Here is a 55,032-nt window from a genome sequence, read left to right on the forward strand (position 1 = left end):
GCTCATCTACGGCCGCTGCCGGGTCGGCTCGACGGTCGTCTCGGCCAGTATCGACACGGAAGCGGTCGAGGTCGATACCCCGACCTCCGCCGGCCTCACCATCGACGCCGGCACGCCGACGATGATCGACGAGACCACCGCGCAGTCCATCGTCCATGTGACCTCCACCGGCGCCTACGTCGACCACTACCGGATCGCCGCCATCACCATTCCCGACGTTGGCGTCATCATCGTCGGCGAGGGCGGGAGCAGCGTGCCGGCTCCGGGGCATGGCGCGCTGACCACGTCCGACGGCACCGCGCTCGGCGTCGGCGCCACGGTCACCAAGGACCAGGGCGCCGACGGCCTCATCTGGACCGGCACGCACGCCAGCATCACCGTCACCGCGGTCTCGCTGCTCGGCGCCGACATCGGCACCGGCACGGCCGAGGTCGGTCCGGCGCCGAACGCCAACACCGGCGGCATCGACGTCCATTGATTGGGGAACAGCCATGACAATCTTCGAAGAGGACCTCCTCGATCGCCCGCGGGTGCGCGGTTCCGGCGGCGGGGGCAAGGACGGCGGCGGTTCGGGGGCGACGGAAGACCCGAACACCCTGCAGTCCCGCGCGACGGCGCGCATCATCGACCTGCTGGGCGAAGGCGAGATCGCCGGCCTGGTCGACGGCGCCAAGAGCATCTACTTCAACGACACGCCGCTTCAGGGGCCGGACGGCCAGAACAACTTCCAGGGCGTCACCTGGGCGTGGCGCTCCGGCCTGCCCGACCAGCCGCACATCGACGGCTTCGCGGCGGCCGAGACCGAGCAGGCGGTGTCGGTCGAGGTGACGGCCAGCCAGCCGGTCGTGCGCACGATCGCCGACCCCAACGTCGATGGCGCGCGCGTCACCATCAACATTCCGGCGCTGGTCAACCAGGACACCTCCAACGGCGACCTGCACGGAACGAGCGTGCGCATCGCCATCGACGTGCGCGCCAACGGCGGCGCCTGGACCACGAAGGTCGACGACACCATCACCGGCAAGACGACGAGCGGCTACGAGCGCGCCTACCGCATCGCTCTGGCCGGCAGCGCGCCGTGGGATGTCCGCGTGCGCCGGATGACGCCGGACAGCACCTCGGCCGCGCTCAACAACAAGACCTATTTCAGCCACTACTCCGAGATCATCGACGGAAAGTTCACCTATCCGGATTCCGCGCTGATCGCGCTCACCATCGACTCCCAGCAGTTCGGCAGCCAGGTGCCGACGCGCGCCTACGAGGTCAACGGGCTGAAGGTCAAGGTGCCGGCGAACTACGACCCGACGGCGCGCACCTACGGCGGCCTGTGGAACGGCACGTTCAAACTCGCCTGGACGGACAACCCGGCCTGGGTGCTCTACGACATCCTGACCAACCCGCGCTACGGCCTCGGCGACAGCATCGCCGCCACCCAGGTCGACAAGTGGTCGCTCTACCAGATCGCTCAGTACTGCGACCAGGGCGTGCCGAGCGGCCGGAAGAACGCGGACGGCACCGACATCCTCGAGCCGCGCTACACCTTCAACGGCGCCATCGTCGGGCGCGAGGACGCCTACCAGGTCGTGCAGGCGATCTGCTCGGTGTTCCGTGGTATGGCGTTCTGGGCGGCGGGCTCGGTCTGCGCCAAGGCCGACATGCCGGGCGACCCGGTGAAGCTCGTCAGCCCGGCGAACGTGCTCGGCGGCACCTTCACCTATTCCGGCACGGCGCTGAAGGCTCGCCACACGGTCGCGCTGGTGACGTGGAACGACCCGGAGGACGCCTACAAGCCGACCATCGAGGTGGTCGAGAACCCCGAAATGATCGCCCGATACGGCTGGCGGCCGATCGAGATCACCGCCTTCGGCTGCACCAAGCGCTCGCAGGCGCGGCGCATGGGGATGTGGATGCTCGACAGCGAGCAGCACGAAACCGAGACCGTCACCTACGAGGCGAGCTTTGACCACGCCGACGTCAGCCCCGGCGACCTGATCTCCCTCGCCGATCCCAGCTACGCCAACGCGCGCTTCGGCGGCCGTCTGGCGGCCATCGACGCGGCGGGCACGCTGCTGACCCTCGACGACGCGGTGGACCTCGACGCCGGGCAGAGCTACTCGCTGTCGGTGGTCCTGCCGGACGGCACCATCGGCACGCAAACGGTCGTCAACGCCGCGGGCGCCGGACGCATCGACCGCCTTTCGCTGAGCGGACCCTTCGCCCAGCCCCCGGAGCCGAACGCCATGTGGGTGCTGACGGCGAGCAATCTGGCGCCGCGCCTGTTCCGCGTGCGCGCCGTGCGCGAAAAGAGCAAGAACACGTACGAGATCACCGCGCTCCGGCACGATCCGACGAAGTACGCCCGCATCGAGAACGGCCTCTACATCGCCGAACCGCCCTACATCCGGCCGACGAACGAAATCCCGGCGCCGGGCAACCTCACGGCGCAGGAGGCCCGCTATCAGAAGAACGGCGCGCCGCGCTCGCGCGTCACGCTGTCGTGGAGCGCCGCGGAGTACCAGTACCTCACCGGCTATCGACTGACCGTGATCACGCCGTCCGGCGCCGTCTACACATACGGTCCGCTCAACACGACGAGCTACGACCTCGACGACGTGGAGATCGGCGCCTACCGCTTCGAGGTCCGCACGGTGGCCTGGAACGGCTCGACGTCGCGGCCGGCGGTGCTGGCGCTGACGACGCGGGGCTGGGAGGAGATCCCCGACCTCTCCGTCAGCCACCTCCAGGTTGATGGCCAAGGCGCCGACACCACGTTCTCGACGCGCGATCCGCTGTTCACTTGGCGCGGCAACTTTCCCGACACCAGCTGGGAGCTGACCAGCGAGCCGGGAGCCGGCGCCGGCCGGGTGGACCCGCGTTTCCGTGACTACGTGGTCCGCATCTACGACCCGGCAACGAAGACGCTGCTGCGCACCGAGTACACGACCAAGCCGGAGTTCCGCTACTTCCTGGAGATGAACCGCGCGGATTCGGCGCGGATCGGCGCGGCGGCGGCGCGGCGGCGCATCCTGGTCGAGGTGGCGATCCGCGACACCTTGTGGCGTGAAAGCCGGGCGACGCGGCTGGAGGCCTACAACCCGCCGCTGCCGCTGCCGAAGAACCTCAACGTCACCTCCGGCATCGGCGTCATCCTCATCACCTTCGACCTGCCGGACGAGAACGATTTCGCCGGCACCTACGTTTGGCGCAGCGAGAGTCCCGGCTTCATCACCGACGCCGACCACGTCGTGGCCCAGGGGCGCGACAACTCCTACGTCATCCCCAGCGATCCCAACATCGGCTATTACGTACGCGTGGCGCACTACGACGCCTTCGGCACCGACGAGGCCAACATCACCGACGAGATATTCGTCGAGGCGGCGTTCATCGTGGACACCACGCCACCCGATCGCCCGGACAAGCCCCAGCTCACGACCGGGATGGGAGAGGACGGCAAGGCGCGCGTTACCGCGACGTGGAACGCCTCGACGGCGCGCGACTTCGCGCAATTCGAGATCGCCATAAAGCGGACCGACGAGGGCGAAGATCAGTGGCAGTTCGTTACCACGACCGGCACCTCGTACACCTGGACGGTTGATCCCAACGTCTCCTACGACGTGATGGTCCGGGCGGTGGACAGCTCCGCCAACCGCAGCGCCTATTCCGAGATCGCCACCATCGTTTCGACCAGGGACAGCACTCCGCCGGCTCCGGTCACGGACTTGGCGGCCGACGCCGGCTTTCGCTCGGCGTGGCTGACGTGGACGAACCCGTCGGATCCCGACTATGCCTACGCGGAGATCTGGGAGGGCGCGACGAGCAATCGCGACGCCGCGATCCGGCTCGGCACCCAGGCCGGCACACCGGGGGCGCAGAGCGTCGCCACGCGCTCCGGCCTGCAGCCGGGCGACCGGCTGTTCTACTGGGTACGTCCGGTCGATACCTCCGGCAACGCCGGCGACTGGACCGGTCCGGTCGAGGTGATGCCGGCAAGCCTCCAGCTTCCTGACTTCCCCGCCGACTTCGGCCCCATCCCGTTGGTGAGCCAACTGCCGGCCGACGGACCGCAGACGGGCGTGCAGTACGCCTTCCTGACATCCGACCAGAAGCTCTACAAATGGGACGCGGAGACGCAGCGCTGGAAGCCGGCGTTCGACTTCACGGAGATTGAGGGGCAGATCGCCGAAGCGCAGATCGGCAGCGATAGCATCTCGACGCCGAAGCTCAAGGCCGGTTCGATCACCACGGCCAAGCTCGCGGCGGGCGCGGTGACCGCCGACCAGATCGCCGCCAACGCGATCACCGCCGGCAAGATCCAGGCCGGGGCCATCACCGCCGACAAGATCGCCGCCACCGCGATCATCACCCAGCGCGCGCAGATCGCCAACGCCATCATCGACTCCGCCCACATCGCCGAGATCGACGCCTCGAAGATCCGGGCCGGATCGGTGCTGGCCGGGTCGGTGACAGTGAACGGGCAGGCACTGGGCGACGTGGCGACGGCCGTGGGCGACCCGACGGTGAGGATCAACCAGGGCAGCACCCGCATCGATCCCGGGAAGATCACCATCGCCGGCTCGACGACGCTGGGCGACTGGCGCGCCGGGCCGAACTCGGCCGAAATCAACGGCGGCGCCATCTCGGCCAACACGATCAGCGCCAACAGGCTGACCATCGGCGCGCGGGGCATCGTCGCCGGCGGCGGCCTGCAGTTCGAGCCGCGGCGCAACGAGAACAAGGTCGTCTGGACCGCCGGCAACATCCAGTACATCGACGAGAACGGCACCGTCGCGAAGGTCGACGTGTCTGGCGGCGAAGCGTACGGCGCCAATCACATCTATTGGGTGCGCGGCAGCAATTCGCTGTCGGCCAGCTCCGACCACATGCAGTCCATCGGCAACGACCGGATCCGGCTGGCGTCGTACTACGGCGGCTCGAACCTCGTGGCGCATTTCGGCGGGACGATCATTGACGGCGAACGCCTCGTCACCGGCTCGATCACCGCCAACCAGATCGCCGCCAATGCGATCAGCGCCCGCCACATCGAAGCGCAATCGGTTACCGGCGCGCATATCCGTTCCAATGAAGTCATCATCAACAGCCAGAATCAGCTGGGCCTGCGCGTCGTCGGCAGCGCGCAGATCGACAACTTGGCGGTGGACCGCGCCCACATCCGGGACCTGACGATCAACGGCCAGAAGATCGAGGACTTCGCCGTCAGCAACATGAACGCGGCGCAGGGGACCACCTCGGCCACCGTGTCGTTGAGCACCACCGGCAAGCGCGTGCTCATCACGGCGGTCCGCGGGGCAATGAAGTCGTCGTTCAGCGTCAACGGCGTGTCGCAGGGGGGCGGCGACAGCGGCGGCATGGCGGCTTCGTTTGGCTGGACGCAGACGCCGATCAGCTTCGCCACCGCATTTATCGAGCAGCCCGGACCGGGCGTGCACTCATGGACGACCTACAACACATGGTTCGGCGACTACCTGTCGAACGAGTATTACTTCAATCACTATTGTGCCATTTCTGCCGTGGAGCTGCGCAAATGACCACTCGCCCGGACTGGATTTCCCGATCGACGTCCTACAGCGGCCCGGTCCCCAACCGGCACGGTCCATCGCCCGGCGATTGGGACGTCCTGCATTACGACCCGGCCACCGGCCGCATCGTGCAGACCGGCAACTGCGCGCCGTTCGACCTGGAACACCAGCACGTGCCGGATTGCGACTGGCTGGTCGGCAAGGCCGACCTGCATGCCGACTACGTCGACCTGTCCGGCCCGCAGCCGGTGGTGCGCCCGCGCCCTTCCGCACCGACTAGCCTGCTCGACCTGCCGTCCCCTGCCACAGTGACCGTGCGCAGCAACGCGCTCGGCACCAGCGAGAGCTACACCGTCGAGGACGGATCGTTCGAGTACTCGGACGCGCCCGGCCGCTACACCATCACCGTCCAGGCTTGGCCGCATCTGGATGCAACCTTCGAGGTGGACCTGTGAAGATCCTCAAGACCCGCACCCGCGAGGAGATCGCCCGCCTGCGCGAGCGGCGTTACCTCACCCTCTGGCCGGCGGCGCAGCAGCTCGAAGCGCTGAACGACGCCCGGAACGGACAACCGGAAAAGCTGGAGCGTATGCAAGCCGACTTCGCGGCGATTCGCGAAGAGTTGCCGTATTCGTGACTAGCGTAATCAATCATTTTTGATTTATAGAACCTGACAGCCTCTGAAAGGAGGGTTGCATGTCTCAGTATCGCACCGGTTCGGTCAACGTCACCAACGGTTCCCCATTCGTGATCGGCGTCGGCACGGCTTGGTTGAGCGAAGTGCAGGCCGGACAGCAGTTCTCGATCCTGCGTTCCGGCGTCGCCTACACGGTCGCCAGCGTGGAATCCGACACCCGGTTGACCCTGTCGGCGCCCTACCGCGGCGCCGGCGCGCTCGCCGCGCAATACACGATCACCCGCGACTTCACGCCCTACTACAACATTCCGTTCCCCGGCTACGGCGACATCGACACCGCCGCTCTGTGGAAGGAGGCGGTCACTCGCATCGAGCAGGCCATCGTCGAGCAGGACACCGGGCTGACCGTCATCGAGAGCCGACAGGTAACGGTGCCGCCGGCGACGCCCGATGAGCGCGTGAACTACATCGTGCCGGCCGCCGCCCAGGGCGCATGGAACGGCCAGACGGACCGCATCGCCGTCTGGGACCAAAGCGTCTGGAAGTTCATCCAGCCCAAAGACGGCTGGCGCGTCTACCTGCGTGACGAGTCCTACATCGACTACGTCTACGACACCGTCGCCGGAGTGACCGGTTGGCATCCTGGCCAGCAAGTCGGCCAGGCGGTCGCCGCCGCGCAGGCAGCGCGCGACGAAGCGACGGCATGGGCCACGAAGACCGACGGTCCGGTGTCTGGCGGCGCGTACTCCGCGAAGACGCACGCGCTGGAGGCCGCCGCGAGCGCCACGGCGGCGGAGGCGGCCCTGTCGGGCATCGATGCCCAGCTGGCCGATGCCCAGATCGCGCGCGATGCCGCTGTGGCTGCGCGGGACGCGGCCATGGTCGCCGGGATCGACGCACGGGATGCTAGCACAGCGGCCGCGACCTCCGCCGTGGCGGCCGAATCGGCGCACCTCGCGGCGGAGGCGGCGAAGGACGCCACACTTGCCGCTCAGGCGGAAGCCCAATCGGCCGAAGCCGCGGCGGCGGCGGCGCAGCTGGCCTCGCAGACCGCCCGCGACTTGTCGCAGGCATGGGCGACCAAGACCGCTGACACGGTCGATGGCGTTGAATGGTCGGCCAAGCACTACGCCGCGCAGGCCGGTGGCTATCTGGCAATGGTCAATGCCGCCTGCGCCGCCACCGAAGCCGCGGCGGCGCAGGCAGCGACCAAGGCCGGGGAGAGCGCGACCAGCGCCGTGCAAGCCACACTCGGCGCCACCACGGCTTCGATCAAGGCGGGAGAGGCGGCAGCGTCCGCCGCCTCGGCCACCCAGAGCACCATCGACGCGCTGTCCGCCAAGGGTGATGCGGTGAACGCCCGCGACCTGACCAATCAGGCCCGCGACCTGGCGCTGTCCTACCGGCAACTCGCCCAAGCCTACGCCGAGACCGCCGGGGGGCAGCAGGTCGAGCCGGGCCTTTACTCGGCCAAGCACTGGGCGATGCGGTCGCAGGAGTCGGCCGAGCAGGCGGCGCTCGTCGTCGGCGGTAACAACTTCGGCATTGTCGGCGACGGCACGGCGCAGCGGCTCACCGCCACGGCACCGGGCGAACTGTTCCATCTCGTCGGCGGATCCGCCACCCAGCTCGTCTTCAACGCCGCCACCAAGTCGGTGACCTTCAATACCGTTCCGGGCGCCATCGAACATCAGTCCCTGGCGGGCACCGGAGCCAACACCCATGCGCAGATCGACGCCCACCTCACCAACACCGCCGTGCACGTGAGCAGCCCGCTCCTTGCTGACGTTGGCAAGCTGTGGAAGGCGAACGGGGCGGGCACGGCGGCGTGGTCCCAGCTGGTCTGGTCCGACCTCGACGCCGCCACGTTGCCGACCGCGTTGGCCGATTATGGCATCACCGACGCCTACACCAAGGCGGAGACCTACGCCAAGTCGGAAACCTATGCCAAGACGGAAACCTATGCCAAGGCTGAGGTCTACACCAAGGCGGAGACCGACCAGAAGTTTACCGGCCTGATCGGCGGGGCCACCCCGGAGCAGCTGGACACCCTGTACGAGATCACGCAGTCGTTGAACAACGACGCCGACCTCGCGGGCACGCTGGCGAGCCAGATCGCCATCAAGGCCAACAGCGCCGATGTCTACACCAAGACCGAGACCGACAGCGCGATCACGACTGCTGTCTCGGCGCTGTCGCCGAACTCGCTGTCGGCCGGCGACAGCATGCTTGTCCTGACCGACACCGGCAGCGACGCCACCGCCACCTTGACCCTGGACGGTAACGGTATCCTGAAGGCCGGATCGTCTGTCGTGTTGAGCCTGCCCATGTTCGGCGTGGCGGGGACCGACACCACCGCTAACCGCAACTATCTCAACCTGTACAACCCGCGAGGCGGCATCCGCTTCGTCGGCGCGAACTCGGCAACGTCGCAGTCGGGTACTGCCGGATTGGCGTCCATTCAAGGCGGCTTCGCGGCGGCGGGCTCGGGCTTGAGCGGTGCGGGGGCTTCGGTCAACGGCGGCACCGGCGACGGCGTAGGCAACGGAGGCGGAGCGATCCTTTCGGGTGGGACGGCCGGCGTCACCGGCAACGGTGGCAACATGACGGCCGCCGGGGGAAGCGCGGGCACCACCAGCGGCAACGGGGGCAACGCCACTGTGCAAGGCGGCTCGGCCACCAACGGCAACGGCGGCAACGCCACCATGCAGGGTGGTTCCTCCGCTAACGGTAATGGCGGCGCGGCCAGCCTTATCGGTCGCAACGGCACCGGGACCAACAGCAATGGCGGTAACGCCAACGTCACGGCGGGCAACGCCTCGGGCAGCGGTACCCCCGGCAACGTCAACCTGACACCGGGTACGGGCGGGGTCGTCAAGCTCGGCGGCACTCTCACGTTCGCAGACGGCACCACGATGACGACGGCGGCGACCGGCTCATCGTCTACCCAGGTCACCGCGCCGATCTACGCGGCCAGCGGCAACCCCATCGCCACCGTCACCGCCAAGGAAATCCGCGCGGTCTATGAGCAGATCGCCGGGGCAACCTTCAACCTCGACTACTCGGTCGAGGCCAACTACATCCAGCAGGACGCCGCCAACGGTACCGACCTGACCGGCGGTGCCTTCGTGCTGCACAACACGGGCGGCGCGGCGGCTGATAGCAACACCAAGCTGCTGATCCACGCGGATGGCCTGAACGGCTCCACCGAGATCGTGGACGAGCGCGGGATCACGCCGTTCGGCACCTCGTGCATGTTCCTGGCGGACGATGCCTACTTCAACATCCCGAAGTCCTACAAAATGGCTTTCGGGACGACGCAGGACTACACCATCGAATTCTGGGTGCGCCCCGAATATGCCCCGTCGATGGGCGAGGGGTATGTCTTTGATCTGCGCGACTCCAACACCGGGGACTCGCGCGGGGCCGCATACCTCTCGTACAACTATGGCACCAGCAAGTTCAGCACCGGCGGCGCAGCCGGTATGGTAGCGAGCGCCACCAGCGCTGTGCAGCAATGGCACCATGTCGCCGTTGTCCGCTACAACGGCACCCGCACGCTTTACGTGGACGGTGTGAACCTCGGTTCGACCGCCGACACCACCAACTACATCAACTCGCAGATTTGGTTTGGTAAGCCGACCGGGCCGGGGCCGAACGGCTACAGCCTCAACGGCTGGCTGTCCAACTTCCACGTCTCCAAGAAGGCCCGCTACACCGCCAACTTCACTCGACCGAGCGTCGAGTTCACCCGCGATAGCGACACCGTCTATCTCTTCAAGGGCTACGACGGGCATGGTTCGCAGTTTATCCGCGACCACAGCAAGAGCGGGCACGAAGTAGCGATCCTCGGGGCAGCAGCGATCAGCAACACCCGTTCCAAGTTCGGCGCGACAAGCCTCCTCTGTGATGGAACGTCGAACGCCGGTGCGATTGTCGGGTTCTCCAAGGCGCACAACGACTTCAACATCGGCGCGGACGACTTCACCATTGATGGGTGGGTGTATCCGGTTGCGAACTCTGCCTATTGGACATTCTTCAAGATCGGCAATGACAGCCCCGAAGAGAACGGAGCGCTTCTCCAGGTGGCTCCCGGTGGGTCGTTGCTCGTCTACCTGAGCACCGGGTCCGGATGGAACATCGCAAACATGGTTTCGTCGGGCACGGTCACCGCCGGACAGTGGACCCACCTCGCGCTGATGCGGTCTGGGTCCAACATCTATGTCTTCGTGAACGGCGTCGTGACCCAGACCTTCGCAGTCGGAACCGCTGCGCTTCCGTGGGGCAACAAGATGCTGTGCCTTGGCCGGCAGTATACCGGCAACAACGTACTCAACGGTAACATCGACGGGTTCCGCGTCAAGCGCGGCGAGGCAGCGTTCAACACCGCCGGTTTCACCCCGCCGGTCGCGCCCCACACCACCGATGACCGAACGGTCCTGCTCCTCCATTTTGAGGGTGCCAACGGTGACAAGGTGACGCTGGACAGCAGCGAGAGCAGCTACGGTAACAATGCGTACGGTGACACGACGACTCCGGCCCTGGCCTTCAACAATAGCGCGGCGCTGGCGGCGACCTACACGCGGGGAGGCCACGGCACCAGCCTCCTGCTCAATGGCACCAACCAGTGCGCTTTTATTCAAATGGCGCAGCCGGCGGCGGGTCATCCTGCGTACTTTGCGACAGGCGAACAGTTCTGCATCGAGGGGTGGTTCTACATCGCATCGGTTGGTGTATCGGGGCCGGTGCTATGGTCGCTGAATGACGATAGTGGAGGCAGCTCCGGGGCGCTGACCTACCTGTGGGTCAAGACCGACGGCTCTCTACAGTTGAGCGTAAAAGGGAACGCGGTCAATTTCACTGGTGTCACGGTGACAACCGGATGGCACCATGTCGCCCTGGTTCGCGACTCCGCCAGCTGGATAGCTTACGTTGACGGCACGTCGTCTGCCCGTGCCCCCGCCACTATTTGGCCTACTCTGTCTTCTGGTACAGCCTACCTAGCCTTAGGCAGCGACCGTGCCATCGGCAACTACCTCAATGGAGCTATCGACAGTGTACGTCTCACCCACGGCAAGCCGCGCTACCAGTCCAACTTCACGCCCGATAACCTGACCCAGGACGATGACACCGCGCTGCTGTGGGTGTTCGACGGCGCGGTCGGCCAGAAGTGGGTCAAGGAACTGTCGAAGAACACCGCCTTAATTCAGGCGACGAACGCCAGGACGGTGAGGGATGGGGTGTGGTTCACGACGAACAGCGTCGGCATCTCGACCGCGCAGACGAAGTACGGAACCGGCTCTATGAAGTCCGGATTGATCTCCGGCGGAAAGGGCATCCTCGTTCCCGACGGGTCGGTTCCGGAGTTCGGCTCGCAGAATTGGGTGGTCGAGTCGTGGGTCTACAAGCTAGACACCGGCGGCGGATCGTTCGTCAAAAAGGCCCTGCCGTCCGGCTCGAACTACGGAGGCATGTATATCAACTTCACTATCGGAGGTATCCACCTCTACATCACCAGTAACACCTCCTCCTGGGAGGTGGATGCGGACCTGTTCACGTCGGGACTTACCACTAACGCATGGCATCACCTCGCGATTGTGCGCTCGGGCTCTACCATCCGTGGCTATCTAAACGGTACCTTAGCAGGGTCGGTGTCGTACGCTGGCAGCATCTATGACTCCAGCCAGCCGCTCTGCCTTTTCGGAGACGAGAGTGCGTCCACAGTCAACGCCTACTTCGACGAGTTCCGTCTGTCGATGGGCACCGACCGGGGCTGGACTGGCTCGACCATCACCGTGCCGACCATGGCCTACGGCCAGCAGTACGTGACCGGCCCCTACTACGTCACCACGGCGGACGCCACGAAGATCGACCTGTCGGCCTGGGAAAGCCTGGACAGCGTCACCGTCAACGAGACGATCAACCCCGGCACCTCGATCAAGTATCTGGTCAGCTTCGACGGCCGCGCGACGTGGAAGTATTGGACCGGCTCGGCGTGGACGGCCACGACGCTCGCCAACATCGAGACGGTCGGCAACACCTCGGCGCAGCTGGTCACCGGCCTGCTCACCTGGGCTCCGGCGATTGGTACCACGGTGGACATCGCCGCCTCGCTGAAGACCACCAACCAGAGCTACACCCCGGTCTTGGACGGCATCGTGCTCGGCACCGACCAGTACGAGATCATGACGCCGCGCCTCGACTACACAGTGAAGCGCAATTTCAAGGGCGGCATCAGCCAGCCGCACGTGATCAGCCGGGTGCGGGCGGGCAACGCCAACCATGTCGTCGAGTACGTCGGGTAAGGAGACAGCGATACTGCATTTCCTTGCATGGGCCATGTTGCCGGGGGCGCAAGCCCCCGGTACCGTGCTATTTCGATGTCGTAATTTATGATTGATTTGTTGGACAGGGAAGGCTTCTGCCTTCGGCGGGAGGCCACTGTGCTCCCCGACCTGGAACCCCTCCAGGCAAAATGCGAGTTTTCCGGCAAGATTGCTGACCTGAAGCGGGGAGATCTTGTCGATGAGGAAATCGAAGTTCACCGAGGAGCAGATCGCGTTTGCCCTTCGGCAAACCGACCTGGGAACACCCGTGGCGGAGCTCTGCCGGGAGATGGGGGTGAGCGAGGCAACTATTTTCGTTGGAAGCAGAAGTACGGCGGGCTTGGGCCTTCCGAGCTGCGCAAGATGCGCCAACTCACCTGGACTTTGGCCAATTTTCAGGGTTCGGATCAGACGTGAATCCAGAAATTTGGCTCGTTGGCGACGTAGTCGAGAGCCTGGTCGAGGGCAATGGTCGCGATCCCGAAGGGGACTGTCAGGAATTCCGTCTACGGGCCGGTTGTGATCAGGGTAGCGTGAACCGGTCCTCGAAGAGGATGGCGAGCTGAGCGCGGGCCATGCCCCACTCACGTGGCGGCATCTTCCAGTCTTTCGAGGCTTGGTTCAACACCAGATACAGCAGCTTCATGGCGATCTCGTCGGTGGGGAAGTGCCCGCGGGTGCGCACAGCGCGGCGCAGCTTGGCGTTGAGCGACTCAATGGCATTCGTCGTGTACACGATGCGATGCACGTCATCGGGGAAGGCGAAGAACGGGATCACCGCCGCCCAGTTCCGCCGCCACGCCATGGCGATCGCCGGGTACTTGCCGCCCCAGGGGCTGGCGGCGAACGCCTCCAGGGCCCGCTCGTCGGCATCGGCAGGTGGCCCGGCAGGTCGCCTTCAGCGCGGCGGCAACCGCCTTGCGCTCCTTCCAGGAGACGAACTCCAGCGATCCGCGGATCAGGTGGACGATGCAGGTCTGCACCTGAGCCTGCGGGAACACCGCCGTGATCGTAAGCGGCTGGGGAACGCCCCTCAAGTGGTGGCGGGCTCCGGCGCCATGCTCCAGGGCAGGAATGCATTGTAGTCGGTGAGGTCGCGGTCGCGCCCGATGGCATCCAGGACGCGGGTCAGCCAGAGGCGCGGCAGGAAGGCCGCCGGCAAGTGTGCTATTCCAACCCGGCGATCAGGATGCCGGACAGGGCGAGCATTCCGGCCCATTGTGCCGCACGCCCCGCTCCGCGCATTGCCTCACCTTGACGTCCGTCGTTCATTCGACTGCCACACTGTGGTCGACCACGGCGGGCCGCGCGGGCTTGCGCAGCAGCAGCACCATCGGCATCACCGCGAGCGACAGGATCATCAGCAGCTTGAAGTCGTCGATGTAGCCGATGATCGTGGCCTGCTGGGTGATCAGCCCGTCCAGCGCGGCGCGACCGGCGCCGGTCAGCGGGTTGAACATGCGCTCGACCGCCGGGGCCTCGAACAGGCGGTTGAACGGCGTCACGTGGGTGGCGATGTCGGCGTGGTTGGCCTGGATGTTCCGCGTCAGCAGGGCGGTGACGATGGAGATGCCCACCGCCGAGCCGATGTTGCGCGACAGGTTGTACAGCCCGGTCCCGTCGCCACGCTTCTCCGGCGCCAGGGTGGAGAAGGTCACCGTGGTCAGCGGGACGAAAAGGAAGCCCAGCCCCGCCCCCTGGACGAAGCCGACCCGGATGATGGTCCATTGCGAGACGTCGGGCGTCCAGCCGGTCATGTCGTACATCGCCCAGGCGGTGATCGCCAGGCCCGCCGACAGCAGCCAGCGCGTGTCCACCCGTCCGATCAGCTTGCCGACCAGGAACATGCAGACCATGGTCCCCAGGCCGCGCGGCCCCATGACCAGCCCCGCCGTCACCACCGGGTAGCCCATCAGCGTCTGCAGGTAGGGCGTCATCAGCGCCAGCGAGGCGAGATAGGTAATGCCGACGACGAAGATGAAGAGCATGCCCACCGCGAAGTTGCGGTCGAGGAACAGGCCCGGTTTCACGAAGGGATCCCTGGCGGTGAAGGTGTGCGCCAGGAACAGGTAGAAGGCCGAGGCCGCCACCAACGCCTCGGCCTGGATCTCGCCCGACGAGAACCAGTCTAGCTGCTCACCACGGTCGAGGAAGAGCTGCAGGGCGCCGATCCCTAAGCTGAGCAAACCGAAGCCCAGCCAGTCGAGCTTCGCCGACGCCTCCTGCCGGCTCTCCGTCACGAAGGCGGTGACGCCGGCGAAGGCCAGGGCGCCGATCGGCACGTTGATGTAGAACACCCAGCGCCAGCTCGCGTGGTCGGTGAGCCAGCCGCCGATCACCGGACCGAGCACCGGCCCCACCATCACCGACACGCCGAACAGCGCCATGGCCGAGCCACGCTCCTCCGGTGTGTAGATGTCCAGCAGGATGGCCTGCGACAGCGGCACCAGCGCGGCGCCGAAGAAGCCCTGCAGCAGCCGGAACAGCACGATCTGCATCAGCGACTGCGCCAGCCCGCACAAGACCGACGCGGCCACGAACCCGGCGATGGAGAGATTCAGCACCCGCTTGCGGCCGAAGCGGGTCGCCAGATAGGCGGTGGGCGGAGTCATGATCGCCGCCGCCACGATGTAGGAGGTCAGCACCCAGTTGATCTGGTCGGCGCTGGCCGAGACGCTGCCCTGGATGTAGGGCAGCGCCACGTTGGCGATGGTGGTGTCCAGCGCCTGCATGATGACCGCCAGGATCACGCAGGCGGTGATCGCCCCGCGGTTGGCGACGGGTGCGCTGCTACTCATGGCTTCCGGCGTGCGCGGTGCCGAACAGGGACGCGGCGAACTCGGGCAGGCCGCGGGCGTGCCCGGTGTCCACGTCCACGGTGACGCTCATCCCGACGCGCAGCGGCGGCTTGCCCTCCGGCGTGTCGATGCGAACCCGCATGGGGATGCGCTGCACCACCTTCACCCAGTTGCCCGAGGTGTTCTGCGCCGGCAGCAGCGAGAAGCTGGCGCCCGACGCCGGGCTGATGCTGTCCACCGTTCCGTGCCACGTCTCTCCCGGATAGGTATCGACGGTGATCGTCACCGGCTGGCCCGGACGCACATGGGTGAGTTCCGTTTCCTTGGGCGAGGCCTCGATCCAGGCGTGGTCGGCGGCGACCAGGCTGAACGCCGCCGTGGCCGCCGGCAGGTATTGCCCGACCTGCAGCGACGGCACCTTGGTCACGACGCCGTTCGTCGGTGCCCGCACCACGGCGTGGGAGAGCTGGCGCGCGACCTCGTCGCGGGCCGCGACGGCGTCGCGCAGGCGCGGGTGCTGCTCCATGGGGGCGTCCGGCCGGCCGTTGAGGTTGGCGGCGATGCCGGCGAGCTGCTGGTTCAGCGAGGCCAGCTTCTGCTGCGCCACCTCGGTGTTGTGCCGCGCCTGATCGTAGGCGGCGCGCGAGGCGAAGTTGCTGCTGGCGAGCTGCTTCTGCCGGTCCAGTTCGGTGGCGTAGAAGGACAGGTCGGCCTGCGCCTGGGCGATCTGCGCCTGCATGTCGCGGTAGCTGGCCTGCAGCGCCGCCAGTTCGTTGCGCACGATGCCGATCTGCGCGTCGGCGCGCTCCAGCGACAGCCGGAAGGGCTGGTCGTCGAGCCGGAACAGCACGTCGCCCGCCTTCACGATCTGGTTCTCGTGGACGGCGACCTCCGCCACGATGCCGGACACGTCGGTGGCGACGCCGATCATGTCGGCCTGCACGTAGGCGTTCTCGGTGGACATGATCTGCCCGCCGGTCACGTATTCATAGCCGCCGGCCACCAGGGCGAGCGGCAGCAGCGCGAACAGCAGCGGACGCAGCCAGCGGCGCTTCGCGGGGGTGGCGGCCGCACCGCCCTCGGACCGGGCGGCGCGCTCGGTTACCGTGCTTCCGTCAGCCATGGGAGGAACTCGGCTCTTCGACCGGGCGTTCGCACGCCGCGATCAGGTTGGATTTCATGGTGATGAGCGCCCGGAAGAGCGCCTCGCGGTCGGCCGGCGGCACACCGTCCAGCGCTTCGGCGCGCGTGGCCTCGCCCAGCGTCCGCATGTCCCCCAGCAGCGGGTGGGCCGCCTCGGTGAGGTGCAGGAGCCGGATGCGGCGGTCGGTCGGGTGCGGGCGCCGCTCGATCAGGCCGATGGCCTCCAGCTTGTCCAGGAGCCGGACCAGGGTGATCGGCTCGATGTCCAGCAGCTCGGCGAGGCCTCCCTGATGGATGCCCTCGCAGGTCGCCAGATAGGCCAGCACCTGCCATTGCGAGCGGGTGAGGCCGAGATGGCGGGCGCGCTGCTCGAAACGCTTGCGCAGCAGGCGCGCGGTGTCGTGCAACAGAAAGCCAAGGGTCGGGTGGACGTGTTGGGGCATCGGCGGGCCATCAATCAATAAGCATGCTTATAATATGCATGCTTCCGATGTGGGCAAGGGCGTCACCATGGTTCCCGGCCGCAAGGCTGGCATGACCGTGCAGCTGCGCTTTCAGTCCGGTCCCACGAAGGCTTGTGGCTTCGATCCGTTGCCGTCTTCGGCAGGCTCGCCGTCCACGTCTACGCGCCCACATCGCGGAATCGCGACGGCGCCCGCGTTCTCCTGTTGCTGATGGGCGCGGCATTCCCCAGCATTCCCCGGCATCCTGCGCCTGTGGGCCGATGGCGGTCATGCGGGCGAACTCATCGCCTGGGTCTCCGCCGCAACAAGGAACGAATCGAGGACCGCAGCATGACACGACCCCATTTCGCTCCGCCGGGCCCGCTCGGGTTCGGGGGCGCACCACTCGGCAACATGTTCGACGTCGTCTCGGACGAGACGGCCGAGGCCGCGCTGGTGGCCGCCTGGGAAACGGGCGTTCGTCACTTCGACACGGCGCCCCATTACGGCAATGGTCTTTCCGAGCACCGCTTTGGAAACGTGCTGCGCCGCTATCCCCGCGAGGAGTTCACGCTGTCGACGAAGGTCGGCCGGGTTCTCAGGGCGGACCCCGGCGTCACGGCCAACGGGCCGTTCGTGAGCACCCTGCCGTTCCGCGGCGACTATGACTACACCTACGACGGGACGATGCGCTCGATCGAAGACAGCCATCAGCGGCTGGGCCTTGCTCAGATCGACGTCGTCTACATCCATGATCTCGCCGCCGACCATCACGGCCCCGCCTGGGAAGAGCTGTTCGATGTGGCGATGAACGGCGCGGCCAGGGCGCTGATCCGCCTGCGGAACGAGGGCATCATCAAAGGCTGGGGCATGGGCGTCAACCTCACCGAGCCCTGCGAGCGTGCGCTGGAACGATCGGACCCCGACGTTTTCCTCCTGGCCGGGCGCTACAGCCTGCTCAACCAGCCGGCGCTGGCCCGGCTGTTCCCGATGTGCGCCGGGCGCGGTGTCCACGTCGTCGTCGGAGGGCCTTATAATTCCGGCCTTCTCGCGGGCGGGAAGACCTTCGAATACCAGGAGGCTCCGCCCGAGATGATCGCCAGGCGCGATCGGCTGGCCGCCGTGTGTGCACGCTTCGGCGTGGACCTCCGCTCCGCCGCGCTGCAGTTCTGCACCGCCCATCCCGTCGTCGCCGCGATCATCCCAGGTGCCAAGCATCCCGATAAAGTGCGGGAAAATGCTCGCCTGATGACCGCACAGATCCCGGACCTGCTCTGGCAAGAGCTGCGCGCCGAGGGATTGATCCCCCCTGAAGCGCCAGTTCCAAAGGCGCGGATATGAGCCGCCTTCACCCCTCCATCGCCGTGGGGCGCATTCATCAGTACGACCGCGCCGGCCTCCGGTTCGTGCCGGGCGCGACGGATCCGATAGTTTCACGGGTCGCGGTGGCGTGCGGCATGCGGTTCGTCTTTCCGATCTGGACGGAACCGGCGGTCAGTGCACGAAGTGCAGAGCGAGCACGGACCGGTCGCCACGGGTCAGCGTTCGGGCGCGGTCCGCCATGCGGGTCAGCAGCGCGTTCGACGCCGCGGACAGCAGCGCCTCGAGGTCGTCGTCGTCGCCCTCCAGCGCCGTGTGCGGGTCGATCGCGGCCGCCGCCAGGACCACCGGCTTGCCGGGATGCACGAACTCCAGGTCCAGGTTGAACTCGTCGAAGGTCGCGGTCAACGCGATCTCACCGTCGGCGCGGTCGCTGCCACGCAGGACCTCCACCGCCTCCACCGCGGCGTTGCCGGCCTTCAGGACGACATCGCGGCGCGCCCCCCAGTCCGCGCCGCAGCGCTCCAGGAAGGTGGTGACCTCCCGCACGGAGGTGCCCCCGTGGATGGGCAAGGTCGCCGACCGCGCGATCCCGAGCCGGAACAGCAGGTTGAGCGCGATCGCGACGAGGCTGGCGACGGCCAGCGGCGACGAGACGATCTCGTGCGCCCAAGCCGGCGCCTGCGCCATCAGCGACGGCAGGGCGATGATGGCGATGCCCGCGGCGATCGACAGCCCGACCATGAAGGTGCGGCGGGCGTCGAGCATGCGCGACAGGATCAGCTCCATGCCGGAGGTCACCAGATAGGCGGCGGCGTACAGCGAAATGGCGCCCTTCACGGGCTCGGGAATCATGGTGATGACGGCGATCAGCGGCGGGAAGCACGACCCGACGACCAGCATCGCCCCGGCGGCGACGCCGATCACCCGCGCGGTCGCGCCGGTGGCGCTGCACAGGCCGATGTTGGCGGACGAGGTTCCGGTGCCGAAGCCGCCGATCAGGCCGCCCAGCAGGTTGGTGGCGCCGTTGACCCAAACCGCGCCGCCGACCACGCGCATGTTGCTGCGGCGCCAGCCGGCGTCGTCCATCCGTTCCATCACCACCACGCTGCCCACGGTGTCGAGCGCCGCCAGGATGACCCCCAGGCCGAGCGGCAGAAAGGCGGTCGGCGGGAAATCGAAGCTGGGCAACCGCAGCGGCGGCAGGGCGAACCAGCCGACCGCCGCCCCCGCCCCGCCCGTGTCCAGCGCCCCGGCGGCGAGGCTTGCGGCACCGCCGACCAGCAGGCCGATGATCAGCGCGAACAGGCGCAGCGATCCCCTCGACCAGACCGCCACCGCGACGATGCTGCCCAGTGTCAGCAAGCCGATGACGGACGCGGTCGCGTCGACGGCTCCGGCGCCAGGCGACAGTCCGAGCAGACGGTGCACGCCGCCGCCGACCATGGAAATGCCCAGCATGCAGACCATGACGCCGAGCACTTCCGGCGGGAACAGCGCGCGCAGATGGGAGACCACCCGCGACAGGGCGAGCTGGAGCAGCGACGCCAGCACCAGCGCGCCGCCCGCCGCCGCCGCCCCGGCCGCCTTGGCGATGCCGGCGTAGGAGACGATCATCAGCGGGTCGGGCATGTGAACCAGCAGCAGCCCGGCACCCAGCGGCGGCCGTAGCGTCTGCAGGATCGTGCCGACGCCGTAGACGAGCACGCTGGTGGCGACGAGCGCCCGCGTCCCGGCGGTGTCGAGCCCCATCTCCTGCGCGACGATCAGCACGTAGACCTGGAGCGCCAGGACCAGCGTCACATGCTGGATCGCCAGCACCAGCACCGCCGGCAGCGGCGGACGGTCGTCCACTCCATAGACGAGATTGGTCGGGCGAATGCGGGCGGGGGCCGGCGGCGACGCGGGGAGGCGGAGGGAAAGCCAACGCAGGGGAGAACGCAGGGTGGATGTCCTTCTCGTATGGGTCGTCGACGCCCGGAAGCGTCTCACGGCGCGTCCGGACGGTACGCAGCAGTCATGCACGCGTACAATATCGATGTCGCCATCCGCACCGCCAGCGGAAGCTGGGGGGCGCCGGGTGGGCGCTCGACGGGACAACCTGCATTTGTCGCGGACTCCTGGGGCCGGTTTCCGCTATTAGGGAGGGGAACGGCCGGAAGTTGCGTGGGAAGACCATGGAGATCAGCGAATCGAAGAGTGGCGACGCTGCCGTGCTGAGCATCGCCGGCCGGCTGGACAGCAGCACGGCCCAGCAGCTGGAAAGCCGGCTGACCATGGTGCTGGACGGGCATCCGGCCGTGGTGCTCGACCTTGCCGGACTCGACTACGTCAGCAGCGCCGGGCTTCGTGTCCTGCTGAAAGGCGCCAAGCAGGCCAAGGGCCGGAACGCCGCCCTCCTGCTCGCCGGTCTCCGACCGCACGTGCAGGAGGTGTTCGACATCAGCGGCTTCACGGCGATCTTCGCCATCCACCCCGACCGCAAGGCCGCGGCGGCGGCGCTCGGCGGGGCGTAGCCCAAGGGGTTCCGTTGCAAATAATGGTAGTTGCGGATCGTCTTGAGTCTGAGGCTCAGCGCGCGCCATCGTGTTGCATGGATGGATGGGTGGTCGGGGCCACGCCTCCGTTCCGGTCGCCCGCCATGCCGCACAAGGCCAATACCGCTCGTCGCCATCACATCCCCCGGCCAAAGCGCAAAGTGGTCAGTTGGGCCGAGTACGACATCGCCCTGCGCTAGCGCGGCAGCCTTACCGTGTGGGTCTGTGAATAAGCATGGGATAAGGGCTCTGTTGCAGTTTTGATGGTGCTGGACTGTTGCTGGCTCTGGTTTCACCAGAGGAATCAGCGTCATGGCTCAGTCGCTTCACTGCACGGGGTGTGTGCCGCCCGGCTTCGTGGTCGTCGACACGGCGGACGCCGGCCTCGCCGCTCAGATCACGGTGCGCTCCACCGCCGCGTTCAGTTCCTGCCCGGTGTGCGGCGGACACTCGTTTCAGGTGCATAGAGCATCTCGCCTGAAATCGGAATCGAGGGCTGCGCTTGGTCGTCTCGCGTGATTCACCGTCGTTGGAGGTGGATCATGGGTCGCAGCAATTCGTCGGACCTTCGGGTTCGGATTTATGGTGAGATCGAGCAAGGCGGTTCGCGTCGGGCGGCGGCGCGCCGGTTCGATGTGAGCGCGAGCACGAGCATCCGGCTTGCCCAGCGGATGGCGGCGACGGGCTCGCTGGAACCGGCCCGGCAGGGGCGCCCGCGCGGCGGCGGCAAGCTGGCCCCGCATGCCGACCTTCTGATCGGCTCGCATCGGCGCCTGGATCATCGACGAGCTGTGGAAAGCCGTTGGCTCAATCTGCGACCTCTACACACTCGATGAATACTGGAACCACCTCAAGCACGCAGGGTATGCTCCAGGTTAAACGCATGAAACTCTAAGAACTTTTCCCGCAGAAAGGGGCTGTATGAGCGTGATTATGCCGGTAAACCGCGGTGTTTCATTCCGGCAGCTTGCCGTTACGACCTGCACATTGCTGAACCGACGTGCGCGGGCGGCTGAAGAAGGCCGGGATGCTGCTGTCGATGACTGCGGGAGGAGGGCTCGCGCCGGCAGCGCCTTTGGGGTGACGGCGCGGCCGGCGCGTGGTTGACCGCGTCAGAAAAGGTTCGCGGTGCCGGTGCAACGCGGTGCCGGGGCGTCGGCGGAGGAACCCGGCGGCGGCTGGTCGCCGCCGATGAACATGATGACGAACTCGGCCGGATTGCTCGGCATCGGCAGCGGGTTGGGCTGGCATTGGAAGACCCGCTTCCTGCCGCCGATGCCGCAGCCGCACAGCGTCTCGATGCCGCCAGTGACCGACTCCCCGCAGACGCTGCACCGGTGCACGGCGTTCCGCACCAGGATCCGTCCAATGTTGCAGTGGCGGCAGACGTGCTCCGTCAGCGTCCAGATCGTCCCGGCGGTCATAACGGCAACTCCAGCTGCATGGCCTCTGACAGTGGGGTCAAGGCGACCGGAACGATGGGATGGATCGGGCGGCCGAATGCCATGGGCCGGCGGGCGCGCTTGGCCAGCATGATCATTGCCTCCTGCGATCCGGTGACGCGGTCGAGGGTTTCACGCCGGACGGCACCCTCTTCAACAACCAATATTGTCAAATTGTGCAGCTTCGCCGTCAAGCGCGGTACGCCGCCTTTGGCGTTGCGGCCACGCGCCACCTCCCGGTCGCGGTTGTAGCAGGACACGCAGAGATGCCCGTTGATCAGGCGCGAGGCGGGGCGGAAGCAGCGTGGGCACAAGCACGACAGCGCGTCGGCGGCGACGGCCGTCTGGGGAAGGGGTTTTCCGGCCTTCTCCGCCCCCAGCGCACAGGAACGGCAATGCCAGCGCCCTTCCCAAGGCTCCGGACGCTTCTTGCGCGCGGCCTCCCAACTGGCCGCGCAACCGGACTCGGTCAGCGTTACCGAGCGCCGCTGGCAGCGCATCATCACCAAGCCACCGGCGGCGCCCTGTACCGTTACCCTTGACGCAGTGGACATGTTCGCACCTACCGTTCACGACATGGCGAACACAGTACCTCGGACGGCCACAACCGTCTACACTTTTTGTTGTTAACCCATCGTGGCCGCCGGGACACCGATCCTACCTAGCGTCCGGCTTGCGCTTGCCCAGCACGCCGGCCAGCGTGCCAAACGGGCCCGGCACGCCGCCCTTTTCGTCGCTGCGCCGGTAGACGTAGACGCCGAGCACCGCCAGGGCCGGCAACAGGATCGAGGACATCTGCGACATCGCCGTGATGGTCGCCGCCAGATCGGACGGGTGCATGACCGCCACATACGCGATGATCAGCGTCTGCAGCAGGATCACCAGCGCGATGAGATAGCCGAACGCCGGGCGCATGCGCCGGACGAACGGGTCCTTGCTGTTGGCCTCGTTCTGCATGGTCGCGTTGATGATGCGCAGCCGTTCGACCTCGTCCCGCTCGACGGCGAGCATGGCGCTGGTCGCCAGCTTCTGCACCTGGAGGAGGAGTGCGGGATCAGCCTTCAGCGCGGCCGCGATGCCGTCCGGTTCGCTCTGGCCGGTAAGGGCTTGGGCCGCCGGCACGAAGCGTTCGGCCACTTTGCCCAACTTGTCGTCCGCCATCCCGACCAGATCCGGGATCAGCGGCAACAAGGACAGGAGAAAGGAGAACATGACGGGGTCCTCCTAAGCCATGCCGTGGGCGGGAGGCAATCCCAGCGCCGCAGCGGTGACCGGCCCCACGATTCCGTCGGCCAGCAGGCCGTGGGCATCCTGGAAGCGCATGACGGCCAGTTCCGTGACGCGGCCGAACGCGCCGTCCTCCAGAAGGCCGGCGCCCCGCAGGTTGAGCGTGGCCTGCAGCCTCCTCACCGCCGGTCCCGCCGAGCCCAGGCGGAGCAGGTTACCGGGCGCCGCGTCCCTGCCGACCGCGTCGGCGTAGGCTGCGGCAAGGCGGAGATGATAGCGGTTCCTGGCGTATTGCGGGCCGTTGTAACGACGTGCAAACGTCTCCCAATCGCGGTCGCGCAAGGCGTTCACCAGACGCGCCGCACGGCAGAATTCGGCGAAGGCCTCGAGGTGGTTGCCCTCATCGTCCGCCATGGCGACGACGAACCCCTCGACGCCATCGAAGCCCACCATCCGGTGGTTGCCGCCGAGGATCTGGAAGCGCCCCCAGCTCGCCGCCTTCAGGGCGGCCTCGCGATCCAAGTCCACGGCCTCGGCAAGCCGCAGGTATTCAGCCGCTCCGCCGCGGTAGAGGGCGCGGTTCCAGGTGGGCGCGGAAATGCCGGGGTGCGACGCGTCCCAGCGCCGCCCGGTGGTAGCCGAGAAGAGATGCGCCTCGACCAGGATGCGCGGGCGGCCGGAGCCGTCGGAAAGGAAGCCGCCGACGCCACCGGTCTCGACGGTATCGACAGCGCGGACCACGGCCGGTTCGACGCCGAGGGACTCGGCGACGCGGAGAACGTCGTCGGCACCGATCGGCGTCGCGGCTCCAGAAAACGGGTAGGGCATGCAGGGCCTCGCAGGAATGTTGATCCTGCGATTGAGCCGTCACGACCAGCCGCCGGGAGCCTTCGGGATCGTTGCGGCGTTCCGGTTTAGGCGTATCGGAGGTGAAATTCGGCACCAAGCCGTTAACACTTAATCGCGTTGAACGTTACACAAAAAGGTGTTAGGTTTGATTCTCATGACCATCGTTGGACAACGTCTCCGCGCTGTGCGCGAGAAGGCCAACCTGTCCCAGGCGGAGCTCGCCGGACGGGTTGGCACGAGTCAACAGACCATCGACAAGATTGAGCGGGGCCTGACCAAGCACCCGCGATTCGTGGTCGAGATCGCCGACGCACTGAACGTCAGAGCCGCCTATTTGAAGGGGTTGACGGACGATCCAACCCCCGAACCCATCAGGTCTCGAATCGAGGCGGAACTGAAGCAGGTGCCGGACGATCGCCTGGCCGAGATCCTGCGCGCTGTTCGCGAAGCGAAATCCTGAGCTCTGTCGCCGCAGACCGCAGGGCTGCCCAACACGTGGCCCGGCGGTCGGCGGACACCTGCTCAATTTCCAAAGCGATCAGCTCGAGCGTCCGTTCCCGGTCAGACAGCCCCACTTCCCCACGCATCACGACCCCCGGCTAGCCCCCTATATGGGAACACACTATCGATCTAGGAACAAGATCCTTTTGTAGGATTTTGAATCCGCGTCGCTCTCGTGGTTCGGGCGCTGGGCAATCGCTTAAGATCCGGCTTGTAGGATTCCCTTTCGGTACGGTGTGTGATTCCTAAGGCCCCCCGGTGCGGGAGGTTCCTAGGTTCCGTTGCAAAGTCTGGCGGTGGGCGGGAAGTCGATCGTCTGCCCACGCGCATCAACGGCGCGGTACGGGCACATCCACCGCCCCTTCACCTTGACGTAGGTCTCATCCACCCGCCAGGAGCCTGTGGTCGGTCATCCGCAGATGGTGCGCTTGTCCAGTTCCAGGGCGTAGGCCTGGATCCAGCGGTGGAGCGTGGTGTGATCGACCACCACGCCGCGGTCGGCCAGCATGCGTTCCAGATCGCAGTAGCTGATCGGGAACTGCAGGTACCAGCGCACCGCCCACAGGATCACCTCGGCCGTGAACTGTCGCCCCTTGAACGGGCTCTTCTTGGAGCGCACGACCCCGTCACCCCAGCTTCCAAAAGGGGCTGCCGGCAGGCTTGCCAGCGTCCCTTTAGGATCGGTGTTACAGCCAGTACCTCGGGTAGGAGCGGTCGCGTCGCAGGTTGTTCACCAGCAGCCCGATCAACGTCAGGGTAAGCGCCCCCGCCAGCACCGTCGCCACCAGCGGAGCGCCGTCCGGAGCGAAGCCGGGCGCCAGCAGCGGGATGGCGCCTGCCGGCGCGTGCAGCGTCCGCGTGACCTGCATCAGCGCAATCGCCGTCCCGACCGAGCACGCCACCACCCACGGCGCGCTGCCCAACCACAGCAACGCCAGGACGCTGACCACCGCCGAGACCAGATAGCCGCCGACCACGCTGCGCGGCTGCGCCAGCGGGCTGTCCGACACCGCGAAGATCAGCACGCAGGTCGCCCCCAACGGCGCGATCAGCAGCGGCAGCTTGCTCAGCAGCGACAGGCCGGTGACCGCCCCGATGCCGACGCTGCTGCCGACCCAGGACCAGACGACGTCGCGCAGGGGTGGGCGCGCCGGTGGCCGGTCGGCGCCGCCACCCCGCATCTTGCGTAGGAACACGCCGAACCGCTTCATGGCCGGTCCGCCGGACAGGACTGGAGATTCACAACCAAGTACCGTGCATTATGGCTTTCGAAAAGGCGGCTTCGCCCAGCGCTCAAGCTAGACGTTCGCCTAAATTCACGTCAATATGCCACAAAATACAGCAATACATATGTGGATACCCGTTGTGGCGGACGGGCAACACGGACGAGGAGCGCCCCGTTCCGCAACGTCGACCTCACTGAAGACGGACCCCCCTCCGCCTTTCGCTTCGGACGGGCCGCGAGATATCCGTAATACGGAGGAATACTCCTTTTGGTCGGATGGTCATATATTGTTAAGGGAGTTTGCTTCATAAGGAGTGTGGTTATCGGGTGTGAGCCAGCCTGAACGCGGAGTCTTGTGTCTCATCTTCCGCGGCCGGGCTCCGGCGGGCATTTTCATTTGCACACGATCGCATAAGATCCCGAGGTCCCCCAATGAACAGCAGCTTCGCCAGTCGCTTCCGGGTCGGAACCCGCGTCTATTTCGGTTTCCTGGTGATCCTGGCGCTGCTGGGCGCCATCGTGGCCGTTGGCTACCGCTCGCTCGGCGCTGCCGAGGAAGGGTTCGACCGCTACGCCTCGATCGCCGACAACTCGGCACGTGTCCTCGACATTGCGGTGGACGTCGGGCAGATGCGGCGAAACGTCGTGGTGTATTCGCTGTCCGGTGACCCCGCGGCGGCGCAGCAGGTGCAGGAGGTGCAGAGCAAACTGCGCGCCGCCTTGCGCACTGCGGTCGATGCCACCAGCAACGCCGAGCGCCGCCGCGGTCTGGAGCGCATGACCGCGCTGTTCGAAGCCTACGGCGCCAACTTCGGCAAGCTGGTGGAGGCACGCCACCAGCGCGACCGACTGGTCGAGGAGCGGATGAATCCGCTGGGCACCCGGGCGCGCGAGAACCTGACGAAGATCATCGCCTCGGCCATGGCCGACGGCGACATGGAAGCGGCGGCCCTGGCCGGGCGGGCGCAGGAGAAGCTGTTGCTGCTGCGCATCAGCGGCCAGCGCTTCCTCGCCAACCCCGAGCAGAAGTTCGTCGATGAGGTCAAGGCGCGCAACGCCGAGTTCGAAGCCATCATCAAGCCGCTGTCCGAACGCCTGAAGAACCCCGAACGCAAGCGGCTGGCCCAGGACGCCGACCGCATCTCCGACGACTACGTCGACGCCTTCACGGCCGTCACCAAGGCGTCGCTGGAGATCCAGGGACTCGCCTTCGGCACCATGGCCAAGGAAGGCGCGGAGTTCGCCGAACTGACCGACAAGGTGGTCGATGCGCAGAGCAAGGCGCGCGACGAGATCCTGAAGGACAGCAAGAGCGACATGGCGCAGACGCAGTCGGCCTCCCTGACGCTGGGCGGCGGCGCGGTGGCGCTGGGGCTGCTGCTGGCGTGGCTGGTGGCTCGCTCCATCGTCCGCCCGGTCACCGCGATGACCGGCTCGATGACCGCGCTGGCCGGCGGCGACCTCGCCGTCGCCATCCCGGCGCTCGGCAACCAGGACGAGATCGGCGCCATGGCCAAGGCCGTGCAGGTCTTCAAGGACAACGCCCTCGAGAAGACGCGCATGGACGAGGCCGAGCGCGCGCGGCTGGAGGCCGAACGGGAGGCCGCTGAAGCGCAGCGGCTGCGCGAAAAGGCTATCGGCGAGGAGATCGCCGCGCTCATCGACGGCGTTTCCAAGGGCGACCTGTCGCGGCGACTCGAACTCGCCGGCAAGGATGGCTTCTACAAGACCATGTCGGAGGGCATCAACCGCCTGACCGACACCGTCGAAGGCGTCATCGCCGACCTCGCCGGCGTCATGGGCGCGCTGGCCGAGGGGGATCTGACCCGGCGGGTCGAGCGCGACTACCAGGGCGCTTTCCAGAAGCTGAAGACCGACGTCAACGCCACCTCGGAGAAGCTGGCGGAGATCGTCGGCCAGATCACCACCGCCGCCGACGCCATCGCCAGCGCCGCCGCCGAGGTCTCCACCGGCAGCACCGACCTGGCCGAGCGCACCGAGCAGCAGGCCTCGAGCCTGGAGGAGACGGCGGCGAGCATGGAGGAGCTGGGCGCCACCGTGCGCTCCAACGCCGACAACGCGCAGCGCGCCAACCGCATGGCGCACGACGCCCGGCAGGCGGCGGAGGGCGGCGGCGCCGTTGCCGGCTCGGCCATCCAGGCGATGAAGCGGATCGAGACGGCGTCGCACTCGATCACCGACATCATCGGGGTGATCGACGAGATCGCCTTCCAGACCAACCTGCTGGCCCTCAACGCGGCGGTGGAGGCGGCCCGGGCCGGCGACGCCGGCCGCGGCTTCGCCGTGGTGGCGCAGGAGGTGCGCAACCTCGCCCAGCGTTCCGCCCAGGCGTCGAAGGAAATCAAGTCGCTGATCCTCGACAGCGACGGGCAGGTCAAGGACGGTGTCGAGCTGGTGGCCAAAGCCGGCGACGCGCTCGGCGGCATCGTCAAGGGCGTGCACGAGGTGGCGGCGCTGATCTCCGAGATGGCCTCGGCGTCGAGTGAGCAGGCCACCGCGCTGGACGAGATCAACGCCACCGTCGCCTCGATGGACGAGATGACGCAGAAGAACGCCGCGCTGGTCGAGGAGACCACCGCCGCCGCCCAGGCGATGGCCGGGCAAGCCTCCGACCTCAAGGGGCTGGTCGGCTTCTTCAAGCTCGATCGCCGCACCATGGCCGCCGCCCCGCCGCCGGCCCACCGGGCACCGCCGCTCGCCGCCAAGCCGGCCTCGGCGAAGCCGGCGGCGAAACGGCCGCAGCCGCACCAGACGGCCAAGCCGGCGGCGCACGCGTCCACGGCGAAGGCGGTGCTCAAGCACGCCGCCGTCGCGGAGGACGAGGAATGGAAGGAGTTCTGAGCCTCGGCGTCTTCGGGTTGCCGCGCCGCCGGTTGGAGGCGGTGCGGACCGGAGCGTTCGAACTCCTCGACATGTCGCCCGACGAGGCGGCGGCGGTCCCCGTCGCCGCCTTTCTGCTCGGATGGGACGGGCAGGCGCCGGCCGCGGCGCGGCGGGTGCGCGGCGCCGGCTACGACGGGCCGCTGATCGCGGCTCTGGACGGGCGCGACGTCGACGCCATTGCCGCCGCCCTGGCGCACGGCTGCGACGACGCCCAGGCCTTCCCACTGCATCCGCGCGAGTTGGCGGCGCGCATTGCCGCCATCCGCCGCCGCGCGGCGCCTCCGCTGCGCACGCGGGTGTGCTGCGGCCGGCTGGAGATCGGCCGCGACGGCAGCGACCCGCTGGTCGACGGCAAGCCGCTGAAGGTCAGCCCGAACTGCGCCAAGGTGCTGGGCATCGTCGCCGCCGCGCGCCACCCGGTGCCGCTGCCGCGCATCGCCTTGGCGCTCTATGGCGATGACCCGCCGCCGTCGAAGACGGTCAACACGTACCTGTGCATGCTGCGCTCGATCATGGCCGCAGCCACCGGCGAGGACGGCTGGCTCGCCCTGCACGATGGCGGCTACGTGCTGCACCGGCCGGTGGGATGACTTTGGCCCCTCCCCTGCGAGGGGGAGGGGCTTACGGGAACGTCACGCCGACTTCCGCTCCACCAGCAACCGGTCGCGCGGGAAGGCGACGGTCACCGTGGTGCCGGTGCCCGGGGTGCTGGCGATGCTCAGCGTGCCGCCCATCAGCCGGGTGAACTCCCGGGCCAGCGGCAGGCCCAGGCCGGCGCCGTCGTGCTTGCGCGTCTGGCTGTTGTCGATCTGCCCGAAGGGGCGCAGCACGGTCTCCAGGTGCTCGGGCGCGATGCCGACGCCGGTGTCCTGCACCGACACAGCCAACCCCGTGGAGTCGGCCATGGCGCGCAACGTCACCCGGCCTCCCTCCGGCGTGAACTTCACAGCGTTCGACAGCAGGTTCAACACCACCTGCCGCAGCCGCCGGGTGTCGGCGGTCAGCCAAGGCAGCCCGATGGGGATCGCGGTATCGAGGGTCAACGCACCACTCCCCGGCAGTTCACGGGCGAGCTGGACGCTCTCCTCCAGCACGGCGGCCACATCGACCGGCTCCGCCACCACCTTGAACTCGCCGGCCTCTACCCTCGACAGGTCGAGGATGTCGTTGATGAGGTTCAGCAGATGCGTGCCGCTCGTGCGGATGCGGCTGGCGCTGTCGCGGTAAGGATCGCTGAGCGGGCCGAGCAGCTGCTGTTCCATGATCTCGGCGAACCCAAGGACGGCGTGCAGCGGGGTGCGCAGCTCATGGCTCATCTGCGCCAGGAACATCGATTTGGTGCGGTTGGCCTCCTCGGCCACACGGCGGGCGGCATCGGCCTCGACCAGGGCGCGCTGCAGTTCGACGTGACGCGCCAGCGCGGCGGCCAAGGCGCCAATCTCGTCGGTCCCCGCCGGGCCGGCGTGCCCGACCGGGGCGAGGCGCACCGTCAGGTCCTGGATCGGGCGAACGATAATCCGCCGCAGCGCCACCCACAGCAGGAACAGGATCAGCACCGCCGACAACACCAGCGACAGCGCCGCCACCAGCAACGTCCGGCTGCCCAGCAGTTCGATGCTGCGCGGCATCTCGGCGTGGAAGGTCAGGAGCGGGCTCCGGTCGACGTCGCGCAGCACCGACGCCGCGATGATGGTGTCGCCGGTCCTCGTCAGCGCCATATCCTCGGCTGGCGCTCCGGCCGGCAACGGCGCGCCGAACGCGATCGGCAGCCGGACCCGGCGGCGCAGCGATTCCGCGACCTCGTCGTCGACGGCGCGCGCGAACACCAGGACGCCGTTGGCCGGGGCGCCGCGGTCGCTGGGCTGGATACCGCGGGCGGCGGCCATGAACAGCCGGCCGTCCGCCAGCACCAGCCCGCTTGCCTCCCCCGCCCCCCAGGCCCGCTCGATGAGCGGGCGCGCCGCTGTGGCAAAGGTCCCGACGCCGTCCAGCGCGGCGGTATCGACGGTGCCCTCCGCGCGGTCGAAGCTGGTGGTGAGAACGGGCCGGCGCGCTGTGTCCTCGGCATACAGCAGGTTGACCGACAGGTTCGCCAGAGCCGTCGCGGTGAGGTTGTCCTGTACGAAGGCGGGCTTGCGGCCGCCGACGAACAGGTAGGTGTCGTCCCAGGCCGCCCAGTCCGTCACGGTGCGCGCCAGTGTCGCCACGTCCTCGTCCAGCACGGAGTGCACGCGCGCGATGTTGCGCTCCGCCTCGTCCTCCTCCAACGCCAGATAACTGGGGTAGATCGCGTACCACAGCACGGCGGCGTTCGTGAAAGTGATCAAGGCCACGGCGAGCAGCATGGCCAACGTGACTTTCATCTGCAGACGCATGCGTTCTCCGTCCGGCTATGACCGGCCGCCTATCACAAAAGTTGCGCGCTTCAGCGTTATTGTAAACCATCTTTTACTTATGTGCCTAGGCAATGCCGGCTTCACCCTAAAAATAGCAGACCTTGTCGGAAGCTCGCGCGATGGCGCTTGACATTCCGAAAGTGTGGACGGACCGCGCGATAGATTTAATTTGACTCTTCTTTTCAGCGATTCCACCATGAAGAATTGTCGTGCCACCGCAGGGCACAGGTGCCGCCATGATGATCGCCGCCACGAGCTACGCGCCCGCGACCACCCACGCCACCGAGGCCAGCAAGCGTTCGGACAGCCCGGCCGCGTCCGCCGCCAGTGTGCCCGCCCCCGCTCCGCAGGCCGAGGTCCAAAAGCCCCCCGTCGTGGTGTTCAACCCGCGCAGCCGCTTTGATTCGGAGGCCGGCGTCTTCGTCATGGAATTCCGCAGCGCCCGCACCGGCGAGATCGAGCGCCGCTTCCCCGACGAGCAGCAGCTGAAGGCCTACCGCCAAGCCGCCGTCGGCAAAAGCAATGGCCCCCAGCCCGCAACCGTCGTCGTCTGATACCAAAGGCGCTTGATGGCTTCCATCAAGCGCCTTTGGTTCAAACCCGGCAGCACATTGCACAGCAATGTGCGAGAGGGGCATACGGCCGGCCGCTCATGGAAGCGTCCATGTGCCGGCCGTATGACCGCCGGAAGACCTGTCGAAGACCTCCAGTTTTGCTAGAGTGGCGCCTTTACCCTTAGGTAAGGTGCCGCATGCCGTCTTCCGGAAGCCTCCTGGCCAGCGTCCCGCTGTTCGCCGGCCTGACCGCAGCGGAGCACGACGCCATCGCTGCGCACGGTTCGGTGCACGAGGTGCCCGCCGGCACCCTGCTGATCCGCGAAGGCGACCGCGCGGACGCCATGTTCGCGCTGCTCGAGGGCACCGCGCGGGTGTCGCGCGCCGAGCAGGGGGGGACCGACGTGGCCATCGCCACGCTTGCGGCCGGCGACTGCTTCGGCGAGATGGGGCTGCTGGACGGCGAGCAACGCTCGGCGACCATCGTCGCCGCCACGGCGTGCCGCTACTTCACCATGCAGCACGACGCCTTCTGGGCGCTGATCGCCCCCTCCCCCGCCCTGCTGCGCAAGCTGCTGGCCGAGTTGAGCGCCAAGATGCGCGACACCTCGCGTCGGCTGGCGCGGGCTGAGCTGGAGGCGCGCGTGCGTGCGGCGGAGGCGGACCTGCGCCGCCAGCGCACCATCACCCAGGCGGTCACCGGGTTGGCGCACGAGATGAACACGCCGCTTGGCATCTGCGTGTCGATGGCGAGCGCTGTGCAGGGCTGGCTGGCCAAGGCGCCGGCCCCCACGGCGGCCGAGCTGCGCGAGCCGGTGGAACTGATCGCCGACAACCTCGCCCGCGTGGTGGAGCTGACCCAGACCTTTCACGCGCTCGCCGCCGACCACCACGCCGAGGCCATGACGTCCACCGACCTGCGCGCGGCGGTCGAGGAGGGCTGCTGGCTGTTCACGGCGCAACGTCCGGAACAGGCCCTGAGCGTGACCGTCGCCGGCGAGCCGTCGCCCTGGCGCGGCCACCGCGCAGCACTGCACCGGGTGCTGGCCGAGCTGCTGGCCAACGCCGCCGCGCACGCCTACCCGCCCGGCGGCGGGCCGGTGGAACTGGCGCTTGAGCCGGACCGGCTGGACGGCCGCCCGGCCTACCGCCTCACCGTGCGTGACCGCGGCGCCGGCGTGGCGGCGGGCGACCTGCCGCGGCTCACCGACCCGTTCTTCACCACCGCGCGCGGGCGCGGCCACAAGGGCCTCGGGCTGACCATCGCCTACAACGCGGCGACCGGGCCGCTCGCCGGCTCCTTCACCGTGGAGTCCGGGCCGGACGGCGGCACCACCGTGACGCTCGTCATCCCGCAACGGCCGTCCACCAGCGCTCCAGCGCCGGAATGATCGCGTCCGTTGGCTGGTAACCGCGGGTGACCGGGGCGTAGGGCGCGCCGCCCCCTTCGCCGGCCAGCAGCGTCGGGAAGCCGGTGATCCCCGCCTGATGACTGATGCCGTAGTCGCGCCACGTCTCCTGCTTTGCCTCCTCCGATTCGAAGGCGGCGAGGAAACCGTCGCGGTCGACGCCGTGCGCCGCGGCGAGGTCGGCCAGCACGGCGGTATCGGTGACGTCACGATTCTCCGCATAGAACGCGGTCTGCACCGCGCGCAGCATGTCCAGTGCTGGCCCATGTCCGCTCCGGCGGACGATCACGACGGCGCGGGCCGCGGGGTCGGTGTCGTAGACGAAGCCCTCGCGGTCGAAGAACGCCCAGTCGAAGGGCTGGCCGGTGGCCTCGTGCACGTGTTCCCAATGGGTGCGGATGGTCCGCTTGGCGGAGGCGTCCATCGGCTTGGTGGTCTGCGGGCGCAGGCCGCCCATCATCGGGCGGATCGGCAACGACTCGCCGAAACGGGCGCGGATCGCCGAAACGACAGGCGAGAAGCCCCAGCACCACGAGCACATGGGATCGGCAACGTAGACGAGGTGCGGACCGGTCATCGCAAGGCCTCAGGTAAGGATGGGGATGATATGGCGTGGGAGGTGCCGATGGCCATCCTTACCGCTTGGGGGAAATGCCTATCCTTACCGCCTGGGGGCGCTGCAGCCGTTGCGGGATGGGCATCCTTACGGCTTGGGGGTGGATGAATCCTTACCGCCTGGGGGCGATTCGGGCGGGGTGATTCGCCGTGGCCGGGTTTCCTTACCGTTTGGGGGCAGTGTGGGCGCCTTGACGCCCCCAAGCGGTAAGGATCGGGGGTCGGAAAGGTGCCTGTACGGCCCTCATCCCAGCCCTCCCCCACTTCGCGGGGGAGGGAGGTTAGGAGGCGAGACCGGTGCCGACGCTTTGCAGCCCCCAAGCGGTAAGGATAACGCGTTCGTCGAGTCGCCGAACGACTCACCAAAGTCCGAAAGACTCTCTCAAAAACCCCGGTTTTGAGTCTGTTCCAGCTTTAAAAGGATTCATCCTCCGCAAAACCGCGGGAGTCCAACGAGTCGCAGCGAATCTTCCTTACACGCCGGGGGCGGTTCGCTTACCGGACGGGGGCGGAATCCCCACGCCCCAGGGCGTAAGGCCGAGCCCCCAGGAGGTAAGGACGCGCAGCCCCGTGGCACCAAACCCTTTCCTTACTTGTTTTCGGTGTAAGGATTGATTTAGCCTCGCACGAACGAGGCGGAGGGTGGCTGATGCCGGGTGGGCGGCGCAAGAAGGCTTCAGAGGTCACGGATGGCGAGTCCTCCGGCAACATCGTCGTGCTTGCCCCCGACGAGGTGCGCGAGGTGTCGATCATCGACGCCGCGCCGGATGGCGTCGCCCCGCCATCGCTGCCGGCGACGTCGGGGGAGGCGGCGCTCGGCCTCACCGCGCGGGTCGCCAGCGCCACCTTCGAGCGCGAGGGCTACAAGCACCTCATCAAGGCGGCGGAGGCGGTCTACAGCTACCCGGCGAACGGCGCGCGGCTGTCGCTGCCGGCGCAGAAGATGCTGAACTTCATGATCCACCTGGCCGGCAGCCAGAACTTCGCCAACAAGCTCTACCGGCTGCCGAAGCGCGTGGTGCGCGGCAACCACAAGGGCAACGAGCGAATCTTCGACGCGCTGAAAGAGATCTTCGATTCCAGCCTGGTGGTGATCGGTCCGTTCCGTGGCCGGCGGTCGCGGGCAGAGTTGCGCATCCTCTCCAGCTACGTCCGACCGGAGGAGGAGGAGGACAGCGACGCCGCCGACATCCATTTCCAGTTCACCGACGCCTTTCTGGAGATCCAGCGCACCTCGCAACTGTGGGCCAAGCTGTCCGGCCCGGCCATGGTGAAGGTGACCAGCACCTACGCGCTGAAGCTCTATGAGATCGGCATGCAGCGCTACCAGATGGACTACCCGGCGCTGGAACTGGACATCGACACGCTGCGCAAGCTGTTGAACGTGCCGGAGGGGGCGTACAAGGATTTCGGCATCCTGCGCACCCGCACCATCGACCGGGCCATCGCCGAGGTGAACCAGCTCGCCCCCTTCCGTGTCGCCATGCCGGAGGAGCGCATGAAGCGCCGTGGCCGCAAGGTGGAGGCGGTGACGCTGGAGTTCGCCCCCAAGGACGAAGACGAGGCGGCCGAGACCTTCCTGGAGCGCGAACGCCACAGCGCCGGCCGCCGCGCGCGCCGCTCCGGCAAGGTGGAGCACCTCGCCCCCGCCGCGGACGCCCCCGACCCCGGCCCTGGCCCGCTGCCGGACGCGGACGACGTGAACGCGCTGTGGGCGGCGGCGCTGCACGCGCTGAAGGGCAAGGTGCCGGCCCCGCTGCTGGCGGCGCTGGAGCCCGTCCGCGTCGAGGACGCGCCGCAGGGCGTGCGGCGGCTGGTGCTGCGGGCGGGCAGCGCCGCGGTGGCCGACACCGCGAGTCGCACCCACTGGCCGACCTTCAAGTCGGCGCTGGGGTCGCTGACCAACGGGCTGATCGGCGACGTGACGTTCGAAGGCAAGTAAGGATACGGCGCGACGGTAGGAGTCGGTAGACGGTACCCACCCTTCCACCGCATTCTCTTGACGGGAGTAGGCCCTACCTGTACTCCAATAGGGGTTAGGGTGGCCGCCATCGGGAAAGAGAGGGACCGTGCTCGGCGACAACATGCGCGCTTTCCGCGAGAGCCTTGGGCAGAACCAGAGCGAGTTCGCCGCCTGGCTCAACGAACGCCTGCGGCGCAAGTACGACAAGCAGAAGATCAGCGCCTGGGAACGTGGCGCGGAGCGCATCCCGCAGGCGGTGTCGGCGCTGCTGGTCAAAGACATCGCGGCGTCCACCGGCGTGAGCGGCCCGGCCTTCATCGTCACGGTCGCCAACCAGAAGGGCGGCGTGGGCAAGACCACCAGCGCGGTCAACCTCGCCAGCCTGCTGGCCAAGGCCGGCTACCGCACGCTGCTGGTCGACGCCGACCCGCAGGCCAACGCGTCCGTCCACCTGGGCATCCCGGTCAAGCATCTGGAGGCCGAGAAGCGGACGCTCTACTACGCGTTGCGCGACGAATGCGCGCTCGACGACGTGCTGGTGCAGGTCGACCATTCCGGCCTGTACGTCGCCCCCTCCAGCATCACGCTGTCGGAGATGGAGGTCGAACTGGCCTCGGAGATGGGGGCCGACCACGTGCTGAAGGGCTGCCTGGACAGCGTGGCGAAGACCTTCGATTTCATCGTGATCGACACCCCGCCGAACCTCGGCCGGCTGACGGTCAACGCGCTGGCCGCCGCGCACAGCGTGCTGATCCCCTGTCAGACCGAGACGCTGGCGATGCTCGGCATCGAGTTGCTGATGCGCAGCGTCACCAAGGCGCAGCGCCGCATCAACCACGGCCTGCGCGTGCTGGGCATCCTGCCGACCATGTACGACAAGCGCCTGACCCAGGACCGCGAGACGCTGGCGGAGATGCACCAGACCTACGCCGGTGCCATGCGCATCTTCCCGCCGCTGCCCTCGGCCACGCTGTACCCGCAGTCGGTGAAGGGCGGACGGGCGCTGCTGGAGGCGATGCCCGACGCTCCCGGCGCCGACGTCTATCAGGCGGTCTACGACACGACGGTCGCCGAACGCCGCAAGCTGCTGGAGGCCAAGCATGTCGCGTAGCCCGTTCAAGAAAGCCGTGAATCCGGCGCTGTCCCAGGTGGTGGAGCGCGACGCGCTGTTCGGCCTGTCCGACAACTTCCCCAAGCTGGTCGAGGTCGATGTCGACCGCATCGACCCCAACCCCGACCAGCCGCGCAAGGTGTTCGACGAGGACGCGTTGCAGGAGTTGGCGGACTCCATCCGCCGCCTCGGCCTCAAGCAGCCGATCGGGCTGCGTGAGGCCGAGGGCGGGCGATACACCCTGGTGTTCGGCGCGCGCCGGCTGGAGGCGGTGCGGCTGCTGGGCAGCGACACGGTGTTCGGCATTCTGACCACCGGCGATCCGGCCGAGATCGCGCTGATCGAGAACATCCAGCGCGTCGACCTCACCCCCTTCGAGGAGGCCGACGGCTACGCCCGCCTGATCGACCGCCACAACTACACGCACGAGGCGTTGGCCAGCGTTGTTCACAAGAGCCGGCCGATGGTCACCAAGTACCTCGGCCTGCGCAGCCTGCCGGAGGCGATCCGCGACGCTTATGCCGACACGCGCCCACCGCTGCGCGTGCTGTTCCAGATCGCCGCCCTGCCGGACGAGCAGCGGGTGCCGGCCTGGAACTCCTACGCCGACGCCCTGAAGGCGCGCCTCGCCTCGTCCGCGCGCCCGGCCGAGGCGGAGCCGCGCGAGCGACCGGACCGTCAGGATGAGCCGGCGGTGGCGCTGAGCGCCTTCCCGTTGCGGGTGGCGCGGGCGGTCAACCGTGTGCGCGTCTCGCTCGACGCCTTTCGTCAGAAGCCCACCCCGCTGTACGCCGCCGACCGCGAAGCGTTGCGCGAGATCCGCCGGCACATCGACGAGATCCTCGGGGAATGAGTGTTCACGCGTGAACATGTCGACGGTTCACGCGTGTGATCTCCTATGGCGTTAGCTCCATTGGTCAAGTTCCTCGCTGCAACGAAGCATTGAATGCATTAAGCTTTGCGCCCTAACGGCTTGATCCGGGGAAGGCATGGTGCGCGGAGCGGCGCTCGCGGTACGGACGGGTGGGGTGATCGCCGCCAGCGTCGCGCTGGCGGTTCTGCTGTCCGTCGTGCTTGCCAACCTCAACTTCGAGCGCACGCTGCGCGACGTCACCGGCTCGCGCTTCGCCGTTGCCGCCGACGAGTTGCGCCGGCATGTGGAACTCGGCCTCACCCTCGGCCTGGACCTGTCCGAGCTGGTGGACGTGCAGGCGCTGACCGACCGCGCGGCCGCCGGAGTCGGGATCATCGGCGTCGAGGTGGTGGACGACCGCGGCACCGTTCTCTTCGCTGCTGACCGCGCCGCCATCGGCCACCCCTCGCCCGCCGCGCGGGAGATCGCCTCCGACGGTGGTACCGCGGTGCGGCGGCGCATCGCGGGTGACACGCTGCTGCTCGGTGCCGACCTGCGCAACAGCTTTGGGCAGATTGTGGGCGCGGTGGTGATGCGCGCTTCGCTGACCGAGCTGCGCGGCAAAATCGACGCCGTCCGCGCCGGGCTGGCCGGCGGCACGCTGGCGCTGGTGGCTGCGGCCGGGCTCGGCGCGCTGGCGGCGGTGTTCGCCACGGTGCGCGGGAGCGCGGGCGCGCTGGACGACGCAGGCGCCGCCGGCATGCTGCGCGGCACCCTGCTGCGCCAACTGCACGACCACACCGCCGAGGCCGAGCGGGTGCTGGACGACATCGACCGCGACCTCGCCGGGAGGCCCACGTCGTGAGCCGCGATCCGATCCGCACCCTGGTGCTGCGGCTGACCGTGGTCACCGTGGCGGTGCTGCTGCTGGCGGCGGGCGGCGCCTCCTGGCTGACGCTCAGCCGCTTCGACGCCGTGTTCCAGCCGGAGCTGGCGCGCAAGGCCGACATGGTTGGAACCCAACTGGCGGCACAGATCGACCGGGCCCTCGGCTATGGCATTCCGCTCGACCGCATGCCGGGGCTGGACCGGCTGTTCCAGGAGGAGGAGCGGCGCCATGGTGACATCGCCTACCTCGCCGTCAGCGATCCGCAGGGCCGCGTGCTCGCCTCCTCCGGCCGGGCGGTCGCGGCGCGCGCCTTGGGGCTGGCGGCCGACCGCGTGGAGGGCCGGCTCGCCGCCGGGTTCGTCGACGTGGCCTTGCCGCTCAGGACCGGCTGGCTGCATGTCGGCGTCGACGCCGCGTACCTCGCCAAGGCGTCGACCGGGCTGATGCTCGACGTGTTGTCGGTGGTGCTGGTGGCGGTGCTGCTGATCTTCGAGATCCTGCTGCTGGTGGTGCACCTCGCCATGGGGCGGGTCCTGGCGCTGCGTGCGCTGGTGGAGCGTGCCGCCGAGGGCGACCTGCGCACCTCCCCTCCCGAAGGCGGCCCGCCGGAGATTGCGGAGACCGCCGGCGCCTTCCGCCGTACCCTCGACGCACTGAACGAGCGCCACGCCGCCCTGACGGCCCGACTGTCGCGGCTCGACCCCGCCGACCCACGCCGCGAGCGCGCGCAGGCCCTGCTGGCGCGCTTCCGTTTCCGCGAGCCGGGGGCGCCGCCGATGCGGCCGTTCAACCTCGTCTACCTGCGGCTGCCGGTGTTCCTGTTCTGCCTGTCGGAAGAACTGTCGCGGCCCTTCCTGCCGGCCTACTCCAAGTCCTTCGCGCCGGCCGTGCCGTGGTTGACGCCGGACCTCGTGGTCGGGCTGCCGATCACGCTGTTCATGCTGATCTGGGCGATGTCGCAGCCGGGCGGCGCCCGGATGTCGGAACGCTGGGGGCGCGGGCGCGCGTTCCTTACCGGCGCTCTGCTCGGCTCCGTCTCCCTGGCGCTGACCGCCACCGCGGGTTCCCTGGGCGAACTGCTGCTGTGGCGCTGCCTGACCGCGCTCGGCTACGGGCTGGTGCTGATCACCGCGCAGGGCATCGTGGTGGACCACACCACGCTGAAGAACCGGGCCGGCGGCATGGCCATGTACATCGGTGCGCTGCTGGCGGCCGGTGTGTGCGGGCCGGTCACCGGTGGCATCATCGCCGACCAGATCGGGATCGAGGCGACGTTCCTGGTGGGCTCGGCGCTGGCGCTCGGCTCCGGGCTGACGGTGACGGCGCTGTTGAAGCGCGCCGGGGTTCCGGCGATGGCGGGCAAGCGCGCCCCGCTGTCGGCCGGCTGGCCGCTGCTGCGCACGCCGCGCTTCGCCTCGCTGATGCTGCTCAGCGCGGTGCCCACCAAAATCGCCGCCACCGCCTTCTTGTTCTGCCTCGTGCCCCTGCTGCTCACGTCCGACGGCGCGTCCAAGACCGAGGTCGGGCGGGTGCAGATGATGTATTTCGTCGCCTTCGTGCTGATCTCGCCGCTGGCCGCCAGCCTGTCCGACCGCTGGCAGGCGCGGCGCGGCTTCATCGCCATGGGCGGCGTCGGCACGCTGGCCAGCTGCCTGCCGCTGCTGCTGAGCGGCGCCTGGTGGGCGGCCCCCTTGGGCATCGGGCTGTTCGGCCTGTTTCAGGCGCTGGTCGGTGCGCCGCAGCTCACCCTGGTCTCGCAGATCGCCCGCGACGGCGGCCTGCCGGAGACCGCGGCCATCGGCTGGTACCGGATGATCGAGCGGCTGGGCGCCGCGCTCGGCCCCGTCGTCGCGCTGTGGGCGGCCATCGTCTGGTCGTACCGCGAGGCGATGCTGGCGGTCGGTCTTCTCTGCGGCCTCAGCGCCGTGCTTTTCTGGCTGGCCGACCGCGCGGTCTCGCCGCGCCCCCGTTCCGCAGCTCCCCTTTCCCGCACGCAGGAGGCCTGATGCGCATCGACCGGCGAACCCTCCTGACGCTCGCCGCGGGTGCCCCGCTCGCCTGCGCCCTGCCAGCGCGCGCGGCGCCGAACAGGACCTTCCGCATCACCATGGTGCTGGGCCGAGGCGAGAGCGACAACGAGGCCGGCTTCAAGGACTACCTGGCCCGGCGCGGCCTGAAGGTGGAGTACGCGATCCGCGACACCGGCGGCGACCCCGCCAAGCTGCCGACCATCGTGCAGGAGATCCGCGACACCCGTCCGGATCTGATCTACAGCTGGGGCACGCCGCAGACGCGCGCCATCGTCGGCCCCTATGACGCGCCGGACCCGAAGGTCCACATCACCGACATCCCCGTCGTGTTCACCTTCGTGGCCGCGCCGGTGGACGCGCGCATCGTGCCGGACCTTGCCCGGCCCGGCCGCAACGTCACCGGCACCGTGCACATCGCGCCGATCCCGGTGCAGCTCAGCACCATCCTCGCCTACCGGCCGATCCGGCGGCTGGGCATCGTCTACAACCCACAGGAACGCAACTCCGTGCTCAACGTCGAGGGCCTGCGGGCCGAAGCGCCGCCGCGTGGCGTCGAGCTGCTGGAGGAGCCGGTGCCGCTCGGCGCGTCCGGCCAGCCGCTGGCCGGCGAGCTGCCGGCGCTGATCGCCCGGCTGGCGCAGCGCGGAGCGGAAATGCTGTACGTCGGCCCCGACACGCTGGTGGCGTCCCTCAACCGCGCCCTGGTGTCGGAGGAGGCGCTGCGCCACCGCCTGCCCACCTTCTCGGCGACCGAAGCGATCGTGCGCGCCGACAAGGGCATGCTGGCGCTGGCCAGCAGCAGCTACGGCATTGGCCGCTTCACCGCCTTCAAGGCGGCGCAGATCCTGATGGACGGCACGTCGCCGGCGGTGATCCCGGTGGAGACGCTGAAGCGCTTTTCCGTCCTCATCAACATGCCGGTCGCCCGTGCGCTGGAGTTCTATCCACCCATCGGCCTGCTCAACCTTGCGGAGGTCGTGGGGTCATGACCGTGAATGCCCTCACCCGCGCCGCTCCCGGCAGCGTGCCCGCGGCGCTGGCGGCGGGCGATGCGCTCATCGCCGCGATGGCTGCCCGGCTGCCGCCCGGTGTCACCGCCCGAACGCTCGGCATGGCCGACGCCGACGCCGTCCGGGCGTTGCGCGGGCGCGTGATCCAGACGCTCGACCATCCCGACTTCTACCAGCCGGCGGCGGAGTACGGCAACTTCGTCACCGACCATCTGAACGTCGCCGGTGTCACCGTCGGCCTGTTCCTTGGTACAGAACTGGTGGCGTTCGGCGCGCTCGGCTTGCCGGGGGCCGGGCCGGACACCGTCAACCGCGGGCGCGATCTGCCGCTGCCGGAGGCGGAACTGTTGCAGGTTGCCCACCTCTCCTCCGCCATGGTCGACCCGAATCTACGCGGACGCGGCCTTCACCATTGGACGATCGACTGGCGGCTCGGCGTCGCCGACCGCATCGGCCGCCGCCACGCGCTGACCACCGCCAGCCCGCGCAACCACCGCAGCTGGGGCCACCTCGCGGCGCACGGCCTGTACCCAAGGCGCCTGATCGGCGTTAACAGCGGCATCCTGCGCCTGCTGATGCACCGCGATTCGATGGCGGAGCCGGTGTTCGACCCCGCCACCGCGTCCCTGGTGACCGTGGAGGACCTGGCCGATCGAGCCGACCTGTTCGAGCGTGGCGAACAGGTATGGTGCCGCCTGCACGAGGGCGGGCGCTGGTTCGCGCTGTTCGGCCGCGCCCGCCCCGCGGCGGCGTGACGGGGGCGGCGATGGGATTCCCGGCGCGTCTGGTGGCCTTTCTGGCGGTGGTGGTGCTGGCCGCCACGCTGGCCATGGCGGCGCTGTGGACGCAGGGACAGCATCGTCGCCTGCAGGCGGCGGTGGCCTCGCACGCCGGCTTCGTGTTGGGCGAAGTCAAGACCGCGCTGGAGACCCGCCTGAACCTCGGCTTGGCACTCGCCGAGCTGCCGCAGGTGCAACCGCTGCTCGACGGCGCACGGGGCGCTATGCCGGCCGCGCTGTCGGTCGGCGTCCTCGACGAGGAGGGCGCGGTGGTGTTCTCCAGCAGCCCCGTGGAGGTCGGCGAGCGTCTCGCGGGCCTGCCCGCGGCCGAGCCCGGCGCGGTGTGGGCGGCGGAGCGCGGTGGCGAATGGCTGTACGGCATCGGCCTGACCACCAGCTTCGATACCGTCGCCGGCCAGATTGTGCTGCGCTTGCCCGGCGACGTGGCGGTGGAGCCGACACGCACCTTCGCCCTCAAGCTCGGCATCGGCGCCCTGCTGCTGGCGGTGCCGGTGATCCTGCTGGCCGCCGTGGCCGGGCTGGGCCTGACGCGCGGGCCGCGCCGTTCGGTGGAGGCGGTGGCCGAGACCTTGGAATCGCTCACCCGCGACGCCGATCCTTACGCCTTGGGGGAGGCCTCCGATACTCCGCTGCCCGCCTTCTCCGACGCGGTGCGCGCACGGCTGGCGCTGCTGGCCGAGGCGGAACGCGACGTCTCCCGCCTGGATGAGATGGCATGACCGCGATCGTTCCCACCCGCCGCTTCACGCTGGGCATCGCCGGCACCGCCGTCGGCGCGGCGCTGATCGCCATGGCCGGGGTCGGCCTGCTCGGCACGTTCGCCGCCGAGGAGCAACTGGCGGACGCGCGGCTCGCCAAGGCGATGGCGGTCGGCCACGCTGTGCAGCGCGATCTGCACCGGGCGCTCGGCCACGGCATCCCGCTCGACCGCGTCGAGGGGATGACCGCCTACCTCCAGGGCATCGCCGAGCGCAACCCCGACCTGCACCGCCTCGCCGTCACCGCCGCCGACGGCCGTACCCTGCACGCCGCCGGACCCGGCAGCGCAGAGGGGCCGAGCGCCGTCCGCCTCCCGCTGCACGCCGGGTCTGCCGTCGTCGGGCATCTGCTGGTGGCGGTCGACCCGGGCGCAGCGCGCGCGCAGATCGCCGGGGAGCTGACCGGCGTCGTTCTCGGCGCCGCAGCGCTGCTTCTGCTGGTTGCGGAGCTGGCCGGGGCGCTGGTGCAGGCGGCGGTGCGCGCGCCGCTCGACCGGCTGGCGCGCGCGCTGGCCGCGGGGGCGGCGGGCGACTTCGGCACGCTGCTCGGTCGCCGGCCGCGCGACCAGATCGGGCGGGCGCTGCTCGCCTTCAACGCCGCGGTGTTCCACCTGCACGAACGCCGCGCCCGCTTCGCCGCCCATGCCGAGGAGGTGCGCGGCGCCGTCTTCGACCCCGGCATTGCCGATCAGGTCGAGCAGACCCGAGCCCGCGCGCTGGAGCGGCTGGGCGACGGCACCGCCACCACACCCCGCCGCCTCACCGACGCGCGCCCCGGCGACGTCCGCGCCTACACCGTGCTGCTGTCCGCCGCGATGGTGAGCGGTTGTCTGGACAACCTCGACGCCGCAACCGGGCTGGCCGCACTGTTCGGCCTCGTCGTCGGCTGGTTCGTGCCGTCGTCCTGGACCCGCATCGACACCGCCCTGGCCGCGGTCGCGCTCGGCGCCGCCGCGCTGCTCGGCGCCGTGCCGATGGTGGGGGCGGCCGGCGCCGTCGGACTGGCGGTGGCGGCTCGGTACGCCCGCGCGGCGGCGGAGGACGCGCCCGCCATCCTGCGCCCGATCCTGATCGGCGCAGTGGCCGCCCTGCTGTGGAATGCCGCGCGCGGCGCTCCCGGAGGTGCGGTCGAGGCCGCGGTGTTGGCGGCGGCGGCGCTGCCGGCCGTGCTTCCCCTTGTCCGGCGGCCGTGAGGGGGCGCGCGATGCTGCTGCAGACCCGCATCATCCTGTTCGTCGTCGCCACGGTTGCCACGGTCGCCGCGCTGCTGCTTGGCATGGCGGGCCTGCGCGAGGACGCCGCCGACCGCCACGCCCGCGACCTCGAACTCGCCCGGCTGGAGACCGCGTGGCAGCTCGCCGTTGCCGACGCTGCGGCGCAGGCCGACCAGGGGTTGGGCCGCATCGCCGCCGACCCGGAGGTGGCGCAGGCGTTGGCGTCGGGCGCGCGGGGCGCGCTGGCCCGGCGGCTGGAGGCGCTGCCGTCCGGTCTGACCGACCTCAACCTGTTTGCCGGCAACGGCGACCTTCTCTACAGCTCCGACCTGGCGCCGGAGCCGGCGCCGCTGGTCGGCCGGGCACCGCTCGACGCGCTGCTGGCCGGGCAGCGCCTGCCCGGCGGCGTGCGACTGGCCGGCGGCCGGCTGGTGGTGGTGTCCGGTGTGCCGGTCTACACCGGCTCGAACGTATCCGGTGCTGCGGTGGCCGGCATCGGTCTGCCATCGGCGCTTGACGCGCTGCGGCGCAACGCCGGCGGCCGGGTGTTCGCGGTGGACCGTGACGGCGCGCCGATCGGCGGGCAGATCGACCCGCTGTGGAGCGTGGTGCACCCGCTGGTGCAACCGGCGGCGCGCGCGGTGACCGACTTTGCCGATGCCGGGCACCGCTACGCGCTGGCCAGCCTGCCGGTGGCCGATCTGGCGGGCGGGCGGGCGGCGACGGTGCTGGTGGCCTCCGACGTGACCCGCGCGGCGGAGGAGCGTGCGCTGTGGACCGCCGGCTACGCCGCCGCCATCGCGCTGGTGCTGCTGACCGCGCTGGCGCTGCTGCTGGCCTACCTGCGCTCGTCCTTCGCGACGCTGGATGTGGCGGTGAAGGCTCTGCTCGACCTGTCGCAGGGACGCTCCACCGGCTACGTCGAGCTGCCGGCCGGCAACGACGAGATCGGCCGCATCGCCCGTGCGGTTGAGGTGTTCCGCGGTGTGATGCGCGACATCGAACGCGCCGCCGGCCAGCGCGACCGCCGCCTGCGTCGCCAGCAGCGCTTCATCCGCCGCCAGATGGAGGCGCTCGCCTCGACGCTGGAGGAGGAGGCGCGCACCGCCCTTCTCGATGACCTGCGGCAGATCGAGATGGAGACGCACGACACCGACACCGCGCAGTCGAAGGCGGTGAACGACGAGTTGGGCCTGCTGGCCTTGGGATTCAGCCGACTGGCCACCCGCGTCGGCACCCAGCAGGTGCAACTGGTGCAACTGGTCCGCGACCTGCGCGAGGCGCTGGAGGACAAGCGTCGCCTCATCACCCTCCAGCAGGAGCTGGAGATCGCGCGCACCATGCAGCTGACCATCCTGCCGCAGGTCTTCCCCGAGCTGCCGCAGCTGGACATCGCCGCGCGCATGCAGCCGGCCAAGGAGGTGGGCGGCGACTTCTACGATTTCTTCCCGATCAGCGAGGACCGCGTGGCGGTGACCATCGCCGACGTGTCGGGCAAGGGCATCCCCGCCGCCTTCTTCATGCTGATCACCCGCACCATGCTGCGCGCCATCGCCGAGTCCGGCGTCGGCCCGGCGGAGACCATGCGTCGCGTCAACAACCTGCTGGCCGCCGAGAACGAGCAGTCGATGTTCGTCACCGTGTTCTACGGCGAGCTGGACCTGCGCACCGGCGTGCTGACCTACTCCAACGGTGGCCACAACCCGCCGCTGCGCATCGACCGGGCGGGCACGGTGACGGTTCTGGAGAACACGCCGGGCATCGCGCTGGCCGCCATGCCGGACATGCCCTTTGGGGAGCGCGTGATCACGCTGGCCGAGGGCGATTCGGTGCTGCTGTTCACCGACGGCGTCACCGAAGCGTTCGACGCCGATGGCGGCATGTTCGGCGATGAGCGGCTGGTGGCCACCATGGCGGCGCTCGACCCGGGCCTGGGCGCGCTGAAGCGGCTAGACGGTGTGCTGGACCAACTGCACCGCTTCGTCGCTGGGGCACCCCAGTCCGACGACATCACCGGGCTGGTGATCCGCTGGCGCGGCGTGGCGCCGGCGGCGGAAAACCCGGTGTGTGGCGCGGCGGCCATGGTATAAACGCAAGCGCAAGGTGTGCGGGGGAAAGCATGGACATCACCGAAGAGAAGATCGGCGTCGTCGCCGTCCTCAAGCCGTCGGGCCGCATCGACAGCGCCACGGCCGGCGAGTTCGAGAAGCGGCTGGTCGCCGCCGTCGGCGCCGGCAGCCGGGTGGTGGTCGATATGGTGCAACTCGGCTACATCAGCTCCGCGGGGCTGCGGGCGTTGCTGGTGGCGGCCAAGAAGGCGCGCCCGGCCGGCGGTCGCATCGCGCTGGCGGCGATGGCCCCGCCGATCCGCGAGGTGTTCGACCTCTCGGGCTTCTCCTCGCTGTTCGAGATCTATCCGGACGGCCCGGCGGCCGTGGCGGCGCTGGCCGCCTGATACGCGCGGCGGCGCGGCCCGGCGGCATGGAGGACAGCCCAGTGGGCACGCGGCTCGAAGTGGTGCTGGACAACGACCTCGCCGAGCTGGAGCGGCTGGCCGGCGCGGTGGATGAGTTCGTGGCCGCCGCCGGGCTGCCGCCGGAGGTCGCGTTCAAGCTCAACCTCTGCTTCGACGAGTTGATCACCAACACCGTCACCTACGGCTATTCCGACGGCGGGCGCCACGCCATCCGCGTCCGGCTGGAGGTCGACGGGCGCGAGGTGCGTGCCGAGGTGGAAGACGACGCCGACGCCTTCGACCCCTTCACCGAGGCGCCGCCGCCCGACCTGGGCAGCGACGTCGATACGCGCCGCGTCGGCGGTCTGGGCGTCTATCTGGTGCGGCGCTCGATGGACCGCGCCACCTACCGTCGTGACGGCGGGCGCAACCTCGTCCACCTCGCCCTGGCGGCGCCCCCATGAGCAAGCCGCCCGCCGCGCCGACACCACCGCTCCTCCCGGTCTTCACCCCGGCCGAGGCCATCGCGACCATCGTCGCCATCGACGAGGCCATCGGCCCCGATGATGCCGAGGCCGCCCGCCGCCGTGCCTCGCGCCACCTCAGGGGTGACGGCCACCCGCCGCTGCCGCGCTCGGTGCTGGAGGCCTATCCGGTCGAGCATGTGCGCGGCCATTTGTGGACGCAGTTCAGCCCGGAGTTGGAGCAGGCCACAGCCCCGGTGCTGTGCCGGCACTTGGTGGACGTGCTGGTCGATCCCGCCCTGGCCCCTCCCAACGCCGTCGCCACCGCCGACGCACTGGGCCGGCTGTCCCGGCGCCGGGGCCGGCCCGGCACGCCGCTCGCCGCCACCATCGACAGGGTCGCCCGCACGCTGGCCGAGCGCGCCTGCCAGTCCACCGACCACCTGCGCAGCCTGCTCGACACGCCGGACTATCCGGACCTGCAGACCATCTCGCTGGACGTGATGCGCATCGAGGGGGTGCGGTGGGTCCTGGAGATCCTTGAGCGCCGGTCGGCGCTCAAGCTGCTGTCCGAGCATTCGCGGCGTTTGAGCCGGCTGACGCTGAAGCGCTCCGGCGAGACGATTCGCGCTTTTCTCTCCAAGCCGGACCTGCTGACGCTGTACGACACCATGGCGGTGGTGTCGCAGGTCGAGGGGTTGCTGGCCGTCGCCACCCGCCTGCTCGACGCACTGCGCGACCAGGAGGAGGAGCGCACCAAGTTCGTCGCCCCCTACGACGAGGAGGCGCTGAGCAGCTTCGGCACGGTGCTGGCGGAGCTGTCGGCGATGCTGTGGAAGGTCGCCATGAAGTCGGTGGGCCGTGCCGACGTCTCGGCCTCGGTGTTCGGCGCGACGGTGCACCAGTTGGGCTTCCTTTACGAGTTCTCCAGCCGGCTCGGCATTGGCCGCCCGGCGGAGTTCGTGCGGCTGGAGCAGGCCTTGCAAAAGAACGCGGTCGCGCTGGCCGAACGTCTGATCGCGCTGGCCGCCGCCGGCGACGGGCTCGACCCTGCAGCGCTGAAGGCCGTGCGGGAGCACGCGCACGTCACCGTGCCGATGCTGAACCTCATGCACCTCGATCGTATCAGCCGGCGTCTGCCGGAGGAATGACGCGCGCTTCCGCCGGGAACTGCCTACGAGTTGCCCGACGGATCGGACGCGTGATGGTCCACGAGGGCATGGATGACGTCGTAGAGCGCTTTGGGGCTCACCGGCTTGCTGATGTAATGGCATCCGGCCGCTCGCGCCCGCTCGCGTGCCAGCGCCGACGTGTCTCCCGTCAGGACGATGGTGGGAACGTCACCGAAATTCCGACGGACCGCGTCGAGCAAGTCTTCGTACGGTGACGTGTTGTCGAGGCGGGAGGTCGTGATCAGGAGGTCGATCCGCCATTTCACCCCAGGCATTTCCCTGAGGAATCGCTTGGTGTCCGCGATCGATATGACGACGAAGCCGAGCGTCTCGAGATACACCTCCAACGCGCGAAGAACCAATGGGTCATCTTCTATGATTGCGGCTATGAGTCGGGGAGCCGGCATCGGAGAACCCTTGTGCACCAAGACCAACGATAGAAGGAGCCCTGGTTGGAGCAGGCATAGGAGTCAGAGTAAGCATAGAAACTCAGAAAGGGAAGTTCATTTGCAGAATACGTATTTTTCAGCAGGCGGTGGTTGTCAAAAGCCATCCTGCTTATGCAAAGGTTGAAAGAGAGGCAATGTCCTGGTTGGCGCGTGTTTCGTAGCGTGTTGCAGTGGAGTGTTTCATGAGTTCAACGATGCCGCCTCGTGCGCTGAGATCATACTTTTGACTGAAGCCCTTTCGACTGAACGAATGACGGATGCGCAGTCCGGACCCGCGTTGCTCATCCAAAATGCTGTTATCAAACCGGTCGTATTCCGGTGGGCACTCATTACCGACGCAATCCGCTCGATTCCGCCCGACTCTCCGCCCCCGTGTGACAACGCCATCATTCGCATACAATTTTATTCGACTACGCTGGCAAGCTGTTGAAACGGCTGTTACCCTAGGTGGTACCACCACTGAGGCGGACCTGGGCGAAGCGTGGCTGTGCGGCGAACGGTGCCACAACCGAAGCATGCATTGCGCTGGTTCCTGGCGGCGACCACGGCGCTGACCGGTGCCGTGGCGTGGCCGGGAATCGCGGCGGCGAACCCGCGCGGCGGCACGGTGGTCGGCGGTTCGGCCAGCATCGCCGAATCGGCGCTCGGCACGCTGACCGTCCGCCAAGCCACCGACAAGGCGATCATCGAGTGGCAGGACTTCAGCGTCGGTGAGCGCGAGCACACCCGGTTCGAGCAGCCGTCGGCCGGCTCCATCGCGCTCAACCGCGTGGTCGGCGGCAACCCGTCGGAGATCCTCGGGCGACTCAGCGCTAACGGGCAGGTCTGGCTGGTCAACCCGAACGGCATCGTCTTCGGCCGCAACGCGCAGGTTGACGTCGGCGGGCTGGTCGCCACCACGCACGACATCCGCAACGACGACTTCATGGCCGGCCGTCACCGCTTCGAAGGAGCTGTGGACAATGCCGCGATGGTGGAGAACCACGGCACCATCACCGCGGCGGAGGCCGGGCTGGTGGCGCTGGTCGCCCCCGGCGTCGCCAACACCGGCACCATCACGGCGCGGCTGGGCGAGGTGACGCTCGCCTCCGGGCGCAAGTTCGTGGTCGACCTCTACGGCGACCAGCGCATCAACCTCGCCACCGACGCGCCGGTCACCACCCGCCCGAAATCCAAGGATGGCAAGCCGGCGGACGCGCTGGTGAAGAACCAGGGCCGCGTCTTCGCCGACGGCGGCCGGGTGCGAATGACCGCTGCCGCCGCCAAGGGCGTGGTCGACCGCGTCATCGACATGAGCGGCATCGTCCAGGCCCGCACGGTGGAGGAGAAGGACGGCGAGATCATCCTGTCCGGTGGCGACTCCGGCACGGTGACCGTCTCGGGCACCCTCGACGCCACCGGCGCGGCGCCCGGCACCCGGGGCGGCACCGCCGTGGTCACCAGCGAGCGGGTGGAGGTGAAGGCCGGCGCCCGTATCGACGTCTCCGGCCGGGCCGGCGGCGGCGAGGCGCTGGTGGGCGGCGACTATCTGGGCGGTCGGGCGACTCCGCAGCAGTTGGCCGGCCTCAACGTCCGCCCGGCGCGCAAGCCGGTGCCGCCGGCCCGGGAAACCATCGTCGAGCCAGGCGCCGTCATCGCCGCCGACGCCACCGGGCAGGGCAAGGGCGGCAAGGCCATCGTCTGGTCGGACGGCCACACCGCCTTCGCCGGCGCCATAAGCGCCAAGGGCGGCGTGTTGGGCGGCGACGGCGGCTTCATCGAGGTGTCGGGCCGGCAGGGGCTGGGCTTCCATGGGCTGGCCTCGGTGGAGGCGCCACGCGGGCTGGCCGGCACCGTGTTCTTCGACCCGGCGACGCTGACCATCTCCAACGGCACCACCTCGGTGAGCGGCAGCCTGCCGAACCTTCTGGTGCTGGCGGACGAGACCATCTCGGCGGCGGCGCTGGAGGCGATCGGCAGCGGCACCATCATCCTCACCGCTGCCGACGGCATCACCATCGCCGACCTGACGGCGTCCGGCGGCGACGGCCAGATCAACCTGCAGAACGGCGTCAGCCTGAAGCTGGTGACCCACGACGGCACCATCGCCTTCGCCAACACCGCCAACGCCATCATCGCCAGCGGCACCGGCTCCATCACCATGGAGGCAGGCTACGACAGCGGCACCAACTACAATGGCAAGCTCCAGAACATCGGCGTCCTGCAGACGGGCAGCGGCAACATCACGTTGCGCGGCGCCGACGGCGTGGCGCTGTCCGGCACGCTGACAACCGGCGGCGGCTCCATCGACATCGACGCCGACGGCGATCAGGCGGGCGGCGGCGGCTTCACCAGTTCGGTGGCGATCACCACCAACGGCGGCAACCTGACGGTCAAGGCGGGCAGCGACGGCGTCACGCTCAATGGCAACATCGCGCTTGGGGCCGGCGGCCTGACCTTCAGCAGCACCGCCGGCCACACCGGCACCTACACGCTGGGCGGCCAGCTGTCGCTGCTCAACGACGTTACCTTCACGCAGCCGATGACGCTCAACTCGGGCGCTGGCATCAGCACCAGCGGCAGCATCGCCTTCACCAACACCGTGACCATGGCCTCGGGCGCCGGTGTCACGCTGACGGCGAACGGCTTCTCGTCCACCAACACCCTCGACGGCCAGAGCGGCACCCTCACGCTCAAGCCGTACGACACCACCAAGACCGCCCGTGTGTCCGGCACGGCCAACGCGGGCGAATTGGACCTGACCGGCATCCTGGCGAAACTCAGCAACTTCGCCCAAGTCAACTACAACAACGCGTCGGGCACCGGCGGCATCGCCATCGGCAGCGGGCTCAGCTACAGCCTGCCGCTCAGCCTCACCACCGGCGGCACCCTGAGCGCCACCGGCGCGGTCTCGGTCAACAGCGGGCAGACGCTGACGCTGGCGGCGCCGACGCTGAGCATCGGCGGCACGCTGAACGGCCCCGCCGGCATCACGCTGAGCGCGGATTCCCTGACGCTAGGCGCTGCCGACAGCCTGACCAGCGGCGGCACCGTGACGCTGCAGCCCTACAGCGCGGGGACCAACGTCTTCGTCAACGGCACGGGGACGGGCCTGCAACTCACCTCCGGCATCCTCGCCGCGGTGGCGTCCTCGGTGCCCAGCCTGGTTATCGGGCGCGGCGACGGCACCGGCACCGTCTCGGTGGCGTCCTCGACCAGCTTCAGCCGCAACACCACGCTGCGCACCGGTGCCGGCAGCATCGCCATCGACAACGCGGTGTCGGCGGGCTCCAACCGCCTGACGCTGAGCGCCACCGGCGGCACCGTGACGCAGAGCGCGGCGATCACCGCCGCCGGGCTGGAGCTGCTGGGCAGTGGCGGCACGCACACGCTGATCAACGCCGGCAACGCGGTGACCACGCTGGCCGGCGACACCGGCACGGTGACCTTCAGCAACAACGGCTCCTTCACCGTGGGCACCGCCAACACGGTGGGGATGACGGTGTCGGGCGGGCTGACGTTGCACGCTGTCGGCGGCGACCTGACGGTGGCGCAGTCCATCCAGAAGTCCGGTTCGGCTGCGGTCGGCGCCGCCTTGCGCGCCGACGGCTCGGTCATCACCAGCGGCGGCGCGGACATCCAGCTCGCCGGCGGGGCGTCGAACGCCTTCAACGTCACCATCAACCCCGACCGCGACGGCAACGGCCAGGGCGCAGCGATCCTTGGCAGCGGCACGACGGTGGCGAGCAACGGCGGCACCATCGAGATCGCCGGCGGCAGCGCCACCGACGGATCCGGCCTGCTGACCGGCGCGGCGCGCGGCGTGGCCGGGCGGGTCGATGGGATCCAGCTGGACGGAGCCACGCTGAACGCCGGCGGCGGCGGCATCGTGCTGCGCGGCACCGGTGCCGACGCGGCGAACGCGGCCGGCGTCAACCTGATCGGCGGCAGCACGGTGACGACCTCCGGTACCGGCACCATCACCATCACCGGCACCAGCGGCACCGGCGCCTTCAGCGGCCTGCGGGGTGTCAACCTGGGCGACAGCGCCGACAGCACCACCCAGACCGTCAGCACCGCCGGCGGCGCCCTCGCCATCACCGGCACCGCGGCGCCGGGCGCCACCGGCCAGTACGCCGTCGGCATCCGCTCGCAATCCGGTAGCCTCTCCAGCCAGGGCGGGGCCATCACGCTCGCCGGCACGGCGTCGACGGGCGGCACCACCGACGCCTACGGGATCGAGCTGAACGGCCGCTCCGCGACCAAGAGCATCGCCTCGACCTCGGGCGCCATCGCGCTGACCGGTGTCGGCGGCGGCACCAGCGGCACCAGGAACTGGGGCATCGTCCAATACGACGACTTCACCATCGGCGCGACCAGCGGCGACGTCACGCTGACGGCGACCGGCGGCACGGGCAGCCTCGACTACTCCAACAACAGCACCGGCACCGCCAACAGGATCGGCAACGGCACCAGCGGCACCGTCACCATCAACGCCGACACGCTCAGCCTGGACGGCGCCGCGGTCTATTCGACTGGCCTCGTGGCGATCCGCCCGCGCTCCGGCAGCCGCGCCATCACCCTCGGTTCGACCACCGACGCCGCCGCGGCGCTGGAGCTGTCGGACGCCGAGCTGGACCGCATCACCGCCGGCACCCTGCGCATCGGCAGCACCACGTCCGGTGCGATCACCGTGAGCGCCGACCTGACGCCGGCCAACGCCACGACGCTGTCCATGGTGACGGGCAGCACGTACACCCAGGGCACTGGCATCACCGTCACCGCGCCGAACATCGACATCAGCGCCGCCGGCACGCAGACGCTGAGCGGCACGCTCAGCACCACCGGCGGCCTGACGCTGACCGGCAACAGCCTGGTCGTCGGCGGCAGTCTTGCCAGCACCGGTACGGTGACCTTCCAGCCCTACACCGCCTCGGACAGCGTCTCGGTCGCCGGCAGCGGCGGCACGCTGGCGCTGACCACCGGCATCCTGAACGCGGTGGCGTCCACGGCGACCAACCTGATCATCGGGCGCAGCGACGGCACCGGGGCCATCACCGTCGGTCCCTACGCCTTCTCCACCAACGCCACGCTGCGCAACCCGGGCAGCGGCAGCGCCGGCATCAGCATTGGCGGCGCCCTGTCGGTGGGCACGAAGAACCTGACGCTCGACACCACCGGCACGGTGGGCCAGAGCGCGGCGATCACCGCGGGCGGTCTGGAGCTGCTGGGCAACGGCGCAACCTACACGCTGACCAACGCCGGCAATGCCATCGGCACGCTGGCCGGTAGCACCGGGACGGTGACCCTCACCGATTCCACCAGCCTGACCGTGGGCTCGGTCAACACCACCGGGCTGACCACGTCCGGCGCGCTGACGCTGAGCCTCGGCACGGCGGATACGACGCTGACCACCTCTCAGTCGGTGACCGCCGGCGGGACAACCACGCTGACCGCCGACCGCATGGCGCTGGGCTCGGCGCTGACCGCCGCCGGCCGGACGGTGACGCTGCAATCCACCACATCCGGCCGCGCCATCGACCTGGGCTCAGAGACGGACGCCGCCTCGGCGCTGGAACTCTCCGACACCGAGTTGGATCGCGTCACCGCCGGCACCCTGCGCATCGGCAACAGCGGCGCTGGGGCGATCACCGTCAGTGCCGCGGTGTCCCCCGCGAACGCCGCGACGCTGAGCCTGATCACCGGCCAGGGCGTGTCGCAGTCCGGCAGTGGCGCCATCACGGCAACGAACCTGCGGCTCAGCGTCGGCGGTGCGGTGAGCCTGGGCACAAACTCCAACAGCGTTACGACGCTGGCGATGGCCGGCAGCGGCAACGGGGCGCTTTCCTTCCGCGGCGATACCGGCTTCACCATCGGCACGGTGGATGGCGTCTCCGGCCTCAGCGCCGGCACCGGTGCGGTCACCCTCACCTCGACCGGCGCGGTGACGCAGAGCCAGGCGATCACCGCGGGCGGGCTGGAGCTGCTGGGCACCGGCGGCGCCTACACGCTGACCAACGGC

Annotated in this window: 40 protein-coding genes and 3 pseudogenes (1 of these 43 only partly in view); 28 read left to right on the forward strand and 15 right to left on the reverse strand. The window is 68.8% G+C overall.

All coding sequences use genetic code 11. The features are described from left to right. The 6 genes and pseudogenes from ACRWK7_RS01095 to ACRWK7_RS01120 form a co-directional block, all read left to right on the forward strand. On the forward strand, positions 1–478 hold the 3' portion of the coding sequence (locus tag ACRWK7_RS01095) for a hypothetical protein (RefSeq protein ID WP_431854315.1). It extends 560 nt beyond the left edge of the window; the window shows 478 of its 1,038 coding nt (coding positions 561–1,038); its start codon lies beyond the left edge, outside the window; the stop codon is at positions 476–478. 13 nt (positions 479–491) lie between these two features. Next, positions 492–5,546, forward strand: a complete 5,055-nt coding sequence (gene gpJ / locus ACRWK7_RS01100; RefSeq protein ID WP_431854316.1) for a TipJ family phage tail tip protein — start codon at positions 492–494, stop codon at positions 5,544–5,546. After that, the gene (locus ACRWK7_RS01105) at positions 5,543–5,992 is read left to right on the forward strand and encodes a hypothetical protein (protein ID WP_431854317.1); all 450 of its coding nucleotides are present in this window, start codon (positions 5,543–5,545) and stop codon (positions 5,990–5,992) included. Before gpJ ends, ACRWK7_RS01105 begins: the two co-directional genes overlap by 4 nt. After that, the gene (locus tag ACRWK7_RS01110) at positions 5,989–6,174 is read left to right on the forward strand and encodes a hypothetical protein (protein ID WP_431854318.1); all 186 of its coding nucleotides are present in this window, start codon (positions 5,989–5,991) and stop codon (positions 6,172–6,174) included. Before ACRWK7_RS01105 ends, ACRWK7_RS01110 begins: the two co-directional genes overlap by 4 nt. A 59-nt stretch (positions 6,175–6,233) precedes the next feature. Continuing rightward, the gene (locus ACRWK7_RS01115; protein WP_431854319.1) at positions 6,234–12,479 is read left to right on the forward strand and encodes a LamG-like jellyroll fold domain-containing protein; all 6,246 of its coding nucleotides are present in this window, start codon (positions 6,234–6,236) and stop codon (positions 12,477–12,479) included. Between the two features lie 220 nt (positions 12,480–12,699). Beyond that, a pseudogene (locus tag ACRWK7_RS01120) lies at positions 12,700–12,875 on the forward strand (transposase); the annotation flags it as partial. Positions 12,876–13,023: 148 nt separating this feature from the next. On the opposite strand, the pseudogene ACRWK7_RS01125 reads toward ACRWK7_RS01120, so the two are convergent. From ACRWK7_RS01125 to ACRWK7_RS01145, 5 genes and pseudogenes are all read right to left on the reverse strand, one after another. Next, positions 13,024–13,537 (reverse strand): annotated as a pseudogene (locus tag ACRWK7_RS01125) (transposase); the annotation flags it as partial. After that, on the reverse strand, positions 13,534–13,662 hold the full coding sequence (locus tag ACRWK7_RS01130) for a hypothetical protein (protein ID WP_431854320.1): 129 nt from the start codon (positions 13,660–13,662) through the stop codon (positions 13,534–13,536). The gene ACRWK7_RS01130 and the pseudogene ACRWK7_RS01125, both read right to left, overlap by 4 nt. Positions 13,663–13,768: 106 nt before the next feature. Then, entirely contained in the window at positions 13,769–15,298 is a 1,530-nt protein-coding gene (locus tag ACRWK7_RS01135; protein WP_431854321.1) for a DHA2 family efflux MFS transporter permease subunit, read from the reverse strand. Further along, the gene (locus tag ACRWK7_RS01140) at positions 15,291–16,421 is read right to left on the reverse strand and encodes an HlyD family secretion protein (RefSeq protein ID WP_431854322.1); all 1,131 of its coding nucleotides are present in this window, start codon (positions 16,419–16,421) and stop codon (positions 15,291–15,293) included. Before ACRWK7_RS01140 ends, ACRWK7_RS01135 begins: the two co-directional genes overlap by 8 nt. Continuing rightward, a complete protein-coding gene (locus ACRWK7_RS01145; RefSeq protein WP_431854323.1) occupies positions 16,414–16,884 on the reverse strand; it encodes a MarR family winged helix-turn-helix transcriptional regulator in 471 nt (156 codons plus the stop codon). The genes ACRWK7_RS01140 and ACRWK7_RS01145 overlap by 8 nt, the downstream gene beginning before the upstream one ends. A 351-nt stretch (positions 16,885–17,235) precedes the next feature. On the opposite strand from ACRWK7_RS01145, the gene ACRWK7_RS01150 reads away from it, so the two are divergent. Beyond that, complete coding sequence (locus ACRWK7_RS01150) at positions 17,236–18,225, forward strand: aldo/keto reductase (protein ID WP_431854324.1); 990 nt, start codon at positions 17,236–17,238, stop codon at positions 18,223–18,225. Between the two features lie 153 nt (positions 18,226–18,378). Here the strand turns inward: ACRWK7_RS01150 and ACRWK7_RS01155 are convergent, their stop codons facing one another. Further along, on the reverse strand, positions 18,379–20,058 hold the full coding sequence (locus tag ACRWK7_RS01155) for a solute carrier family 23 protein (protein ID WP_431854325.1): 1,680 nt from the start codon (positions 20,056–20,058) through the stop codon (positions 18,379–18,381). Between the two features lie 323 nt (positions 20,059–20,381). Between ACRWK7_RS01155 and ACRWK7_RS01160 the strand changes: the two genes are divergently transcribed. Beyond that, on the forward strand, positions 20,382–20,720 hold the full coding sequence (locus tag ACRWK7_RS01160) for an STAS domain-containing protein (RefSeq protein WP_431854326.1): 339 nt from the start codon (positions 20,382–20,384) through the stop codon (positions 20,718–20,720). A gap of 563 nt (positions 20,721–21,283) precedes the next feature. Next, entirely contained in the window at positions 21,284–21,577 is a 294-nt protein-coding gene (locus ACRWK7_RS01165; RefSeq protein WP_431854327.1) for a hypothetical protein, read from the forward strand. A 276-nt stretch (positions 21,578–21,853) separates the two neighbouring features. Here ACRWK7_RS01165 and ACRWK7_RS01170 read toward each other — a convergent pair whose 3' ends face one another. The 4 genes from ACRWK7_RS01170 to ACRWK7_RS01185 all read right to left on the reverse strand — a co-directional run bounded on the left by ACRWK7_RS01170 (position 21,854) and on the right by ACRWK7_RS01185 (position 24,238). After that, complete coding sequence (locus ACRWK7_RS01170) at positions 21,854–22,165, reverse strand: hypothetical protein (RefSeq protein WP_431854328.1); 312 nt, start codon at positions 22,163–22,165, stop codon at positions 21,854–21,856. Then, complete coding sequence (locus ACRWK7_RS01175; protein WP_431854329.1) at positions 22,162–22,686, reverse strand: hypothetical protein; 525 nt, start codon at positions 22,684–22,686, stop codon at positions 22,162–22,164. Before ACRWK7_RS01175 ends, ACRWK7_RS01170 begins: the two co-directional genes overlap by 4 nt. Before the next feature lie 154 nt (positions 22,687–22,840). Further along, a complete protein-coding gene (locus ACRWK7_RS01180) occupies positions 22,841–23,395 on the reverse strand; it encodes a 3TM-type holin (protein WP_431854330.1) in 555 nt (184 codons plus the stop codon). 12 nt (positions 23,396–23,407) lie between these two features. After that, on the reverse strand, positions 23,408–24,238 hold the full coding sequence (locus ACRWK7_RS01185) for an N-acetylmuramidase domain-containing protein (RefSeq protein WP_431854331.1): 831 nt from the start codon (positions 24,236–24,238) through the stop codon (positions 23,408–23,410). Between the two features lie 175 nt (positions 24,239–24,413). On the opposite strand from ACRWK7_RS01185, the gene ACRWK7_RS01190 reads away from it, so the two are divergent. Next, positions 24,414–24,719 (forward strand): helix-turn-helix domain-containing protein, encoded by a 306-nt coding sequence (locus tag ACRWK7_RS01190; RefSeq protein WP_431854332.1) that lies wholly within the window; start codon positions 24,414–24,416, stop codon positions 24,717–24,719. A gap of 345 nt (positions 24,720–25,064) precedes the next feature. On the opposite strand, the pseudogene ACRWK7_RS01195 reads toward ACRWK7_RS01190, so the two are convergent. Then, positions 25,065–25,379, reverse strand: a pseudogene (locus tag ACRWK7_RS01195) (IS6 family transposase); the annotation flags it as partial. A gap of 67 nt (positions 25,380–25,446) precedes the next feature. Beyond that, positions 25,447–25,971: an HPP family protein gene (locus ACRWK7_RS01200; protein ID WP_431854333.1), complete on the reverse strand. Its 525-nt coding sequence runs from the start codon at positions 25,969–25,971 to the stop codon at positions 25,447–25,449. Positions 25,972–26,417: 446 nt separating this feature from the next. On the opposite strand from ACRWK7_RS01200, the gene ACRWK7_RS01205 reads away from it, so the two are divergent. Further along, positions 26,418–28,847: a methyl-accepting chemotaxis protein gene (locus ACRWK7_RS01205; protein WP_431854334.1), complete on the forward strand. Its 2,430-nt coding sequence runs from the start codon at positions 26,418–26,420 to the stop codon at positions 28,845–28,847. After that, positions 28,832–29,479, forward strand: a complete 648-nt coding sequence (locus tag ACRWK7_RS01210) for a hypothetical protein (RefSeq protein ID WP_431854335.1) — start codon at positions 28,832–28,834, stop codon at positions 29,477–29,479. Before ACRWK7_RS01205 ends, ACRWK7_RS01210 begins: the two co-directional genes overlap by 16 nt. A gap of 42 nt (positions 29,480–29,521) precedes the next feature. Here ACRWK7_RS01210 and ACRWK7_RS01215 read toward each other — a convergent pair whose 3' ends face one another. Beyond that, the gene (locus tag ACRWK7_RS01215; RefSeq protein WP_431854336.1) at positions 29,522–31,264 is read right to left on the reverse strand and encodes a sensor histidine kinase; all 1,743 of its coding nucleotides are present in this window, start codon (positions 31,262–31,264) and stop codon (positions 29,522–29,524) included. A gap of 257 nt (positions 31,265–31,521) precedes the next feature. Here ACRWK7_RS01215 and ACRWK7_RS01220 point away from each other — a divergent pair, with 257 nt between their 5' ends. Together ACRWK7_RS01220 and ACRWK7_RS01225 are read left to right on the forward strand one after the other, a co-directional pair. After that, the gene (locus ACRWK7_RS01220; RefSeq protein WP_431854337.1) at positions 31,522–31,839 is read left to right on the forward strand and encodes a hypothetical protein; all 318 of its coding nucleotides are present in this window, start codon (positions 31,522–31,524) and stop codon (positions 31,837–31,839) included. Positions 31,840–32,036: 197 nt separating this feature from the next. Beyond that, a complete protein-coding gene (locus ACRWK7_RS01225; RefSeq protein WP_431854338.1) occupies positions 32,037–33,230 on the forward strand; it encodes a cyclic nucleotide-binding domain-containing protein in 1,194 nt (397 codons plus the stop codon). On the opposite strand, the gene ACRWK7_RS01230 is transcribed toward ACRWK7_RS01225, so the two are convergent. Then, positions 33,187–33,825: a DsbA family protein gene (locus tag ACRWK7_RS01230; protein WP_431854339.1), complete on the reverse strand. Its 639-nt coding sequence runs from the start codon at positions 33,823–33,825 to the stop codon at positions 33,187–33,189. The genes ACRWK7_RS01225 and ACRWK7_RS01230 overlap by 44 nt on opposite strands. 687 nt (positions 33,826–34,512) lie before the next feature. On the opposite strand from ACRWK7_RS01230, the gene ACRWK7_RS01235 reads away from it, so the two are divergent. From ACRWK7_RS01235 to ACRWK7_RS01295, 13 genes are all read left to right on the forward strand, one after another. Continuing rightward, positions 34,513–35,805, forward strand: coding sequence for a replication initiation protein (locus ACRWK7_RS01235; RefSeq protein ID WP_431854340.1), 1,293 nt, complete (start codon positions 34,513–34,515; stop codon positions 35,803–35,805). Positions 35,806–35,932: 127 nt separating this feature from the next. After that, on the forward strand, positions 35,933–36,937 hold the full coding sequence (locus tag ACRWK7_RS01240) for an AAA family ATPase (RefSeq protein ID WP_431854341.1): 1,005 nt from the start codon (positions 35,933–35,935) through the stop codon (positions 36,935–36,937). Beyond that, the gene (locus ACRWK7_RS01245) at positions 36,927–37,790 is read left to right on the forward strand and encodes a ParB/RepB/Spo0J family partition protein (RefSeq protein WP_431854342.1); all 864 of its coding nucleotides are present in this window, start codon (positions 36,927–36,929) and stop codon (positions 37,788–37,790) included. Before ACRWK7_RS01240 ends, ACRWK7_RS01245 begins: the two co-directional genes overlap by 11 nt. A 136-nt stretch (positions 37,791–37,926) precedes the next feature. Beyond that, on the forward strand, positions 37,927–38,655 hold the full coding sequence (locus ACRWK7_RS01250) for a hypothetical protein (RefSeq protein WP_431854343.1): 729 nt from the start codon (positions 37,927–37,929) through the stop codon (positions 38,653–38,655). Then, the gene (locus tag ACRWK7_RS01255; protein WP_431854344.1) at positions 38,652–40,685 is read left to right on the forward strand and encodes an MFS transporter; all 2,034 of its coding nucleotides are present in this window, start codon (positions 38,652–38,654) and stop codon (positions 40,683–40,685) included. The genes ACRWK7_RS01250 and ACRWK7_RS01255 overlap by 4 nt, the downstream gene beginning before the upstream one ends. Then, on the forward strand, positions 40,685–41,698 hold the full coding sequence (locus ACRWK7_RS01260; RefSeq protein ID WP_431854345.1) for an ABC transporter substrate-binding protein: 1,014 nt from the start codon (positions 40,685–40,687) through the stop codon (positions 41,696–41,698). Before ACRWK7_RS01255 ends, ACRWK7_RS01260 begins: the two co-directional genes overlap by 1 nt. Next, positions 41,695–42,474: a GNAT family N-acetyltransferase gene (locus tag ACRWK7_RS01265; RefSeq protein WP_431854346.1), complete on the forward strand. Its 780-nt coding sequence runs from the start codon at positions 41,695–41,697 to the stop codon at positions 42,472–42,474. Before ACRWK7_RS01260 ends, ACRWK7_RS01265 begins: the two co-directional genes overlap by 4 nt. Before the next feature lie 11 nt (positions 42,475–42,485). Further along, positions 42,486–43,238 carry a hypothetical protein gene (locus ACRWK7_RS01270; RefSeq protein WP_431854347.1) on the forward strand — a complete coding sequence of 251 codons (753 nt, stop codon included), beginning with the start codon at positions 42,486–42,488 and terminating at the stop codon, positions 43,236–43,238. Then, positions 43,235–44,470: a HAMP domain-containing protein gene (locus ACRWK7_RS01275; RefSeq protein WP_431854348.1), complete on the forward strand. Its 1,236-nt coding sequence runs from the start codon at positions 43,235–43,237 to the stop codon at positions 44,468–44,470. The genes ACRWK7_RS01270 and ACRWK7_RS01275 overlap by 4 nt, the downstream gene beginning before the upstream one ends. An 11-nt stretch (positions 44,471–44,481) precedes the next feature. Further along, positions 44,482–46,581, forward strand: coding sequence for a PP2C family protein-serine/threonine phosphatase (locus ACRWK7_RS01280; RefSeq protein WP_431854349.1), 2,100 nt, complete (start codon positions 44,482–44,484; stop codon positions 46,579–46,581). 29 nt (positions 46,582–46,610) lie between these two features. After that, entirely contained in the window at positions 46,611–46,946 is a 336-nt protein-coding gene (locus ACRWK7_RS01285) for an STAS domain-containing protein (protein ID WP_431854350.1), read from the forward strand. 41 nt (positions 46,947–46,987) lie between these two features. Then, positions 46,988–47,410: an ATP-binding protein gene (locus ACRWK7_RS01290; protein ID WP_431854351.1), complete on the forward strand. Its 423-nt coding sequence runs from the start codon at positions 46,988–46,990 to the stop codon at positions 47,408–47,410. Then, positions 47,407–48,561, forward strand: coding sequence for a hypothetical protein (locus ACRWK7_RS01295; protein ID WP_431854352.1), 1,155 nt, complete (start codon positions 47,407–47,409; stop codon positions 48,559–48,561). Before ACRWK7_RS01290 ends, ACRWK7_RS01295 begins: the two co-directional genes overlap by 4 nt. Positions 48,562–48,584: 23 nt before the next feature. Here the strand turns inward: ACRWK7_RS01295 and ACRWK7_RS01300 are convergent, their stop codons facing one another. Next, positions 48,585–48,989 carry a response regulator gene (locus tag ACRWK7_RS01300; protein ID WP_431854353.1) on the reverse strand — a complete coding sequence of 135 codons (405 nt, stop codon included), beginning with the start codon at positions 48,987–48,989 and terminating at the stop codon, positions 48,585–48,587. Between the two features lie 562 nt (positions 48,990–49,551). On the opposite strand from ACRWK7_RS01300, the gene ACRWK7_RS01305 reads away from it, so the two are divergent. Continuing rightward, the coding region (locus ACRWK7_RS01305; RefSeq protein ID WP_431854354.1) for a filamentous hemagglutinin N-terminal domain-containing protein at positions 49,552–55,032 on the forward strand (5,481 nt) is incomplete at its 3' end.

Source organism: Azospirillum sp. (assembly GCF_050789165.1).

Coding starts and splice junctions, on each gene's coding strand:
- ACRWK7_RS01295 (WP_431854352.1), top strand. CDS start 47,407: ATGAGCAAGCCGCCCGCCGCGCCGACACCACCGCTCCTCCCGGTCTTC.
- gpJ (WP_431854316.1), top strand. CDS start 492: ATGACAATCTTCGAAGAGGACCTCCTCGATCGCCCGCGGGTGCGCGGT.
- ACRWK7_RS01230 (WP_431854339.1), bottom strand. CDS start 33,825: ATGACCGGTCCGCACCTCGTCTACGTTGCCGATCCCATGTGCTCGTGG.
- ACRWK7_RS01150 (WP_431854324.1), top strand. CDS start 17,236: ATGACACGACCCCATTTCGCTCCGCCGGGCCCGCTCGGGTTCGGGGGC.
- ACRWK7_RS01300 (WP_431854353.1), bottom strand. CDS start 48,989: ATGCCGGCTCCCCGACTCATAGCCGCAATCATAGAAGATGACCCATTG.
- ACRWK7_RS01275 (WP_431854348.1), top strand. CDS start 43,235: ATGACCGCGATCGTTCCCACCCGCCGCTTCACGCTGGGCATCGCCGGC.
- ACRWK7_RS01285 (WP_431854350.1), top strand. CDS start 46,611: ATGGACATCACCGAAGAGAAGATCGGCGTCGTCGCCGTCCTCAAGCCG.
- ACRWK7_RS01270 (WP_431854347.1), top strand. CDS start 42,486: ATGGGATTCCCGGCGCGTCTGGTGGCCTTTCTGGCGGTGGTGGTGCTG.
- ACRWK7_RS01225 (WP_431854338.1), top strand. CDS start 32,037: ATGCCGTCTTCCGGAAGCCTCCTGGCCAGCGTCCCGCTGTTCGCCGGC.
- ACRWK7_RS01105 (WP_431854317.1), top strand. CDS start 5,543: ATGACCACTCGCCCGGACTGGATTTCCCGATCGACGTCCTACAGCGGC.
- ACRWK7_RS01115 (WP_431854319.1), top strand. CDS start 6,234: ATGTCTCAGTATCGCACCGGTTCGGTCAACGTCACCAACGGTTCCCCA.
- ACRWK7_RS01215 (WP_431854336.1), bottom strand. CDS start 31,264: ATGCGTCTGCAGATGAAAGTCACGTTGGCCATGCTGCTCGCCGTGGCC.
- ACRWK7_RS01140 (WP_431854322.1), bottom strand. CDS start 16,421: ATGGCTGACGGAAGCACGGTAACCGAGCGCGCCGCCCGGTCCGAGGGC.
- ACRWK7_RS01135 (WP_431854321.1), bottom strand. CDS start 15,298: ATGAGTAGCAGCGCACCCGTCGCCAACCGCGGGGCGATCACCGCCTGC.
- ACRWK7_RS01235 (WP_431854340.1), top strand. CDS start 34,513: ATGCCGGGTGGGCGGCGCAAGAAGGCTTCAGAGGTCACGGATGGCGAG.
- ACRWK7_RS01260 (WP_431854345.1), top strand. CDS start 40,685: ATGCGCATCGACCGGCGAACCCTCCTGACGCTCGCCGCGGGTGCCCCG.
- ACRWK7_RS01145 (WP_431854323.1), bottom strand. CDS start 16,884: ATGCCCCAACACGTCCACCCGACCCTTGGCTTTCTGTTGCACGACACC.
- ACRWK7_RS01210 (WP_431854335.1), top strand. CDS start 28,832: ATGGAAGGAGTTCTGAGCCTCGGCGTCTTCGGGTTGCCGCGCCGCCGG.
- ACRWK7_RS01200 (WP_431854333.1), bottom strand. CDS start 25,971: ATGAAGCGGTTCGGCGTGTTCCTACGCAAGATGCGGGGTGGCGGCGCC.
- ACRWK7_RS01185 (WP_431854331.1), bottom strand. CDS start 24,238: ATGCCCTACCCGTTTTCTGGAGCCGCGACGCCGATCGGTGCCGACGAC.
- ACRWK7_RS01160 (WP_431854326.1), top strand. CDS start 20,382: ATGGAGATCAGCGAATCGAAGAGTGGCGACGCTGCCGTGCTGAGCATC.
- ACRWK7_RS01265 (WP_431854346.1), top strand. CDS start 41,695: ATGACCGTGAATGCCCTCACCCGCGCCGCTCCCGGCAGCGTGCCCGCG.
- ACRWK7_RS01250 (WP_431854343.1), top strand. CDS start 37,927: ATGGTGCGCGGAGCGGCGCTCGCGGTACGGACGGGTGGGGTGATCGCC.
- ACRWK7_RS01245 (WP_431854342.1), top strand. CDS start 36,927: ATGTCGCGTAGCCCGTTCAAGAAAGCCGTGAATCCGGCGCTGTCCCAG.
- ACRWK7_RS01165 (WP_431854327.1), top strand. CDS start 21,284: ATGGGTCGCAGCAATTCGTCGGACCTTCGGGTTCGGATTTATGGTGAG.
- ACRWK7_RS01205 (WP_431854334.1), top strand. CDS start 26,418: ATGAACAGCAGCTTCGCCAGTCGCTTCCGGGTCGGAACCCGCGTCTAT.
- ACRWK7_RS01180 (WP_431854330.1), bottom strand. CDS start 23,395: ATGTTCTCCTTTCTCCTGTCCTTGTTGCCGCTGATCCCGGATCTGGTC.
- ACRWK7_RS01170 (WP_431854328.1), bottom strand. CDS start 22,165: ATGACCGCCGGGACGATCTGGACGCTGACGGAGCACGTCTGCCGCCAC.
- ACRWK7_RS01190 (WP_431854332.1), top strand. CDS start 24,414: ATGACCATCGTTGGACAACGTCTCCGCGCTGTGCGCGAGAAGGCCAAC.
- ACRWK7_RS01175 (WP_431854329.1), bottom strand. CDS start 22,686: ATGATGCGCTGCCAGCGGCGCTCGGTAACGCTGACCGAGTCCGGTTGC.
- ACRWK7_RS01280 (WP_431854349.1), top strand. CDS start 44,482: ATGCTGCTGCAGACCCGCATCATCCTGTTCGTCGTCGCCACGGTTGCC.
- ACRWK7_RS01220 (WP_431854337.1), top strand. CDS start 31,522: ATGATGATCGCCGCCACGAGCTACGCGCCCGCGACCACCCACGCCACC.